The 57,671-nt window shown below is 35.6% G+C and carries 49 protein-coding genes and 1 riboswitch; of the genes, 8 read left to right on the top strand and 41 right to left on the bottom strand.

The window, feature by feature from the left end; translation table 11 throughout:
- Nucleotides 1-254 precede the first annotated feature (254 nt).
- Entirely contained in the window at nucleotides 255-641 is a 387-nt protein-coding gene (gene mscL, locus ACTYA4_RS14465) for a large conductance mechanosensitive channel protein MscL (RefSeq protein WP_443482206.1), read from the top strand.
- Nucleotides 642-701: 60 nt separating this feature from the next.
- Nucleotides 702-1,340: a Bax inhibitor-1/YccA family protein gene (locus tag ACTYA4_RS14460; RefSeq protein ID WP_443482207.1), complete on the top strand. Its 639-nt coding sequence runs from the start codon at nucleotides 702-704 to the stop codon at nucleotides 1,338-1,340.
- Between the two features lie 40 nt (nucleotides 1,341-1,380).
- On the opposite strand, the gene ACTYA4_RS14455 is transcribed toward ACTYA4_RS14460, so the two are convergent.
- Nucleotides 1,381-2,793 carry an aminotransferase-like domain-containing protein gene (locus ACTYA4_RS14455; RefSeq protein WP_443482208.1) on the bottom strand — a complete coding sequence of 471 codons (1,413 nt, stop codon included), beginning with the start codon at nucleotides 2,791-2,793 and terminating at the stop codon, nucleotides 1,381-1,383.
- Nucleotides 2,794-2,983: 190 nt separating this feature from the next.
- Between ACTYA4_RS14455 and ACTYA4_RS14450 the strand changes: the two genes are divergently transcribed.
- Nucleotides 2,984-3,892, top strand: a complete 909-nt coding sequence (locus ACTYA4_RS14450) for a DMT family transporter (protein WP_443482209.1) — start codon at nucleotides 2,984-2,986, stop codon at nucleotides 3,890-3,892.
- 121 nt (nucleotides 3,893-4,013) lie between these two features.
- Here ACTYA4_RS14450 and ACTYA4_RS14445 read toward each other — a convergent pair whose 3' ends face one another.
- The 23 genes from ACTYA4_RS14445 to ACTYA4_RS14335 all read right to left on the bottom strand — a co-directional run bounded on the left by ACTYA4_RS14445 (nucleotide 4,014) and on the right by ACTYA4_RS14335 (nucleotide 28,390).
- Nucleotides 4,014-4,523, bottom strand: coding sequence for an acyl-CoA thioesterase (locus ACTYA4_RS14445; RefSeq protein ID WP_443482210.1), 510 nt, complete (start codon nucleotides 4,521-4,523; stop codon nucleotides 4,014-4,016).
- Nucleotides 4,524-4,887: 364 nt separating this feature from the next.
- On the bottom strand, nucleotides 4,888-5,433 hold the full coding sequence (locus tag ACTYA4_RS14440; RefSeq protein WP_443482211.1) for an RNA polymerase sigma factor: 546 nt from the start codon (nucleotides 5,431-5,433) through the stop codon (nucleotides 4,888-4,890).
- 99 nt (nucleotides 5,434-5,532) lie between these two features.
- Nucleotides 5,533-6,858: a polysaccharide biosynthesis protein gene (locus ACTYA4_RS14435; protein ID WP_443482212.1), complete on the bottom strand. Its 1,326-nt coding sequence runs from the start codon at nucleotides 6,856-6,858 to the stop codon at nucleotides 5,533-5,535.
- Between the two features lie 271 nt (nucleotides 6,859-7,129).
- Nucleotides 7,130-7,762, bottom strand: a complete 633-nt coding sequence (locus ACTYA4_RS14430) for a response regulator transcription factor (protein WP_443482213.1) — start codon at nucleotides 7,760-7,762, stop codon at nucleotides 7,130-7,132.
- Nucleotides 7,759-8,793: a sensor histidine kinase gene (locus tag ACTYA4_RS14425; protein WP_443482214.1), complete on the bottom strand. Its 1,035-nt coding sequence runs from the start codon at nucleotides 8,791-8,793 to the stop codon at nucleotides 7,759-7,761. The genes ACTYA4_RS14430 and ACTYA4_RS14425 overlap by 4 nt, the downstream gene beginning before the upstream one ends.
- Nucleotides 8,790-9,521, bottom strand: coding sequence for a cell wall-active antibiotics response protein LiaF (liaF, locus tag ACTYA4_RS14420; protein WP_443482215.1), 732 nt, complete (start codon nucleotides 9,519-9,521; stop codon nucleotides 8,790-8,792). The genes ACTYA4_RS14425 and liaF overlap by 4 nt, the downstream gene beginning before the upstream one ends.
- A 402-nt stretch (nucleotides 9,522-9,923) precedes the next feature.
- A complete protein-coding gene (locus tag ACTYA4_RS14415; RefSeq protein ID WP_445505701.1) occupies nucleotides 9,924-10,574 on the bottom strand; it encodes a PspA/IM30 family protein in 651 nt (216 codons plus the stop codon).
- Between the two features lie 238 nt (nucleotides 10,575-10,812).
- Entirely contained in the window at nucleotides 10,813-11,157 is a 345-nt protein-coding gene (locus tag ACTYA4_RS14410) for a lmo0954 family membrane protein (RefSeq protein WP_443482217.1), read from the bottom strand.
- Between the two features lie 211 nt (nucleotides 11,158-11,368).
- A complete protein-coding gene (locus tag ACTYA4_RS14405) occupies nucleotides 11,369-12,376 on the bottom strand; it encodes a ThiF family adenylyltransferase (protein ID WP_443482218.1) in 1,008 nt (335 codons plus the stop codon).
- Complete coding sequence (locus ACTYA4_RS14400; protein ID WP_443482219.1) at nucleotides 12,373-13,140, bottom strand: thiazole synthase; 768 nt, start codon at nucleotides 13,138-13,140, stop codon at nucleotides 12,373-12,375. The genes ACTYA4_RS14405 and ACTYA4_RS14400 overlap by 4 nt, the downstream gene beginning before the upstream one ends.
- Before the next feature lie 2 nt (nucleotides 13,141-13,142).
- Nucleotides 13,143-13,346, bottom strand: coding sequence for a sulfur carrier protein ThiS (thiS, locus tag ACTYA4_RS14395; protein ID WP_443482220.1), 204 nt, complete (start codon nucleotides 13,344-13,346; stop codon nucleotides 13,143-13,145).
- A 13-nt stretch (nucleotides 13,347-13,359) separates the two neighbouring features.
- Nucleotides 13,360-14,466: a glycine oxidase ThiO gene (gene thiO, locus ACTYA4_RS14390; RefSeq protein WP_443482221.1), complete on the bottom strand. Its 1,107-nt coding sequence runs from the start codon at nucleotides 14,464-14,466 to the stop codon at nucleotides 13,360-13,362.
- Nucleotides 14,450-15,061 carry a thiamine phosphate synthase gene (locus ACTYA4_RS14385; RefSeq protein WP_443482222.1) on the bottom strand — a complete coding sequence of 204 codons (612 nt, stop codon included), beginning with the start codon at nucleotides 15,059-15,061 and terminating at the stop codon, nucleotides 14,450-14,452. Before ACTYA4_RS14385 ends, thiO begins: the two co-directional genes overlap by 17 nt.
- 344 nt (nucleotides 15,062-15,405) lie before the next feature.
- Nucleotides 15,406-15,515, bottom strand: a riboswitch (TPP riboswitch).
- 105 nt (nucleotides 15,516-15,620) lie between these two features.
- Entirely contained in the window at nucleotides 15,621-16,784 is a 1,164-nt protein-coding gene (locus tag ACTYA4_RS14380; RefSeq protein WP_443482223.1) for a DEAD/DEAH box helicase, read from the bottom strand.
- Between the two features lie 214 nt (nucleotides 16,785-16,998).
- Nucleotides 16,999-18,615: an ABC transporter substrate-binding protein gene (locus ACTYA4_RS14375; protein ID WP_443482224.1), complete on the bottom strand. Its 1,617-nt coding sequence runs from the start codon at nucleotides 18,613-18,615 to the stop codon at nucleotides 16,999-17,001.
- Nucleotides 18,616-18,657: 42 nt separating this feature from the next.
- On the bottom strand, nucleotides 18,658-19,587 hold the full coding sequence (gene opp4C, locus ACTYA4_RS14370; RefSeq protein WP_443482225.1) for an oligopeptide ABC transporter permease: 930 nt from the start codon (nucleotides 19,585-19,587) through the stop codon (nucleotides 18,658-18,660).
- Nucleotides 19,588-19,602: 15 nt separating this feature from the next.
- On the bottom strand, nucleotides 19,603-20,553 hold the full coding sequence (locus ACTYA4_RS14365) for an ABC transporter permease (protein WP_443482226.1): 951 nt from the start codon (nucleotides 20,551-20,553) through the stop codon (nucleotides 19,603-19,605).
- 21 nt (nucleotides 20,554-20,574) lie between these two features.
- Nucleotides 20,575-21,588, bottom strand: a complete 1,014-nt coding sequence (locus tag ACTYA4_RS14360; RefSeq protein WP_443482227.1) for an ABC transporter ATP-binding protein — start codon at nucleotides 21,586-21,588, stop codon at nucleotides 20,575-20,577.
- Entirely contained in the window at nucleotides 21,585-22,607 is a 1,023-nt protein-coding gene (locus ACTYA4_RS14355; RefSeq protein ID WP_443482228.1) for an ABC transporter ATP-binding protein, read from the bottom strand. Before ACTYA4_RS14355 ends, ACTYA4_RS14360 begins: the two co-directional genes overlap by 4 nt.
- Before the next feature lie 246 nt (nucleotides 22,608-22,853).
- Entirely contained in the window at nucleotides 22,854-24,065 is a 1,212-nt protein-coding gene (locus ACTYA4_RS14350) for a M20 family metallopeptidase (RefSeq protein WP_443482229.1), read from the bottom strand.
- 87 nt (nucleotides 24,066-24,152) lie between these two features.
- The gene (locus ACTYA4_RS14345; protein WP_443482230.1) at nucleotides 24,153-25,355 is read right to left on the bottom strand and encodes an amidohydrolase; all 1,203 of its coding nucleotides are present in this window, start codon (nucleotides 25,353-25,355) and stop codon (nucleotides 24,153-24,155) included.
- Between the two features lie 767 nt (nucleotides 25,356-26,122).
- Nucleotides 26,123-26,968 carry an HAD family hydrolase gene (locus ACTYA4_RS14340; RefSeq protein WP_443482231.1) on the bottom strand — a complete coding sequence of 282 codons (846 nt, stop codon included), beginning with the start codon at nucleotides 26,966-26,968 and terminating at the stop codon, nucleotides 26,123-26,125.
- 72 nt (nucleotides 26,969-27,040) lie between these two features.
- Complete coding sequence (locus ACTYA4_RS14335) at nucleotides 27,041-28,390, bottom strand: aspartate kinase (protein ID WP_443482232.1); 1,350 nt, start codon at nucleotides 28,388-28,390, stop codon at nucleotides 27,041-27,043.
- A gap of 308 nt (nucleotides 28,391-28,698) precedes the next feature.
- Between ACTYA4_RS14335 and ACTYA4_RS14330 the strand changes: the two genes are divergently transcribed.
- Together ACTYA4_RS14330 and brfA are read left to right on the top strand one after the other, a co-directional pair.
- A complete protein-coding gene (locus ACTYA4_RS14330; protein WP_443482233.1) occupies nucleotides 28,699-29,916 on the top strand; it encodes an MFS transporter in 1,218 nt (405 codons plus the stop codon).
- Between the two features lie 130 nt (nucleotides 29,917-30,046).
- On the top strand, nucleotides 30,047-30,394 hold the full coding sequence (gene brfA, locus ACTYA4_RS14325; RefSeq protein ID WP_443482234.1) for a ribosome rescue factor BrfA: 348 nt from the start codon (nucleotides 30,047-30,049) through the stop codon (nucleotides 30,392-30,394).
- Nucleotides 30,395-30,530: 136 nt separating this feature from the next.
- Here brfA and ACTYA4_RS14320 read toward each other — a convergent pair whose 3' ends face one another.
- Complete coding sequence (locus tag ACTYA4_RS14320) at nucleotides 30,531-31,079, bottom strand: helix-turn-helix domain-containing protein (RefSeq protein WP_443482235.1); 549 nt, start codon at nucleotides 31,077-31,079, stop codon at nucleotides 30,531-30,533.
- A gap of 102 nt (nucleotides 31,080-31,181) precedes the next feature.
- Between ACTYA4_RS14320 and ACTYA4_RS14315 the strand changes: the two genes are divergently transcribed.
- Complete coding sequence (locus ACTYA4_RS14315) at nucleotides 31,182-31,910, top strand: AzlC family ABC transporter permease (RefSeq protein ID WP_443482236.1); 729 nt, start codon at nucleotides 31,182-31,184, stop codon at nucleotides 31,908-31,910.
- Entirely contained in the window at nucleotides 31,907-32,230 is a 324-nt protein-coding gene (locus ACTYA4_RS14310; protein WP_443482237.1) for a branched-chain amino acid transport AzlD family protein, read from the top strand. Before ACTYA4_RS14315 ends, ACTYA4_RS14310 begins: the two co-directional genes overlap by 4 nt.
- Before the next feature lie 33 nt (nucleotides 32,231-32,263).
- On the opposite strand, the gene ACTYA4_RS14305 is transcribed toward ACTYA4_RS14310, so the two are convergent.
- From ACTYA4_RS14305 to ACTYA4_RS14295, 3 genes are read right to left on the bottom strand one after another with little or no spacing between them, the layout of a single operon-like run.
- Entirely contained in the window at nucleotides 32,264-33,133 is an 870-nt protein-coding gene (locus ACTYA4_RS14305; protein WP_443482238.1) for a transglutaminase family protein, read from the bottom strand.
- On the bottom strand, nucleotides 33,130-34,092 hold the full coding sequence (locus ACTYA4_RS14300) for an alpha-E domain-containing protein (RefSeq protein WP_443482239.1): 963 nt from the start codon (nucleotides 34,090-34,092) through the stop codon (nucleotides 33,130-33,132). Before ACTYA4_RS14300 ends, ACTYA4_RS14305 begins: the two co-directional genes overlap by 4 nt.
- Complete coding sequence (locus ACTYA4_RS14295; RefSeq protein WP_443482240.1) at nucleotides 34,093-35,550, bottom strand: circularly permuted type 2 ATP-grasp protein; 1,458 nt, start codon at nucleotides 35,548-35,550, stop codon at nucleotides 34,093-34,095.
- 287 nt (nucleotides 35,551-35,837) lie between these two features.
- Here ACTYA4_RS14295 and ACTYA4_RS14290 point away from each other — a divergent pair, with 287 nt between their 5' ends.
- Entirely contained in the window at nucleotides 35,838-37,487 is a 1,650-nt protein-coding gene (locus ACTYA4_RS14290; RefSeq protein ID WP_443482241.1) for a glutamine--tRNA ligase/YqeY domain fusion protein, read from the top strand.
- 275 nt (nucleotides 37,488-37,762) lie between these two features.
- Here the strand turns inward: ACTYA4_RS14290 and ACTYA4_RS14285 are convergent, their stop codons facing one another.
- From ACTYA4_RS14285 to ACTYA4_RS14225, 13 genes are all read right to left on the bottom strand, one after another.
- Complete coding sequence (locus tag ACTYA4_RS14285) at nucleotides 37,763-40,513, bottom strand: tetratricopeptide repeat protein (RefSeq protein WP_445505700.1); 2,751 nt, start codon at nucleotides 40,511-40,513, stop codon at nucleotides 37,763-37,765.
- Between the two features lie 1,113 nt (nucleotides 40,514-41,626).
- Entirely contained in the window at nucleotides 41,627-42,718 is a 1,092-nt protein-coding gene (gene hisC, locus ACTYA4_RS14280; protein ID WP_443482243.1) for a histidinol-phosphate transaminase, read from the bottom strand.
- Nucleotides 42,719-43,277: 559 nt separating this feature from the next.
- Complete coding sequence (gene bcaP, locus ACTYA4_RS14275) at nucleotides 43,278-44,690, bottom strand: branched-chain amino acid transporter BcaP (protein WP_443482244.1); 1,413 nt, start codon at nucleotides 44,688-44,690, stop codon at nucleotides 43,278-43,280.
- A 524-nt stretch (nucleotides 44,691-45,214) separates the two neighbouring features.
- Nucleotides 45,215-46,549 carry an MFS transporter gene (locus ACTYA4_RS14270; protein ID WP_443482245.1) on the bottom strand — a complete coding sequence of 445 codons (1,335 nt, stop codon included), beginning with the start codon at nucleotides 46,547-46,549 and terminating at the stop codon, nucleotides 45,215-45,217.
- A 601-nt stretch (nucleotides 46,550-47,150) separates the two neighbouring features.
- Nucleotides 47,151-47,987 (bottom strand): YitT family protein, encoded by an 837-nt coding sequence (locus ACTYA4_RS14265; protein WP_443482246.1) that lies wholly within the window; start codon nucleotides 47,985-47,987, stop codon nucleotides 47,151-47,153.
- Between the two features lie 219 nt (nucleotides 47,988-48,206).
- Nucleotides 48,207-49,640, bottom strand: a complete 1,434-nt coding sequence (locus ACTYA4_RS14260; RefSeq protein WP_443482247.1) for an aldehyde dehydrogenase family protein — start codon at nucleotides 49,638-49,640, stop codon at nucleotides 48,207-48,209.
- Nucleotides 49,641-49,654: 14 nt separating this feature from the next.
- Complete coding sequence (locus ACTYA4_RS14255) at nucleotides 49,655-50,395, bottom strand: amino acid ABC transporter ATP-binding protein (RefSeq protein WP_443482256.1); 741 nt, start codon at nucleotides 50,393-50,395, stop codon at nucleotides 49,655-49,657.
- Between the two features lie 4 nt (nucleotides 50,396-50,399).
- Nucleotides 50,400-51,107: an amino acid ABC transporter permease gene (locus ACTYA4_RS14250; RefSeq protein WP_443482248.1), complete on the bottom strand. Its 708-nt coding sequence runs from the start codon at nucleotides 51,105-51,107 to the stop codon at nucleotides 50,400-50,402.
- A 53-nt stretch (nucleotides 51,108-51,160) separates the two neighbouring features.
- Complete coding sequence (locus ACTYA4_RS14245; RefSeq protein ID WP_443482249.1) at nucleotides 51,161-52,018, bottom strand: substrate-binding periplasmic protein; 858 nt, start codon at nucleotides 52,016-52,018, stop codon at nucleotides 51,161-51,163.
- A 55-nt stretch (nucleotides 52,019-52,073) separates the two neighbouring features.
- Nucleotides 52,074-53,423 (bottom strand): 4-aminobutyrate--2-oxoglutarate transaminase, encoded by a 1,350-nt coding sequence (gene gabT / locus ACTYA4_RS14240; RefSeq protein WP_443482250.1) that lies wholly within the window; start codon nucleotides 53,421-53,423, stop codon nucleotides 52,074-52,076.
- Nucleotides 53,424-53,666: 243 nt separating this feature from the next.
- Nucleotides 53,667-54,353 (bottom strand): GntR family transcriptional regulator, encoded by a 687-nt coding sequence (locus ACTYA4_RS14235; RefSeq protein WP_443482251.1) that lies wholly within the window; start codon nucleotides 54,351-54,353, stop codon nucleotides 53,667-53,669.
- A 222-nt stretch (nucleotides 54,354-54,575) separates the two neighbouring features.
- Nucleotides 54,576-55,961: an APC family permease gene (locus tag ACTYA4_RS14230; protein WP_443482252.1), complete on the bottom strand. Its 1,386-nt coding sequence runs from the start codon at nucleotides 55,959-55,961 to the stop codon at nucleotides 54,576-54,578.
- A gap of 262 nt (nucleotides 55,962-56,223) precedes the next feature.
- Nucleotides 56,224-57,597 carry a putrescine aminotransferase gene (locus tag ACTYA4_RS14225; RefSeq protein ID WP_443482257.1) on the bottom strand — a complete coding sequence of 458 codons (1,374 nt, stop codon included), beginning with the start codon at nucleotides 57,595-57,597 and terminating at the stop codon, nucleotides 56,224-56,226.
- Nucleotides 57,598-57,671: the final 74 nt, after the last annotated feature.

The following is a 57,671-nucleotide window of genomic DNA, read 5'->3' as shown; positions in this document are numbered from 1 at the left end:
ACGTAGACTCCTGTGGGAATGCGAGAAAGACGAGACCCCGCAGGAGCGTATGCGACGAGGAGGCTTGGCGCTCGCACTCGGAAAACGAAGTGTATTCAGGCTGCGCGTTTAAAAGCAACAATCTATACGAAAACAGCCTATATTAATTAATATTCTTTTTTTATCTTTATCCGGATGGGTTTACTATTTTTTTTACTATTGTTACTATATAAATCAATAAATCTATGTAGCCAAGAATGAAGGAGGTCAGCATTATGTGGAAAGAATTTAAACAATTTGCCATGAAAGGAAATGTAGTCGATTTAGCTGTTGGGGTCATCATTGGCACTGCCTTCAGCAAAATTGTCAGTTCCTTAGTAAAAGATGTTATCATGCCGATCATTGGCATAATCATCGGAGGACTAGATTTTACTACTCTATCCATCACCTATAAAAAAGCAAACATTCTTTATGGACAATTTATTCAAACCGTATTTGACTTCTTTATTATCGCGTTTTCTATTTTTATGGTCATAAAAGTGATCAATAAATTTAAGAAAAAAGAAGAAATCAAAGAAGAAGTAAAAAAAGCAGATGCTAAAGAAGAGCTGTTAATGGAAATTCGCGATTTATTAAAAGGTGAGGTTGTCAGAGAAAAATAATGAAACTTTTATTATTTTTCAACGTAAATATTAGAAAGTAACCAAAATGGAGGAAAGAACATGTACGCATATAGTACAAGAAATGAACAGATGCCGGCTGTATTAAGAGCTTTTGCCGTTTCATTAGGGATTGCCTTTGTTGGAACAATGGTTGGTAATTATATACCCGCATCGTTGTTTTTACCGTTAGCAATTTTAGAAGTTGTATTGCTTATTATTGCTTTCTTTTTAAGAAAAGGAAAATCTTTATCGTATGGCTTTTTATATTCCTTTACGTTTATTTCAGGGATTACGACATACCCAATTGTAGCGCATTATGTTTCTACAATAGGTGCAAATATCGTGATAATGGCATTTGGAACGACAACAGTTATTTTTGCCGGATTAGCGGTTTATGCAACAACGACAAAACGCGATTTTTCCTTTTTAGGCGGCATGCTGATGGCAGCCTTGCTTGCTTTAGTTGCCATTTCGATTTTTCATATGATTTGGCCATTAAATTCAACAGCCCTGCTCGCTTATTCCTTTATTGGCGTATTAGTATTTAGCGGCTATGTTATCTTTGATTTTAACCGCATGAAGCATCACGGCATTTCAGCAGAACAAGTACCATTAATGGCATTAAATTTATACCTTAATTTTATTAACCTATTTGTCAGCATTCTTCGTATTTTTGGTATTTTATCAAACAAGGATTAATGATGATAAAAAGCTGCTTCATGTGAGGCAGCTTTTTATTTTATTCAATCGATTGATAAGCCTGTAGGAATAAACGAATTCCTTCTTTAATCTCTTGCTCGTTTAAAAAAGAATAGCTTAATCGTATATAAGGGATATTGTTTTCTAACGGATCGCAAATTTTCCCGGGAACAAATGATATCGATTTTTCCAAAGCTTTCTGTTTCAATTGTTCTATTTCTATTCCATCGGGTAGCTTCACCCACAAATTTAATCCCCCAATTGGGCTGTCCCAATGAAACTTTTCAGCGGATAATTCTTTTTCCATCGTTTCCTTTCGTAATTGCAAGGCAATGCGCAGCTTTTCCATATGCAAATGCACTCTTTCTGATGTTAAATAATAAAGAAATGCCTTTTGATTTAACAATGGTGTTCCATTGTCTGCTAATGCTTTTCCTTTTACTAGCCATTTCATAATAACTGGATGGGCCAAAAGGGCACAAATTCTTAATCCAGGAGCTATATATTTACTAAAGCTTCGTAAATATATAACATATCCCCCAGTGTCATACGAAAATATAGGTCTGGGTGGTGTTTGCTGAAAATAAATTTCGTGAAAAGAATCATCTTCTACCATAATGCATTGATATTTTTCAGCAAGCTCCGCTAGTAGCTTCCGCTGTTCTATCGGGATTGTATATCCAGTTGGATTATGGAATGTTGGATTCATATAAAATAATTTCGGTTTATATTTTTTCATCAGCATCTCCACTTTTTCTAACGAAAAGCCGCCCTGCGTCATTTCAACTGGTAAAAGCTTCGCCCCTCTATTTAAAAAAATATCAACGGCTGCACTATAAGTTGGACTTTCTATTAATACATAATCATGAGATTGTACAAATACTTTTGCAATAATATCAATTCCCTGCTGTGCACCAGTTGTAATCATTATCGACTCTTCTTGAATATCGATGCCATCATTACGATAAAGATAGGCAGCCATTCCTTTTATTAATTCTCTGTCCCCCTTAACTGGAGCGTACGTTCCTAATAAATGGGGATAACGGTCAAAAATTTCTTTTACATGCTGTGACAAATATCGATTTGGCAATAATTTCGGATCAATCAGAGAAGTTGAAAACATATAATTTACAGCTTCACTATGTATTTCTGACAACCTGCTATTCTGCACATAAGAATATACTTTCGGCTGATTAAAATGATTTTCCCCTTCCTCTTTATGCAAAATAGGACTTTTCACAAAGTACCCTGTTTTATCCCTCACATAAACATATTCCTTTTCCTTTAATAACTGGAATGCTTTTAATACGGTTAAGCGATTTACCCCTAATAATTCTGCCAGCTCTCGAACGGATGGAAGCTTACTGCCTGCATGCCACTCCCCATTTTTTATTCGAAGGACAACATAATCATACACTTGATGATACAGAGGAGTTTTTGTTGAATTTGCCATGTTTCCCCACCTCCTATTATTATTATCCCTTTAATCCTAGCTCATCTGGTCTACTACTGATCATCTGGTCTATTTATTGTAACGTACTATAACTATTAGATGTTGTTCAAAAAGTCTGGGAACACAAGCTTGTGAATTTTTTGTTCTTATTGTCCTACTTTTTGAACACTTACGTATAGGAGGGATTTCTATGATTGTTTTTTTGTATAGTGTAATGTGTTTTATTTTTGGCACGACTTTTTTAGCAATAAAAGTAGGTATTGACGCTGGGTTTCCCCCATTCTTATCTGCTGGTATACGATTTTTATTAGCCGGCAGTATCATCTTTTGTTATTTTTCTTTTAAAAACCGTAATATTTTGCGTTTATTATTGTGTAAAGAGTTAATTATAACCGGATTTTCTTTAACCTTTATCACTTTTGCTTCTCTTTATTGGGCGGAGCAATATGTAACATCAGGGATTGCAGCGATTCTTTCAGCTACTGGTCCTATGTTAATTATCGTTCTTCAAAGCATCTTTTTGAAAAAACAGACAACAAAAATAAGTATACTTGGTATTTCTATCGGATTTATTGGTGTATTATTTTTATTTTTGCCAGGGTTATCAATTGATGTAAGTACAAAGTGGATTTTTGGATGCGGGATTATTCTATTAGGGGAAATTGGATATGCTGCTGGAACCATCTATTCCAGCAAAGTGATAGCAACATTTCAATCACAATCACCTATTGTGCTAAATGCTGTGCAGATGATTTATGGAGGTTTATTCTTACTCCTAATAGCTGTTTTTACAATGGAAAGCATACCATCGCTTAAAGCAGAAGGGATTATTTCTGTTATCTATTTAACAGTTGCTGGCTCAATGTTGGGACATACTATTTATTACTATCTTGTTGCGAAAACGAATACCTTTATTCCATCCACTTGGCTATATGTATCGCCAGTTATTGCTTTAACGATTGGACGTTTTTTTTATAATGAATATTTTCATCCAATTATGCTGATAGGCGCTTTCTTTATTATTTCCAGTTTAGTGCTTATTAACTTGTCTAAAATTACTGGCTACTTGACCGAAAAAAAAATATTATCTGCGAAATAAATCGATACTTGGTTTGCTGCTTAGCAAATTTAGACAATTATTTTCTAGGAAATTAAAAATCTTATCATTTCCTAGAAAATAATTTGTATTTCGACAGCATTCTTCTGCAGCATATTCTAGATTATCTTTTTTGTATATTATAATTGCTCGCTAGTTCTTCTGTTTCTTTTCTTCTTTTCTTGCGCATTTCAGCCCTTCTTTTGGCTGATTCATACAAGCGGATTTCTTCCTCTGTTTCAGGAATAACCTTTGGAACTGCTGTTGGTTTTCCATTCTTATCAATAGCCACCATTGTTAAAAAAGATAATGCGCATAAATGACATTCTCCTGTTAATAAATCTTCAGCCGTAATCTTCACAAAAACTTCCATTGAAGATGTCCCTGTATATGTAACAAAGGCTTCTAAACAGACAGAATTCCCTTCATGAATCGGATGCAGAAAATCGACAGAATCCGTAGAGGCAGTTACAATGCTTTTTCTTGCGTGGCGCATTGCAGCAATTGCTGCCGTATCATCAATATACGCCATCAGCTTTCCGCCAAATAATGTCCCATACGTATTCGTATCAGTAGGAAACACAATACTAGTTTTAGTTACAAATGACTCATTGCATTTTTTCGACTGCGTCATAGTTCCTCCTTAGATAGGATAATGGAGTTATCTTTCTTATTTTATTATCAGAATAGGTATGTCTTGAGTTGGACAACTGTCTAGCTTCGACGTACAGGATGTACTAGTGCCGATGTCGCCACAGGACGTGGCGTTCTTAATCGGCCAGCGCCTAGCCCTTATGAAAAATAACCCTTTGCCTCTAAAAGTAAAAAGCACTTTTTGAGTCAAATGAACATTTTTCTTCAGGGCTAATCAAGGCGCTTCTGCTTTTCTTATTGTTCCAAATATTCAATAGTACATACTTTGCTCCATTATATGTTAAGAAGGGAAGAAGCGTCTATCATGTACGGAGTTCAAATTATCAAAAACACAATTTATTTTTTTACATATATACTAATTTACTTGCCATTTTTGGCTTTAATTTATCTTTTGCCCGCTTCATTCTTGTTTTGACTGTTGATAGCGGCGTCTTTGTTTTATTGCTAATTTCTATTAATGTTTGATGATGATAATAAAATAACATAAGTGGCTCCGAATACATTTTTGGTAATTCATCTAATGTATCCATCATTTCTTCTTTTGCGCATTTTTCCATCATCTCTTCTTCTGGAGGCATCGAAACAGATGTATCGCGAGCATACATATAAACTGATTCTTCCCAAAACTTTTTCGCTTTTTTCTCTTTTCTCCAATAATCTCTGCATTTATTTATGGCAATTTTATATAACCAACTTTTCACTTTTTCATATTCTTCAAATGAAGGAAAGGCAATATAAGCAGAAATTAATACTTCTTGGTAAAGATCCTCTGCTAATTCTTTATGTTTTACTAACTTAAAAATATAATGAAAAATGGATTTTCCATATTCTTTGATGGCCGTTTCAAAATTATCTATTTTTATTGGTTCATTCTTTATTAGAGGCTCCATCCTTCTCCTCCTTCCCTTGATTTCAAGTCTATATTTAATAAACGTACGGCACGAATAGAACCCCTACACTTTTAAAAAAGTTTTTTCGAAAATATTACTTTACTGCACTCGATTAACAGGACTTAGCCAAATAGAAAATCCGATTTTTTTGCAAATCGTCAAATAATGCAATAAGGCTAAAATGACAGCACCTAAATTCATGCCAATTGCTATTCCTCCCATTTGCAGTTGACTTAAAGATCCAAGATAATAAATAGCCGTATAAGAAATAGCCGTAGACCAAATCGTATGAAACACTGCATCTTTTAATAAACCAAAACCGATTAAATACGCCTGCATCGGAATGATAAAATAATGCAATAAAAAATATGGCCATAGCAGCTGCACAATAACAGCAGCTTTAGATGAATGGAAAAAAGTAAAAGTCAACGGCTCTGCGTAAAAATAAAAGATACTTACAGCTATCACACCATAAATAATCGTAATAAGCATAACCTGCTGCAGCAGCTTCTGCAGCGTATGATAGTTATTATTTGCATATGCTTTCGAAACGGTTGGGATAAGCATCGTCATAAAGGAATGAGCAATAAAAGAAGGGAAAAAGCCAATTGTTAACGCAATTCCTGCAAGCATTCCAAATTGTTCTGTTGCGTTGGCAGCCGAAATGCCTGATGCAACAAGTGCCCCTTTTATTAAAAAAGGCTGAATGGCATGTGTGAACGCATGAAATATCCGCAGTCCTGTTGTTGGTACAGATACGGAAAGCAGATCCTTCCAAATTACTTTGCTGCTTAATACTTCATTTTCCCCCTTTTTTATTCGCTGATATTGAATATAAAACATATGCATTAAATAAAGAAAAACAACGATATCACTGCCGACAATAGTGCAAAAAGCAATTAATACAGAGGTGTCTAAATCAAAAGAAAACCATTGAAATAAAAATACGAGCATCCCTAACTGCACAATCTTCCGTAAAAAATTAGAAACAGCAATTTTCCCCATTTGCTGCTTCCCCATAAAAAAACCTCTTGCAATACTAGTGAAGGAAATGATCGGAAGCATTACTAAAACGAGCCATCTTAAAATAGGATGATAGGACTGAAAGATAGGAATGAGCGGAATGACGAAGGCGGCGATGATTGTTAAGATAATTGTAAAAATGATCGTCCATTTAATAACTTGCTGCAGCATACTTTGATGATATTTTGCGTCTTTTTCCGCAATAAACTTTGAAATAGAAACTGGCATCTCAAAACTTGCCAATAAAACGATCAAAAAAATCGTTGGCAAAACGGTCATAAATAAACCTAGTCCTTTTTCCCCTAACTCTCTTGCCATCACCATATTAATTAAAAATTCAATGCACTCACCAAAAAACGCGGTTACAATCAATAAAAAAGTTCCTTTATAAAATGAACTCATCGATCTCTCCTTTAATCTATCCCTTTTTCACATATGCATTTGTAAAAAGAGAGAAGTTATTCATTCGCTTTTTACAATATATATGAGACAAGTTCAAAAAATATTTTTATATTTTTTGAACAAGCTTTTTTAGATAGATAAGGAGGATCTTTCTTAATCAAACGTTTGATTAAGGTCCGGGAGGCGTCGGTTTTTCTACTTTTTAATAATGAAATTTAAGCAATCTTTATATGTAACTATTTTGAACGGATTAAATAACGCAGCTTGAAATTTATTCAACAAGGGAATGCTTAAAAGCATAAATAACTGCTTGCGTTCTATCTTGTACATGAAGCTTGCTTAAAATATTGCTTACATGCGTTTTTACTGTTTTAATGGCAATAAATAAGATGTCCGCAATTTCCTGATTGCTTTTTCCCTCTGCCATTAATAATAAGATTTCCATTTCCCTTGCTGTTAACTCTTCATGCGGATACTGCTGCCTTTTTTCCCGCATTTTAATCATCATTTTACCCGTTACTTCCGGCTCTAACACAATTTGACCGTGATAAGTGGCACGAACAGCATTTGCAATTTCACTTGCTTTTGATGTTTTTAGCATATAGCTTGTAGCTCCTGCTTCAAGTGCGGGATACACTTTTTCATCATCTAAAAAGCTTGTTACAATAATTATTTTTGCTTCTGGCCATTCGTTGATAATTTCTCGAGTTGCTTCAATCCCATCCATTTCATCCATCACTAAATCCATTAAAACAATATCAGGACGAAGCTCAAGCGCTAATGATACACCTGTTTTCCCATTGTCTGCTTCCCCAATCACATCGATATCCGGCTGTGCAGAAAGATAGGAAGATACCCCAATCCTTACCATTTCATGATCATCTACAAATAATACCTTTATCAATTATTTTCCCCCCTCATTTGCAGCAACGGCAGCTTTACTTCTAAACGGGTTCCTTTTTGCTTTAAACTAATAATCTTTAATTTCCCGCCTATTTCCGCTGCTCTTTCGTGCATATTTTGCAAACCGTATGAACCGGCTTTGCTGTTTTCCACATCAAATCCAACTCCATCATCAACCACTCTTAAAATAATAAATCCATCTCTTTCGATAAGCTGTACTTCTAAGACCGTTGCTTTAGCATGACGCAGCGTATTGGAAACCGATTCTTGTAAAATGCGAAATAAGTGGTCTTCTATGCCTTTATCTAAATTAATATCCTCTAATCTCCACGATATTTCGATCGTGACCTTTTGCAGCAATTCCGTTAATAACTCAATAACTCCTTCTTTTAATGTTTTCCCTTTTAATGCAACTGGCCTTAAATGAAGTAATAAAGCCCTCATTTCCAATTGGGATTGATGAATCGTTTCTTCGACTAATTTTAATTGTTTCGTTTCCCGATCATCAGATAATGGCCTTCGTTCATTTATGGCCGACAATAACATAGAAGCTGCAAATAATTGCTGACTAACTGAATCATGCAATTCTCTTGCCAATCGATTTCTCTCTTCCGCAATGACATTCTGGACTCTTATTTCTTGATCCTCGGCATGTTCAATTACTAGTTTTTGTGATAATTTTGTTTGTTCTATTAACTGATCTTGTAATTTCTTCAACTTTTTTGCGATCGTATTTATCTCTACATAGTAAGATTGATTTAATAATAGAGACCTCTCCTCATTGTCGAATAACTCCTCTAAATCGGAAATTTGCTTTCTCCATCCGTACCCTGATAAGAGTCCAAAGAAAATCCCAATCGTGATAGCCACACTAATTAAATACAGCAGAAATGGAACCTCCATTAATTCTTTATCCCATAATTCCATCCAATTATTTGGCGGAAACACCATTACATAACTGATGCTGAAAAAAAGAAAAAAAACAATTGCCGCACACACGCCCCAAAGTATTTGCCTTTGAACAATGCTCATATTCTTTTCACCTCTAAACTGCCAACGATACAGCTGGTGAATATCTTAACTCGAGTTTCAGCTAAATCAAAGGCTGCATTCCGCAGCTGAGTATTTCGGTTCAGAACATTATTTTCTTGCTCACCAAATATGTCATATGATCCAAACAAGACAGAATGATTGATGCTTACGTCCATATCATAAGGTACGTGCACCTTCACATTGCCAATCAGATTACGAATGAAAATAACTGTTTCTCCCTTAGGCAAAACCGTATAGCTTAAATCGATGATCGTATCGGCAACGCCTACTTGAATATTAACATCATTCCATTCATACACATGATCTGGTGTTTCATTTCGTTGAAAAAAAGTATTTTGAAACATTGGTTTCTTCTTATACAAATCTTCTTTTGTCTCTGTTTCGTTCTTGTCTAGAATAATCGGTTTTATGACTTCTATATCTTTTTTCTTTTGCACAAGCTGGATAAAATAATAAAAGACAATGCTTACTAAGATGAATTTAACCGTCACCATATGCAAAACACTCATAAGCAAGATAAAAAATCCAATCCAAAAAATAACTTTTCGGATTTTCCATTTACTCTGTTTGGCAAAATACATCATTCCTATCGAAACTAAAAAGGAGAAAATTAATCCCGGATTAAATACAAATACTTCTAATAGAAGTATAAATCCTCCGATGACAATAACCCAATTTGTGTAATCTTTTTTTAATCGATGAAACAATCGATTTCCCCCTTTCTTTCGTTTTCAAATACATGAAATAACTAGAATCTTTCTATCTATTTCATGTATTTGAAAGCACTTATCTTGTAATCTTAAGTAATATTTTTCCATTTTAAAAGGCTACCCTGAAAATAAGCACTGTTAAAAGGGGTTTTCCGAAGCTTATCGCTCGCTTTCCGCGGGGCGAGCGCCGAGCCTCCTCGTCACTTTGCTCCTGCGGGGTCTCGCCTGTCTCGCTAATCCCGCAGGAGTCGAGCGAACGCTTCTCCAAACCAACATAGTGCCAAAATCAACAATGAGCTTTAACATAGCTATTCTAAAAGGCGCAAGAAACTTACGCCTTTTTTGTCTAGCTTCAGCGCTAATCAAGGCGCTTCCGCTTTTCTTAGATTACCATTTTTTTTAAGAAGATAAAGAGTCTTCTTTGCTTTTGTCCATATCTTTTTCTAATTTCGCTATTTTCGCATCAATTGTATTCTGGTAATAAGTTGTATTGATTTTTTGTTCTAATGAATCGATATACTTTTCGATTTCTTCAAAGTTAGATGCTGCTTGATCATTTATGCCTTTTTCATCTAATACTTTATTCATTTTAACATGAGCATGCGTAATATTTTCTTTCCCCATCATTTCTAAGCGGCGAATATTCATGTCCTTTAGCTTATGGGTCATTTCGATATACTTCGTTTCCAATTCTATTAATTGTTTTTCTGTAATTTTTATGGACTCTTTTAAGCGTTGACTGCGTTCTTCATATTGGTTTTTTTCTAATAATGCAAATTGCAGCAATTCTTCTTCTCCTGCTTTTTCGGCAATAGCTGCTTGGTGGTTCCTTTTATTTGCCAGCTCTTCTGCCTGTTGCAGCTCTTTCGTAAATTCCTCTTTTAGCTTGTATTGGCGCTCCACCAATTTTTTTACTTTTTCCGTTTCTTTTTCGCATTCCTTTAAATATTGATTCAGAAGGCTAATTGGATTTTTATTTTCTTTTTTATCCAAAATTTCATTAATATCTGCTGCTACGGAATTTTTTATTCTTTTTAATAAACTAGTCATTGATTGCTCCCTCTTCTCATTAATTTTTGCTCATTTTATATAGATTGTTGTTCATTAACCCGCAGCCTGAATACACTTCGCTTTCCGCGGGCGAGCGTCGAGCCTCCTCGTCGCTATGCTCCTGTGGTGTCTCGCCTTTCTCGCTTTTCCCGCAGGAGTCTACGTGTATTCAGGCTGCTCAGTGCTTCCACAATGTTTATTATTTTATTCAAAAACAACAAACTTTTAGAAAACAGCCTTAATTTTTATTTAATTCTGCCCATTGTTTTTCAAAGTTTGCAAAAGGGTCATTATCTTTTTTGCTTGTTCCTGAAGCATTATTCCATTTTTTAAACACTACGTATAAAATATAAGCTGCTGCTAAACCTAAAATCGCTGGCAAGTGGCTAGCTGTAATGCCTAACATTACAACGCCTGCAATTCCCCATAATACCTTTTCCCATGTAGTGCTGCTTTTCAAAAACTGTTTAAACACAAGGTAAAGAATCGCCCCACTTATCACCAATCCAATTAATGGTCCGAGTTGTGACAATAAAATAATTGCCGCAACAGCTCCTATCAAAAATAATCCAAATTTTTTCATTTGTTTATCGCTCCTTTCTTATCTACTATGTTAGCTCGATTGTTATTTTTTCATAACGTGCTCCAGCTTGATTTTCCTCTAAGACTAAAGGCTTAGAAGATACTACTACCTTCAAAACATGTAAAAAGGGACAAAAAAAAGACCCTTCTGAGGTCTCAAATTGTTAAAATAGTATAATTTACTGATCGAAAACGCTTGCTAAGGAACTTCCTTACCCGACTAGTTTATTATAAATAATCCTAGCTCTAGTAGGTTCATGTGTTCCATGAATAATAGCCCGACCGTCTTGAAACAGCACAACTCGATAATCTTCATACTTGCAAGCAAGTAAATACGGATTAACTACCATATTTTGAACAGTGTCTTTCCATACTTTAGATAGTTGCTTTAAGTCGAGTACGCGGGCTGATCCAGGACGAATATGAATCGCATCCCTGCCGCATAAAACATCCGTTTTTGTCTGACTTTGCAAAGACAAATATGGATATACTGCATTTTTCCCACAAGTTGGACAGTTTTCGTTTTTCAATTTTGCTACATTGATTTCTGACTTTTCCATTTTCCAAATATCGTGGGACCATAATATCGGCTCTACCTTATACCCAGTGATTAGCTGCATTGCCTGCGTCACTTGAAATGCTGCGACTAGCTGGACAATTGGACTAATCACCCCAACCGTATCACACGTTATATTTTGTGAAGGAAGATGGTTTATTAAACAATGTAAACAAGGTGTTTCGTGCGGCTGGATAGAAAAAGTTAATCCATAGCTTGAAACACATGCACCAAAAACAAACGGAATATTATGTTTTACGGCTGCATCATTTAGGATTAATCTTGTTTCAAAATTATCAGTTGCATCAATCATGATTGATACATCTTCTATTAATTCCTCGATATTGTTTACATTAATATCCGTTACGATGCTTTTTACTGTTATTTCGCTATTTAAAGCTGCTAATCTTTTCTGTGCAGCAATTGCTTTCGGTAGTTTATTTTCTGCATCTTCTTCTGTATATAATTGCTGCCTTTGTAAATTGCTCCATTCCACATAATCTCTATCGACAATCGTAATCGTGCCCACACCTGCCCTGACAAGCATCTCTGCCGTTGCAGATCCAAGAGCTCCAGCTCCTAATATAATGGCATGGCTATTTTCGATTTTTTTTTGCCCTTTGTCGCCTAAGAATAACTTTTGTTTTAAATAGCGATTATTCAAGATGTCACCATTCCTGTTGTCGGGCTGCTTGCTACTCCATAGTTTTTCTCTGGGATTCTGCCCGCTTCAAAACCAAGCTGTCCAGATTCGATGGCAAGCTTCATTGCATAAGCCATTTTTACAGGATCTTTTGCAGCAGATACAGCTGTATTTAACAATACCCCATCTGCTCCAAGCTCCATCGCATAGGCTGCATCTTTCGGCGAACCAACCCCAGCGTCAACAATAACCGGCACAGATGACTGCTCAATAATAAATTGTAAATTTAGAGGGTTTAAAATTCCTTTGCCAGAACCAATTGGAGAAGCTCCAGGCATAATCGCATGTACGCCAAGCTGCTCTAAACGTTTGGCAAGCACCACGTCATCAGATGTATATGGCAATACAATAAACCCTTCTTCTAACAGCATTTCCGAAGCCTTTAATGTTTCGACAGGATCAGGTAAAAGCGATTTGTCACATCCGATTACTTCTACTTTTATCATATCGCATAATCCAGAGGCCTTAGCCAATTTCGCAATACGCACAGCTTCTTCTGCTGTCTTCGCTCCTGCTGTGTTTGGCAGAAGGGTATATCGGGATAAATCCAGCTGTTCTAAAAAATTAGGCTGTGATTCTTCAAATATATTCATTCTTCGTACAGCAAAAGTTAAGATTTCAGCACCAGACACATCCACTGCCTTCTTTTGGATTTCAAATGATGGATATTTCCCTGTACCTAACAATAATCTTGATTGAAATTCTTTATCTGCAATTTTTAACATATTCATCCGCCTCCTACAAAATGTATTAGTTCAACCGTATCGCCTTCTGAAAGATTACTAGAAGCATACTGGTCTTTCTCCATAATATCTTTGTTTAACTCGACTACGACAATTCTATTTTGCAATTCATACAATGCAAGCAAATCTGCAATCGTATTCACATCATCAGGCAGCGTTACCGATTTTCCGTTTAACCTTATTGTCACGATTCCACCTCCTTTATATAGATACTTTTTCCTGTCTTCCAACTTTAAAAGCTTCTATCCATTCTTGCTCTACTTGATTACCGACTATCAGATCTTTGATCATCTGACCTGTAGCGGGAGCCATTAAAATTCCATTTCTCTGATGGCCGGTTGCAAAAAATATATTTTCGTCTTCAGGATGACTGCCAATAAAAGGATACCCATCAAACGTCCTTGGTCTTAGTCCGGCCCAGTAAGAATCTATTTTCATTTCTGTTACACTTGGAAGCACCGCTTTTGCTTTGTTCATGATTTCTTCAAGGCCGCCGACAGTTGTTTTTTCATTCCAATCATTCCATTTTTGGGTTGCGCCAATGACGAGCTTATTATTATTTCTAGGTACGATATAATGCTGCTTATAAAAGATCGTATGTTTTAAAGCCATTCCTTCATTTATAACAGCTAAACATTCGCCTTTAACGGGAATAATTTGATTTGATAATCCTAGCTGCTGAAAAAAATAATTGCTCCACGCTCCGCTAGCGACAACAACGAAATTTGCTTCCACCTTTCCTGTTGTTGTGCTGATTTCATAGTGGCTGCTTTGTTTTTTTATGTCTAAAACCTGTGTATATTCAAATATAGATGCGCCAAAATGTTGGGCCGCTTTACTAAATCCATTGCACGCAGATGCCGGTGTAACGTGAACATCCTCTTTTAAATAAGCAGCTCCAAGAATGGAATGGACAACGGGCACCTTATTTATTACTTCTTCCGTTGACATCCACTCGACAGTTGGCAGGGATAAAATCGGCTGCAGCTCTTGTTTGTCTTCTTCTGTAAAGGCTAATTTCATGATGCCGCCTTTTTTCAACTCGATATCTATTCCACAAAGCTCTTTTATTTCATCCGAAAGTGTGTGATAGGAAAGCTGACTGCTTCTTACAAAAGAATATAATTTTTCAAATTCTTTGTATTCTGAATGGGCTCCAAGCATGCCCGCTGCAGCACTTGTAGATTTTCCTCCTACCTTCTCACTTTCAAATACGGCAATATTTATTTTTTCTTTAGCAAGATGATAGGCAATGGAGCACCCTATTATTCCTCCGCCTATGACCACTACATCAAATTTTTGTTTCATATTTTAGACACCTTTCATGAAGTTTCTTCACTGCTTCCAAAGGATTAGACGATGAAAAGATACCTGACATAACCGCAATTCCATCCGCGCCAAAATGATGTAATTGGTCTACTTTTTCCTCTGTAATGCCGCCAATTACATATAACGGAACAGACAATTCCTGTTTCATTTGTTGAATCGATTCAAGGGCAATCGGGGCTTTGCCTTTTTTACTATTTGTTGTAAAACAATGTCCATATAAGACATAATCTGCACCGTCTTTTTGTGCTTTTTTTGCCTCTGTTATCGTATGAACGGATGTCCCGATCACTTTTTCCGGATAAAAATCTTTCACTGCTTTCACCGGCAATCCTGCACCCGGCAAATGAACATTTTCAATATGCAGCAAGGCAGCAACATCTAAACGATCATTAATAACTAGCTTTTTTCTATCTACTCCTCTTTCTAATAATCGTAAACATAGCGTATACACTTCTTGAACCGGTTTTGTTTTTTCCCTAACATGGATAAAATCTACAAAATTATGAATATTCGAAATAATATCCTCGAGATCATTTACAGATTTCTGGCCGTCTGTAACAGCAAGAAGATTCACTGAAAATCCCTTCTTTCTCTATTTGAAATGCTGTTTTCGTATAGATTGTTGCTTTTAAACTCGCAGCCTGAATACACTTCGCTTTCCGTGGACGAGCGTCGAGCCTCCTCGTCGCATACGCTCCTGTGGGGTCTCGTCTTTCTCGCATTCACACAGGAGTCTACGTGTATTCAGGCTGCTTAGTACTTCTTCTCCCATTTTTCATGTAAAAAACAACAAACTTTGAGAAAACAGCCCTTTGAAATTACGTGAAGGTTGTTAACAACGTCAAAAAACCACTTTTCTACAAAGAAAAGTGGTTTAAAATATGCATCAAAATAGCCTATATAAAATATATAAGCATACAATACAATTCTCCACTTTCCTACGCAGGTACGAACCTGTTCAGGTTATGAGGGTTTAAAAGTAGCTACTTTTTTCTCAGCCCTTATCAAGGGATCCCCTAGTGATCATTTAATCATTCATTTATAAAGTTAATTTCATTTTATCATACAAATAAAATCAATCAACAAAAAAATTTGTAGTTATTACTATTTAACTGCAATAATAAGCTGTCTTCTTATTTTCTTTTCGCTGCTTTTTTTACAGGTTTATAGTCGACAATCTTTCCTTCATAAAAGTCTTTACGTGATAATGGAATCGCTAATTCTTTTGCCAATTGTTTTAGTTCTCTTTCTTCTCTTTCTGTTACAATATTTAGCACCATCCCATTTGCACCGAATCTTCCCGTTCTTCCCGAGCGGTGGATATATTGGGTTGTATCTGCTGCTAAATCATAATGAACGACATGCGTCACTTTTTGAATATCCAACCCTCTTGCGGCAACATCTGTCGCTAACAGCATATTTGTTTTGTTTTTTCGAAAACCATTTATAGATTTGGAGCGCTCCATTTTGTTCAAATCACTATGAAGCATGCTTGCTTGAAGATTTTTATAGGTTAATTTCTCATGTAAAACGGTTAAGTTCCCTATATCTTTTACAAATACAAGAATTTTACTGTCTGGCAATCTTGCAATCCGTTCCATTACTTTTATTTTATCCCGATACTCTGCTTGGAAATAGATGTGCTCTACTGTTGCAGCCTCGATTGTTTCATCTTTTTTAACGCGGATGATGTCTGGATCCTTTACTAACTCTTTCGCAAGATTGGCTGTTTTCTCTGTTAAAGTGGCAGAAAAGAGAATAACTTGTCGATCCAATAAAGTGGACTTCACAATCTGCTTTACTGATTCTATATGCTCAGCGACCAATAGCTGATCTGCTTCGTCCAAAACAACCATTTTTACTTCATGCATTTTTAATTTTTTTTGCTTAATTAATTCTAACGCTCTTCCCGGTGTACATATAGCAATATGTGGATTCTTCTTTAATTTTTCTAATTGCCTTTTTACATTCGCTCCGCCAATGAAAGAAGCAGCCCTTATGCCACTGCCTTCTCCCCACTTTTGTATCTCAGCTGAAATTTGCATCACCAGCTCTTGAGAAGAAGCTAATATGATTGCCTGCATCCCTTTATGTTCAGCATTTATCTTATTTAAAAGCGGCAGCAAATACGCCAATGTTTTTCCCGTCCCAGTAGGGGATTCTGCAATCACGTCTTTTCCTTCTAATATAAGAGGAATTGTTTTTTCTTGAATAGACGTAGCTCTTTGAAAATTTGCTTTTTCCCAATTTTTTTGTATAAACGGGGTTAAGTTTGTCCAAAATTGTTGATCTTTCATGTCCGATCTCCTTTATGTTTTATGCCTAAATGATAAAACATTTTTAAGCATAAAAATCTATTTACTTATTATAAATTATTCTCTAGAAAATTGATATGTAATCTAATACATTTATCGAATTGAACTGAAGCGATTGAAATTTGGAAATAAATCATCTACCCACGTAAAAAATCCAAGGAAAATGCTTCCTTGGATTTTTTAGAGTGCACATTTCTTATTTCGCTCCAGATAATGTCCAGTTGTAAAGTTCATTATGGAAACCGAATACTTTTGCTCCACCAACTTCTACATTTTTTGTAACAGCAGCGAAGTCATAATCAGAATATAAAGTAATCATCGGTAATTCTTCGTTCCAAATTGTTTGTAGTTCATTATAAATGGCTTGACGTTTTTCCATATCCGGCTCTTGCTTGCCTGCCGTTAATAATTCATCCACTTTAGGATTGCTATAGTTTGTATAGTTGCTTGAACCAGTGCTTCCATAATAAATCGATGCGTCTGGATCAATCGTATTTGTAAAACCGATTAATAAAAGATCATAATCTCCAGCTCTTGCTTTTGACATGATAGTTGGGAAATCATAAGTAGTCGTATTTAATTTTAATCCAATTGCTTTTAAATTTTCAGCAATAATATCTGCTGATTGCTCACGGACTTTATTTCCAATTGGTACAACAAAATCAATCGTTTTGTTAAAGTCCCAACCTGCTTCTTTTAGCAATTGTTTTGCTTTTTCTGGATCATATGAGTATGCTTTTAAGTCTTTATCTAAATATGGGCTAATGGAAGTATATGGCCCGTCAACAATTTCCCCTTCACCTTTTAATAACTTATCGACAATTTTCTGACGATCAATTGCATACGTAATTGCTTGTCTTACTTTCGGATCCTTTATTGTATCTGTATTAAAATTCATCGTTTGATAACCGTATGTTTTTTCTGTTTTCGTTGTCAAATTATCAAAGCCTTTTACTGTATCATAGTCTTGAACGGCAATTTTACCGATGCCGCCAGCAGCGTTCATATTAATTTCCCCTGTTTGCAGCTGTGCAACAAGGTTTGCAGCAGGCATAATTTTGACAAACAATTTATTTAACTTTACATTACCTAAATAGTATTCTTTATTTTTTTCATATTCTACATATTGATCTTTTGCATACTTTACAAATTTGAATGGACCATTTGTTACAGTTGGTTTTTGCATAAACGGATCTTTCTGCAAGTTTTCTGGTGCAACATCTTTTAACACATGTTCAGGCAGAATCATAAACTTAGAGCCTAATTGTTCTTTCACTAGATTCGGATCTAAAGGTTTTTTTGTTTTAAATTGGATCGTTTTTTCATCTACAATTTTTAAAGAAGGAATTTCTGTTACTCCATCTGGGAATTTCCCATTGTCTGTTAATCCATCAATAACAGTAAGGTATGCACCAACTGCTGTTTCTGTTTTTGGGTTTGCAACAAGATTCATCGTAAATGCTACGTCATTGGCAGTAACCGGTTTTCCATCAGACCAATTCGCATTTTTATTAATTTTAATCGTAAAGTTTTGATTATCTTGTGTTTCAAAGGACTCTGCAAGCTTTGGTTTAAATTCAAGCGGGGCAGTCATTTCTAAAAAAGTGTCAAACATAAATTTTTCCAACCATTGAGCGGCAATGTCGGAAGAGTTAATTGGGTTAAAACTTACCGGCGCATTTACTAAGCCGATATACATCGTATTGTCTTTCTTTTCTCCATCGGTCGAAGTAGTAGTAGGGCTTGTACATGCTGCTAACAATAGTAAAGATAAAATTGCAACTAAACTAAATGCTTTTCTGAATGCCTTCATCTGATTTCCCCCATCTTAGTAGTCTTATTATGCTAACATCACTTACTTTAAGCTTTTCGGATCCATTGCATCTCTTAATCCGTCTCCCATGAAGTTAATAGAAAGAACAGATAATAGAATCATAATGCCAGGTGGAATCCATAGCCAAGGTTGTGATGCTAATACCGTAATTGATTGCGCTTCTGTTAACATATTTCCCCAACTTGCAGTCGGAGGTTGTACTCCCATTCCAAGGAAGCTAAGTGATGCTTCCATAATAATGGCTGAGGCAATTCCAAATGTAGCGTTGACAAGAATTGGTGCAATACAGTTTGGAAGAATATGCTGAAAGACAATTTTAGGTGTTGAATATCCTAATGCAACGCCTGCTTTTACATAATCCATTTGTTTAATTGATAAAACACTTCCTCGGACTAGCCTTGCAATTGACGGCCATCCAAGCAGACCTAAAACGAAAATTACATTGATCAGCTTTGGGCCCATAATACTAACTAGAACTAGAATAACCATTAAATATGGAAAGGACATAAATACATCCGTTATACGCATGATGACCATGTCAACCCATTTCCCAAAATACCCTGCAATAGCTCCTAATACGGTGCCTATTGCAACATAAATTGCTACAGCACCAACTCCAACGGATAATGAAACTCTTGCTGCATACAATAGACGACTAAACAGGTCCCTTCCTACTTCATCTGTTCCAAGAATATGATCAGATGAAGGAGCTGCCGCGAATTCCCCATCCACGGAATAAGGATTATGTGGTGCCAATATTGGAGCAAAAATAGCAATTAACGCAATCAGTGTAAAAATTACTAAACCAACAACTGCCAACTTATGTTTAAAAAAACGTTTTGTTATTAATTTCAAATAACTTTCTTCTGCTCCGAGTTGTTCTTTGGCTGAAACTTTTAATGGATTATTAATCGAAATATCTGTATCCATCTTCATATTTGGCACACTCATTTTTTCTCCTCCTTCCTAGCTATATTTAATGCGTGGATCGACAACAGAATATAATACATCTGTTAATAAATTAGAAAATAATACAGCAAACGCTGCTAAAAAGTTAATAGCCATTAACGTAGGATAATCCCTTGAGCTGATGGATTGAATGGTCAATTGCCCTAACCCTGGCCACTGAAAAATTTGTTCTGTTACAACAGCTCCGCCAATCAATACTGGGATTTCCATACCGATAATTGTAATAATCGGAATAAGTGCATTTTTTAAAGCGTGTTTATTTGTAACAACAAATTCTTTTAATCCTTTTGCACGCGCCGTTCGAAGATAATCCTGGCCTAATACTTCCAGCATACTGCTCCTTACATATCGAACCGTACTTCCCGCGATGGAAGTTCCAAGTATCAAAGCTGGAAGAATTAAATGAATCAGCGTATCTGCAAAGTTCCCTTCACTTCCTAACGTAAACATGCCGCCAGTAGGTAAAATCTTAAATACTAATGCAAAAACATAAATACCACCTAATCCTAAGAAGAAGCTTGGGATAGATACACCTAAAAATGAAAAAGTTGTCGTTAAATAATCAATCCATGAATATTGTTTTGTAGCACTTATAATCCCGACTGGAATGGCAATGAGATAAGCAATCAACAGCGCTGTTCCCATTAATAATAAGGTTGGGCCAATTCGATCCACTATTAATTTCAATACTGGTTCATACGTTGTATAAGAAAAACCAAAATCACCATGAATGATATTATTTAACCATCTAAAGTATTGAATATAGATAGGATCATTTAAACCAAGCGCTTCTTTTTTTGCTTCTATATCAGCTTCGGTTGCATCTGGATTTAAATACATATCAACTGGATTTCCTGGTGCTAAATAAATGATAAAAAAGTTAAAGATGGTAACCCCAAATAAAACAGGGATAGCAATTAAAATTCTTCGGATAATATATTGAAACAAAATGGCTCCCTCCTTTAAATGTTATGAAAGTGGAAAGTGGCAGGCTACAGAATGTTCCATCCCCTCTAGAATTGGTTCACGTTCTTTACAAATTGCCTGTGCTATTGGACATCTTGTATGAAACCTGCATCCTTTAGGAGGGTTTGCTGGACTAGGAACATCTCCTTCCACTACAATTCTTTCCCTGTTTCGCATATGTGGATTTGGAATTGGGTAGGCACTTAATAGAACCTTTGTATACGGATGCTTAGGATTTTTAAAAATATCTTCCGTTTTCCCTAATTCAACAATTTTCCCTAAGTACATAACAGCAATTCGATCACTTATGTACTTAACCGCTCCTAATCCATGAGCGATAAATAAGTAGGTTAAATTGAATTCCTTTTGTAAATCTTTTAATAAATTTAAAACTTGTGCTTGAATGGAAACATCTAATGCAGATACTGGTTCATCACAAACGATTAATTTAGGATTTAACATTAAGGCACGAGCAATGCCTACCCTTTGTCTTTGTCCTCCAGAAAATTCATGAGGATACCTAGTTTTATGAAATTTTGTCAACCCAACAATTTCGAGCATTTTATCGACTTTTTTATTTACTTCTTCTTTTGATGCCAATTTATGTGCTAACAACGGCTCTGCCAACAAGTCTCCTATTCTTTTTCTCGGATTAAGGGAAGAATATGGATCTTGGAAGATGATTTGCATTTGTGTTCTGATTTTTCGCAATTCTGCACTTTGAATGGCTGCCAAATCTTGTCCTTCAAATAACACTTTCCCTTCCGTTGCTGGATCTAGCTTAACAATTGCTCGTCCTGTTGTAGATTTACCACATCCTGATTCTCCAACTAAGGAAATCGTTTCGCCTGGATAGATGGAAAAATTTAATCCATCAACTGCTTTTACATGTCCGACTGTTTTAGAAAAGATACCTTTTTTAATTGGATAATATTTTTTTAGATTTTGAATTTCAACAAGGGGTTTCGGTAATTCACTGACTATTCTGTCTTTTTCGGGTAATATTTCTACACTCATACATTTACCTCCCTTCCATTACTCCATTCTGGTGTGCTGCTGTTCTCTGTATAAAGCCAGCATCTAACTTTATGATCTTCTTTCTTGTCAACCATTAGATGTGGTGGTTTTTCAGTCACACACTTTTCCATCGCATATGGACATCTTGTATGAAAACGGCAGCCTTTTGGCATTTGTTGTAATGTTGGCACAGATCCAGGAATCGAATACAACCGTTGATTTCCTTCATATTCTAAGTGTGGAATCGAATCTATAAGCCCTTTTGTATAAGGATGCTTCGGTTCATCAAATAAAGTAAAAACGTCTGCTTCTTCTACTACTTGCCCTGCATACATAACAAGCACTTTATCCGCCATTTCTGCAATAACGCCTAAATCATGTGTAATCATCATAATAGAAGTATTGGATTCCTCTTTTAAGCTTTTCATTAATTCTAATATTTGGGCTTGAATCGTCACATCTAGAGCAGTAGTCGGCTCGTCTGCAATTAGTAATTTGGGTTTACAGGAAAGAGCCATCGCAATCATCACCCTTTGTCTCATTCCACCTGAAAGAGCATGAGGATATTCATCGATAATCACTTCCGCTCTCGGTATACCGACTTTTTTCAGCATCTCAACCGCATAGTTTTTCGCTTCTTTAGGTTTATAATCCATATGCAAACGAATTAATTCCACCATTTGATTTCCGATTGTAAAAACTGGGTTTAAAGATGTCATTGGCTCCTGAAAAATCATTGATATTTCATTTCCGCGAACATGCCTCATCTCTGCTTCTGTATACTTTGTTAAATCCTTGCCGTTTAATAGCACGGAACCTTTTTTTATATAGCCATGCGTGCCTAATAATCTCATGATAGATAAAGACGTAACACTTTTTCCACAGCCTGACTCTCCTACAATGCCGATTGTTTCGCCAGGTTTTAAGTGGAAAGTTACTTCTTCAACGGAAATAACTTCCCCCTTATCTGTTTTAAAAGCAGTTTGCAGCTTGTCTACTTCCAGCATATTTTGTCCCATTCTTCCCCCTCCTGTTGAATTCAAATTTATTGGCTGTTTTCGTATAGATTGTTGCTTTTAAACTCGCAGCCTGAATATACTTCGCTTTCCGGTGGGCGAGCGTCGAGCCTCCTCGTCGCATACGCTCTGCTTAAGTCTCGTCTTTCTCGCATTCCCACAGGAGTCTACATGTATTCAGTCTGCTGAGTACTTCTTCTCCATTTTTTCATTTGAAAAACAACAAACTTTGAGAAAACAGCCAATTTATTAAATCGACGTTTCTGCTAATCCTTCCTTCAATTCCGAAGTAGTATACTGATAGACAAGGCTTAAAAATACCTTTGCAGTATATAACATCGCTTTTTCATCAAATGTAAATTTAGGATGATGATGTGGATAAACAGCACCAATTTCTTTATTTTTAGCTCCAATGGAAAAGAAGCTTCCAGGCTTTTTCTGTAAGTAGTAAGAGAAGTCTTCCCCACCCATGCTCGGTTTTAATATTTCTACTAATTTCGCTTCAGGCAATGTTTTTTTTATAGATTCTACTAGAATATTGGTTTCTTTTTCTGTATTGACAGTGGAAGGATAACCTCTCGAATAATCAAACGTATAAGTCGCATGAAATGCTTTACATACACCACTGATTAGTTCTTCCATCTCTTTTTCTATTAATTCACGTACGTCTTCATCAAATGTTCGTACCGTACCAGTCAACTCTGCCGTATCTGCAATGACGTTTCCTGCATTTCCAGCATGAAAAGAGCCAATAGAAAGGACAGCTGGATATTGTGGATTTACCCTTCTGCTTACTATGTGCTTTAATTGATTGGCAATTTGTGCTCCAATTGCAATCGCGTCAATTGTTTGATGAGGAGATGCCCCGTGTCCCCCTTTTCCTTGGATTTTCAGTTCAAAACTATCACTTGCAGCAGATGTTGGTCCAACTCCATAAAGAATTTCACCAAGGGGACTTCTTGAAGCTAAGTGTGCCCCGTAAACAACATCGACTCCATCTAAACAGCCATCCTCAATCATTGCAATGGCACCACCCGGAGGAAGTTCTTCTGCATGTTGATGCAGCAACACAATATTGCCTGCAAGACTGTCTCTGTTATCATGTAATACTTTTGCAACAGCAAGCAATGTTGCCGTATGTCCGTCGTGACCGCATGCATGCATGACACCAGGAACTTTCGATTTAAACGCAACCTCTTTTTCATCTTGGATCGGCAGTGCATCGAAATCAGCTCGTAAAGCAATCGTTTTTCCAGGCTTGCTTCCGTAAATTTTTCCTATCACTCCATTACCGCCCACATTTCTTCTCACTTCGATACCGTATCCTTCTAAAATATCTCCAATCATTTTACTTGTATTTATCTCTTGAAAGGAAAGCTCAGGATTTTCATGCAGATGTCTTCTCCATTCCACCATCTGATCATACATTGCTTCTACCTGTTCAAACATCTTATTTATCATTGCAGCAACTCTCCTATCCAAATTTTTTTAAAAATTAATTGTCCATAGAATTATCTGATTATCCGGCATTAATAGAGCTTTTCTGTCTTAACGAACCGTTTCCGCCACATCCACTTCTACATTTAATACTAAATAATGGTGCACAATGCTTAAAAATGCTTTTCCGCCATAAATCATTGCTTTTTCATCAAAATCAAACATCGGATGATGATGTGGATAAGCAACTCCGTCTACTCTAGCCCCTGTATGAAAAAACATTCCCGGTTTTTCTAATAAATAATAAGAAAAATCTTCTGCCCCCATAATAGGAGAGGATTGAACAAGCATGTCCTTATTTAATGTATTGCTTACTACTTCTTTAAACACTTCTATTTCCGTTGCATGGTTATATACAGCTGGATACCCTTTAATAAAATCAATTTCACATTCTGCCTGCATACTTTCACATATCTGTTCGGTCATTAATTTTAGTTCCTTTTCCATAAACTCACGCAACTGTGTATCTAATGTTCTTATCGTTCCTTTTAAAGTAGCTGTATCTGCGATGACATTTTTTGCACTGCCTGCGTGAAAGGAACCAACCGATAACACAACTGGGTTTAACGGATCGACTCTTCTGCTTGCAATATATTGAAGCTGATTTACTAATGCTGTCCCCACTGCAATGGCGTCAACCGTTTCATGCGGCGCCGAACCATGCCCGCCTTTTCCTTTTACGGTTATTTCAAATGCATCTGCAGCAGCTTGTGAATAACCAGGAGTATAAAAATATTTTCCTAGTTCATTTAACGACGATAAATGGGTACCAAATACAACATCTACACCTTCTAAACAATTATCTTCAATCATCGCCTTTGCTCCACCAGGAGACAGCTCTTCTGCGTGTTGATGTAACAATACTATGTTCCCTGCAATCTGCTCTTTATGATCTTGTAAAACTTTCGCAACTGCTAATAATGTAGCGGTATGTCCATCATGTCCACATGCATGCATCACACCTGGAATTTTTGATTTATATGGTACGTCCTTTTCATCTTGGATTGGCAATGCATCAAAATCAGCACGTAATGCGATCGTTTTTCCAGGCTTTGCTCCATAGATCTTCCCAACTACGCCTCTTCCGCCTACATTCTTCTTCACTTCTATTCCAAAACTTTCTAAAATGCCTGCAATCATTTTAGGTGTTTCAACTTCTTGAAAAGAGAGTTCAGGATATTGATGCATATGTCTTCTCCACTCAACCATTCGTTCAAACATACCTTCTAATTCTTCATGCCAATTTTCTAACATAATGATCCCTCCTGTATATATTTCTATAAACATTGTATATATAATGGAATTTACTCCTATTTAGCAGTAATACCGTTTTATGTATGTGTATAGATGCTCATCAAATAATCACCTTTTAGAAAGTCGTTATATATAGAACGAATATTTTGATTTATCTAATTATTTAAACTATTTCTTATAAATTAACGCCAATTTGACCATTAGTATACTAAGTTATTTTAATTATCATCATAATAAAAATTAATGATAAATAATGAAGAAAAATTCACTATGATGAATATTATTTATTTTATCCCTTTGATTACGCTTTCAAATATTTTCATTTTTTTATATTTTTGTTATTATTTCTAACAAAAACCTACAAAAAAAATTTTTGAGTCCCTAAATTGTTTAGGCTGTTTTCGTATAGATTGTTGCTTTTAAACCCGCAGCCTGAATACACTTCGCTTTCCGTGGGCGAGCGTCGAGCCTCCTCGTCGCATACGCTCCTGTGGGGTCTCGTCTTTCTCGCATTCCCACAGGAGTCTACGTGTATTCAGTCTGCTGAGTACTGCTTCTCCCATTTTTTCACGTAACAAACAACAAACTTTGAGAAAACAGCCATTGTTTATAAACAAACAGTAAAAACCTAGTATGCATTTCCCCTCATAACCTCAATGAATGAGAAGTTAAGTAATTACAGTCTCCGTACTCTACAAAAAAACAGTAAAGAGATTATATAATCCCTTTACTGTTACGGTTGATAAGCTGCTTTACTCTTGCAAGTCCTATTTAAATCGTTTAGACAAGTAGTGGTAAAGTCCAGCTTCTTTATAAGTTAATTCAGTTATTTCATCCACATGTGCTTTCACTGAATCGGTTGCATTTTGCATGGCAACAGAATAACCAACCCGCTGCAATAGCGGCAAATCATTTTCGCCATCCCCAACTGCCAACACTTCATTAAATGAAAGTAAAAAATGGTCTAATAAATATTTAACACCTGTTGCTTTGTTTATATTCTCTGCTGTAACCTCGACATTGTGTTCTGTGGAAGAAGCATATGTAAATCCTGCTTCCTGTTTTAATTCCTTAAGAAAAGATATCCAAGCATCCATAGTTTCTTTCTTCTTATGAAAAAAGTATATTTTACTAATATGATGAGCATCTAAATATTCTTTCCATTGTATATGCTGTTCAACAGCAGCTTTCCTTGAACGCCATTCCATTTCTTCTACAGATAACGGGCGGCTTCCTTTAATGGCATCGAGAATCATCTTTTTATCCTCTAGCAGAACATAGCGCTCTCCTTCTGCAGGATGAATTTCATAATATAAGCCTCGTTCTCTTGTTTCCTCAATTAATAAGTCAACAAGAGACGGAGTTAATGAATGCTGAAACAACTGTTTGCCATTAATAAATGCTGACATTCCGTTTGAAGTGACAATCCCGTCTACTTCAAAGCCTTCCGGTACCGTATCTTTCACTTCTAATATCGTTCTTCCAGTAGCAATAAAAACTTTTAATCCTGTTTTTCTTAAATCGGTTAAATAATTGCTTAATTGGGGGCTTACCCTGCTTTCTTTGTTAAGCATTGTTCCATCCATATCTAAAACAAGTGCTTTTATTGTCATTATAAACTCCCTTTCGCTTTAAGAGAATGTTCAAATAGTATCACTTAATAAAATTCTTTTTTGAACTCACTTTTATTGAAAGAACTCTTGATACAGCGCCTTTACAGCATCTTTTGCTACCGGTTCTTTGACACCAAACATCATGCTTACTTCTGATGATCCTTGATTAATCATTTCAATGTTTACTCCTGCATCTGCTAATGCTTTAGAGGCTCTAGCTGTCGTGCCAACATTATGACGCATTCCTTCTCCTACTACCATAATAAGGGCTAAATCATGCTCAACGTGAATTTGATCTGCTTGCACTTCTTCTTTAATACGTTCGATAATTTCCGCTTCATTTTTTCCTTCTAGCTGATTTTGTCTTAAAATAATCGTTAAATCATCTATTCCTGAAGGCATATGCTCATAGGAAATCTGAAAATCTTCTAAAATAGATAATATTCTTCTTCCGAAACCTACTTCTCTATTCATTAAATACTTGCTTATATAAATAGAACAAAAGCCCTTATCATTAGCAATACCAACAACAGGTCCATTTGTATTATTTCTTGAAGCCACTATTTTCGTACCAGGCACAGTTGGATTATTCGTATTTTTAACATTAACAGGTATTCCTGCGCGATACGCCGGTATTAAAGCTTCTGCATGAAAAACTGAAAAACCTGCATAAGATAATTCACGCATTTCACGATAAGTAAGTTCTTTAATCGCTTTTGGGCTTGAAACAATAGAAGGATTTACAGAATAAACGGCATCTACATCTGTAAAGTTTTCATAAAGCTCAGCTTTTACTCCATTAGCTAAAATAGCGCCTGTTATATCTGACCCACTTCTTGAAAAAGTTACTACATTTCCTTTTTCGTTATAACCAAAAAAACCTGGGAAAACAATAATAGAATCATATTCTCTTAAAGCATATAAACGATCATATGATTCAGGAAGAACTTGGGCATTTCCTGGATCATCACTTACAATCAGCCCTGCATCTTTTGGATTGATATATTGTGCTTTTACCCCTCTTTGATTAAAAAAGTGGGAAACAAGTTTTGCATTATTGTCTTCACCACACGCCTTTACTGCTTCCAAATAAGATTTTTCATCTGATTTATCTCCATGTAAACTTTCTTCTAAATCTTCCTTTATTTTTGTTATGATTTCATTAGAAAGATCCAACTCTTTTGCGATATTTGCATATCTTTCCATAATAGTATCAATAAGATCTGTTGCGTCTTCTTCTGCCATCATTTTTTCTCCGCAGGCAATTAGAAGATCCGTCACTTTCATATCCTCTTCATATCTTTTTCCTGGAGCAGAAACAACGACAATTCTCCGTTTTTCATCTGCTTGGACAATACTTAACACTTTTTCTAATTGTGTTCCTGTTGCTAATGAGCTTCCGCCAAACTTTACAACCTTCATTTCTACAACTCCCATTATTCAATTAGTATATTCTGTAAATCATTTCTAAAAATTATCATACTCTATTTCTTTTACACTTTCTTATTATTACTGTTTATTGGGAAAGAATCAAGAACTTTTCCTTTCTGAAAAAACAATTGTTTTTTCAGAGAGGACAAAACAAGCCTTATATTAGTAAAAAAATAATTTTTCCAATAATACATGCACAAAAATATATAAAAGTAAAGAAAAGCGCTTTTCATTTTTTTCATTTTACGATATGATAATATTTAGAATTACGAAATTGTTTTCGGAAAGAAGTGTTAAATTTGGATGATCAGCGTTATTCGAAACGAAATTTAATCATTATGTGGTTCGCAAACTTTTTTGTTGCCGGCAGCATGACAATGGTTTTACCTTTTTTATCTTTGTATATTGAAACATTCGGAAACTTTACAAAAAACTATGTACAGCATTGGTCTGGATTATGTTTTTCCGTTACATTTGTATCTGCTTTTTTATTTTCACCATTTTGGGGTAAAATTGGGGATAAATATGGAAGAAAAAAAATCCTGATTATTTTAGGCTTTGGATTAGGGTTATCCATATTTTTAATGGGCTTCGCAACCTCTGTATGGCAGTTATTCATTCTTCGTTTTTTCACCGGTTTCTTCACAGGGTTTATTCCTATGTCGCAAGCATTTATTTCTACTCAAACGCCAAAAAAAATAGCAGGGCAAGTTCTCGGCTCCTTGCAGACAGGAAGCATTACTGGTATGTTAATTGGCCCGATGATTGGCGGTGTACTAGCTGATGTGGTTGGTTTCTCTTCAACCTTCCGTTTTACTTCCATTTTCCTCTTTATCTCTGTTGTTTTAGTTCTCGCAACAAAAGAATTTGTTCTTCCTATTACAAAAGGAACAAAAACACATTACTCAAGCAAAGAAGTGTTAGCTTTTATATGTAAAAACCCTATTTTTATTACCGTCTTGTTTATTTCTGCCTTAGTGCAGATTGCACATTTTAGCATTCAACCGATTCTTTCCCTATATGTCAGCGAGATTCATGGACCTGAAAATATTGCCTTATTTTCTGGCATTGCTTTTTCTGCCGCAGGTTTAGGCAATTTATTAATGGCAAAAAAATGGGGACAAATCGGCGATCGAACCGGCTATTTAAAAATACTTGTCATTCTTTTATTTACTGCTGGAATTATTTATTTGCCGGGCGGATTTATCCATCATTTTTGGCAGCTACTTATTATCCGCTTTATATTAGGTATTTCAATCGGCGGTATTATCCCTGTTAGAATTGCATATATTCGTCAAGAAGCTCCTATAGCCATGCAAGGCGAGGTTTTAGGATATGAAACAAGTTTGCGATTTTTTGGAAATGTAATCGGCCCAGCATTAGGTGGCATGGTCGCAGCATCTTACGGCTTCTCAGCTGTTTTCTTATCAACTAGTATTTTACTATTAATAAGCGGGGCCCTATTAATTACCATGATGCACCGACATCCAGAATTATCCAAACAATCCGCAACATAAAAGTAGAAAAATACACCGTTCATCTGTAAAATAAGAAAATAAGCATGCTGTCCAAAAATGATTGAAATTTTAGGAAAGCATGCTATATTGGGAGTACTCCCATATCTGTAATAAGAAAGGAAGTTAAAACATGGCAAAATCACAAGCAAAAAAGAAAAGAGATAAGTACTTGAAGGAATATGGATTTGATACAACGATTCGCAGAGGAAGCTGGGGAGCTATTCATCCTGTTACGAAAAAAACAAAAACGAAACAAGAACAACTCATAAAAAAACAAAAAAAACATCGAAAAAACCATTCTCACCACGTACAAGAGGATGGTTTTTTTGTTTTGGCTCTGTTAAACTTGCCTGTTGATTTCCGTTTCAGGCGTTCGCTTTCCGCGGGCGGTCCGGGAGCCTCCTCGGCGCTTTTCCCGCAGGAGTCTCACGCCTTCCACAACAATCAACATTGTGCCAAAATCAACAATAAGCTTTAACATAGCTTTTGTTTTAATAAGAAATGTTTATAGATTCCATATTCCGTATTTTTGCCGTCGTACTGTTTTTCTTGCTCTCATCCCTTTTTCCCGCCGTTGCATTTACAGTTTATCTTCTTCTAATGGTTCCATACTTTTACTCAGAATAATAGATGAGGTTAAATATAGTAGCTGTTTTGTTCGATATATTTTTATAAACATGCGTTTGATTTGGTGTAAATTGTAAACCATCTCCTGCTTCTAAGTTATACATATGTTCACCAATTTCTAAACTAATCTCTCCTTCCCCTACTAAGATATACTCCTCTCCAGGATGCTTTTCTGAAATATGACTAGCATTTTCATCCAACTGAATCGTATATATTTCAAATTTTTTCCCTGGATGAAAAGGAAATAACGAGAATAGCCGATACTGACTGCTGTCATCTTCAAATGCTACCATTTCCTTGATGCTAACTTTTTTAACTGTTGTGGAGGTTTCAGCCAAAAAATAGGAAAAAGACACTTGTAATCCCATTGCTATTTTCCAAAGCGTTGAGACTGTTGGATTTGATTTCCCTTTTTCAATTTGCGCCAGCATTCCTTTACTGACACCCGTTAATTCTGCGACTTTATCTAGACTGTATCCCCTTTTTTTTCGTAGATTCTCTAAGTTTTGTCCAACTGTATTCGTAATAGACTGCATTCTAATCTCCTTTAAATGAATAGTTGATTTATTTACCGAACCTTACTATAATGTTCATTATAACATACAAATAGATAATATATAATACAAAAAAGGAGAACAATGGTGGATACTTTAAATACTTCCTATAAAAAAGAAGCTTACACCCCTACATTTTCAGACGGGATAAAAGACTGTATTCCAACTTTATTAGGCTATATTAGTATCGGAATAGCTATGGGCATTGTTGGGGTATCATCCGGATTAAACATTTTTCAAATTTTTCTGATGTCTACTCTTGTTTATGCAGGATCTGCACAATTTATTATTTGTGCTATGCTTGCTGCATCTAGCCCAATCAGTGCTATTATTTTAACCACTTTTATCGTTAATTTAAGACATTTGTTGCTTAGCTCGGCATTAGCTCCATCATTTCGCTACTATTCATTATTGAGAAACATTGGAATTGGCAGCTTAGTAACAGATGAATCTTTTGGCGTTGCTATTATAAAGGTCGCAAAAAAACTCCCTATCAGTGACCGATGGATGAATGGGCTTAATTTAACTGCTTATATTGTTTGGATCATTTCTTGTTCACTAGGAGCTTATTTAGGAGGTTGGTTGCCAGACCCAAAAATTTTAGGATTTGATTTCGCTTTACCTGCTATGTTTATTGCGTTGCTTATTCTACAGCTGCAAACGATTCAGCATTCTAAATTAAAGCATTATGTATTTCTTATCATCTTAATGATTATATGCATGCTGCTTCTGTCATCCATTGTCTCTGGAAGCCTTGCTGTCATTCTTTCGACGATCATTGTTGCTTCAGTCGGGGTGGTGACGGAAAAATGACGATAACAACTGAATTTCTTCTCCTTCTTTTAGGATGTATGCTCGTTACCATTATTCCAAGAGTGCTGCCTTTTATATTAGTGCGTAATTTTTCCATACCAAAACCGGTCGAAAAATGGCTGTCCTTTATTCCAGTTTGCATTTTCACCGGATTAATTGTCGAAAGCTTGCTAATAAAAGACAAAGCAGGTTTACAATTAAATTGGACCGTTTTATTAGCGGTTGTTCCAACATTTATTGTTGCTATAAAAACAAAAAGCCTGCTGACAACCGTGTTATGTGGTGTTTTTTGTATGGCGGTCATTCGATTATTATTTTAAAAAGAGCTTTCCCATCGAAGGGAAAGCTCTTTTTTAACAGTAAACTTTATCGTTATCTTTTACTTTGCTTACACTAATGGACACGCTCATATCTTGTGTTCCACTTCCAATATATACCCCTTTTAATGGCGTAATATCTGCATAATCCCTTCCTGTCGCAACACAGATATGCTGATTTAATGCCATCATATTATTGGTTGGATCAAAACCGATCCAACCGTACTCTGGAATATACGCTTCTATCCATGCATGTGTTTGAGAATCTCCCCGCATAGCAGCGTCTTCTCCACCATATATATAGCCGCTCACATAACGTGCTGGGATACCGGCATTTCTACATATCGCTAACATGACATGAGAAAAATCTTGGCAAACCCCAGATCGTTTTTCAAATGCTTCATAGGCAACCGTTTTTACATGTGTAGCACCAGGTACATAGGCAAAACTATTATAAATATATTCATTTAATCTGTGCAAAAAGGTGTAGACATCCGTATCCTTTTCTCCTAGCTTGTCCATTACGGATTGAATCATTTCTTTTTTCAGCATCGTATAAGATGTGGGCATAAGAAACTCTGCATACTCTGCCTGAAATGATGCCATTTTCATTTTATTTTTCACCTGTTCACTAATAAAAATATCCTGCTTTTGATAATTAATTTCCAATAAAGAACGAGTTTCTACTAATAATTCATCATGAGAATCCCAAATATAAAAAGTACTGACTTCATTTCCCCAATAATCATCGTGATGATAATAAGTTGCTTGCGGATTTATGATAAGGTCATATTGCAATAACTTTTGACTTGTAGTTGACAATGGTTTGAAAATACATTGATTAATGCTTTGCTTCACTGGCAAGCTATATTTATAATGTGATCGTTGAAGCACTTCATATTTCATGTTGGAATCATCTCTCCTAGATAATATGTCTCCATTATCGTAATTCCAAGCGAATCACAAAGGAGCTGTAACCTTTGACAATATTCATGGAGTGAAATCGGTAAATTTTGCACTGAATGATAGCGCAATTCTTTATGTAACTCTTCTAGTTGATCATATAATTTTCTTGCATAATCATTTATTTGTTGTTTTTCCAACCGTTGAAAAGCATCGGTTAACTGCTGAACACTGTAGCTTGCTGAACGTGGCAACGTGTCATCAAATAGCAAATAATTAACTATTTTAATAGGGTCCATCGATGCTTGGTATTTTTGAATATAAGAATCATATCCGCTTAAGCTACTTAAAACAGAACTCCAAAAATGGTAGTGACTATCTTCATTTTCAACTCTTTCTATTTGTTTGTTATGATAACACACGTCAAGTGTTTGAGCTAATTTTCGGATAACCTCCAAATATTTGCCGAATACTAAAAATGAATATCCTTCTGTTCGTGGCATTAAAACTGAAATAATCCCTTGAAATAATAAATATTTTTCCCGAATACTTTGAAAATAGCGATTCAATTGTTCCATTTTTAAATCGGCTGGCCTGAAATTTTTTATTTCTAAATATAATTCATTTATTATTTCCCATAATTCGATTGGAATCATCTCACGAATCGTTCTAGCATTTTCTCTTGCAACCTTTATACAAGATAAAATAGAGTTAACATTAAATTTAGAAAAAGCTATGTACTGGATAACAGAGTCACGATCATATGTATCATATAATTTATTATAATCTTCTTTTTTGCTTGTTATTTCAATAACTTCTTTCCAATCACTTTCCGTGCCCAGCAATGGATTGTGATTTTCTAGAATAGTTACAATTCTTACTGATAGCAGCTTTGCCATGCAATCAGCTCTTTCCATATTTTGAGCTATCCAATAAAGAGAATCTGCCACACGACTTAACATTTATTCCGCCCCCTTGTCGTCTGCACTATTGCCTAATACCCATGTGTCTTTGCTTCCGCCGCCCTGTGATGAATTGACAACAAGCGAGCCTTTTTTTAATGCAACTCTTGTTAATCCCCCTGGTACAACACGTGGTTCTTCATTTAACAATACAAATGCACGAAGATCGACATGCCTGCTTTGAATTCCCTCTTCTGTATATGTAGGCAACGTTGAAAGAGAAATGGTAGGCTGCGCAATAAAGTTTTCCGGATTTTCGATTATTTTTGCCCGGAATATGCTTTTCTGCTCTTCTGTAGCATGCGGACCTATTAGCATATTGTATCCGCCAGAAGAGTTTCTTTCTTTAAATACAAGTTCATCCAAGTGATTTAATGCATAATCGTAATCTTCCTTTTTGGATAAAATATATGTTTTTACATTCGACAATATCGGCTCTTCATTTAAATAATATCGAATCATATCCGGAACGTATGCATATGTTGCTTTATCATCAGCAACCCCATTTCCAATCGCATTGGCAATAGATACATTCCCCGCACGATAAGCATCCAACAAGCCTGGTACTCCGATTAAAGAGTCTTCTTTAAACTCTAAAGGATCTAAATAGTCATCATCAATTCGTCGATAAATAACATCTACTTGCTGTAACCCTTTTGTTGTTTTCATATATACGACTCGGTTTTGAACAATCAAATCTCTACTTACCACCAGATCTATTCCCATCTGTTTTGCTAAAAAGCTATGATCGTAATAAGCTGAGTTAAACATCCCTGGTGTTAGCAAAGCAATTGTTGGGTTTTCTTTATTATTTGGTGCGATGCGTTTTAAAGCAGCATGCATCTCGTATAAATAATTATCCAACGACTGCAATTCATACCCTTTAAACATCTCTGGAAAAAGCTTTCTCATAATATAACGGTTTTGAAAAACATAGGAAAGCCCGGAAGGATTTCGAATATTATCTTCTAATACTAAATAGTTCCCTTTTTCATCCCTAATCAAATCAATGCCAGCAATAAAGACATGATTTTTTTCAGGAACCTTTACCCCGTATACCTGATGATAAAAATGGGGAGATGTTACAATTAATTCACGAGGAACTACGTTATCTCGCAAAATATTTTGTTCGGTATAAATATCCTCAAGAAAACAATTTAACGCTTTTACTCTTTGCTGCAGCCCCTTTTCAATGACTACCCACTCATTTTTAGGAATTATTCGCGGCAATGGATCAAAAGGCATCGTTCTTTCCGTTCCTTCTTCGTTATCATATACAGTAAATGTTATCCCTTGTCTCATAAAATCCTGTTCAGCTAACATATGTCTATTATTAATAGTATCCTCATCTAATGAAGACATATTTTCAAATAATGATTGGTAATGCATTTGCGGCTTTTCTGGATTTTCAAACATTTCATCAAAATAATGTTCTCTTATTTCATAATTTTTTATCATTTATTAAACACCCCTTTTACAAACTATTCGACAGAATACAGCAAATCCCTTCTAAAAATTTAGAATTTTATAAAAATTTTAATATATGTTACAAAATTAAAAAATAGCAAAAATACATAAATTATTCTACTTTCGTTTCGTTTCTGCGAAGTTTATAATAAAATTTTGGTTATATTATTGTTATAATCATAATAAGTACTTTTTTTATTTATCTATTTATCAGCTTAGTTTGTGTTCTTGATTACTTACTAAAAACTTCATATATAAAAAGAAAGGTGGTTATATAGATGGATAATAACTCAAATTTTATTAAAAGCATTATTAAAGAAGATTTAGAAACAGGGAAACATAGTTCTGTGGTTACGCGCTTTCCACCAGAACCAAATGGTTATTTACATATCGGGCATGCAAAATCCATTTTTATTAACTTTGGTCTAGCAGATGAATTTAACGGCAAAACGAATCTTCGTTTTGATGATACGAACCCATTAAAAGAAGATATTGAATATGTAAATGCTATCAAAGAAGATGTAGAATGGCTTGGATACAAATGGGAAAATTTACTTTTTGCATCTGATTATTTTGATGAAATGTACAACCGTGCCGTGTTGTTAATAGAAAAAGGACTTGCTTATGTCGATGATTTATCTGCAGACGAAATCCGAGAATACCGTGGAACTTTGACAGAACCTGGTAAAGAAAGTCCGTATCGTACACGTTCAGTGGAAGAAAACCTTCAGCTTTTTAAAGCAATGCGAAATGGTGATTTTGGAAATGGTGAAAAAGTACTTCGCGCCAAAATAGATATGGCTTCACCAAATATTAATTTACGTGATCCGGTGATTTATCGCATCTCCCACGCAAATCATCATAATACAGGGGATAAATGGTGTATTTACCCGATGTACGCCTTTGCTCACCCATTAGAGGATGCCATCGAAGGAATCACCCATTCGCTTTGCACAACAGAGTTTGAAGATCAACGACCTTTTTACGATTGGGTAATTAAAGAATGCGAGATGGAAAGCACCCCACAACAAATAGAGTTTGGGAGACTTAATATTACAAATACTGTAATGAGTAAACGAAAATTAAAACAATTAGTGGATGAAGAATATGTAGATGGATGGAATGATCCACGAATGCCGACTATTTCCGGCTTAAGAAGAAAAGGCGTTACCCCAGAGGCAATCCAAGCATTTTGTAAAGAGCTAGGAATTTCTAAAGGCTCTGGTGCTGTTGACTCTGCGATGCTCGATCATTTCGTTCGGGAAGATTTAAAATTAAAAGCACCAAGAACAATGGGTGTATTAAATCCGTTAAAGGTTGTTATTACAAACTATCCTGAAGGACAAGTTGAAATGCTGGATGCGGAAATTAATCCTGAAAACCCTGAAATGGGAACAAGACAAATTCCTTTTTCTCGTGAAATCTATATTGAACAAGAAGATTTTATGGAAAATCCACCGAAAAAGTATTTCCGTCTGTTCCCTGGAAACGAAGTTCGCTTAAAACACGCATATTTTATTAAATGTGAAGATGTCATAAAAGATGAAAATGGCAATGTTGTTGAGCTTCACTGTACGTATGATATCGAAACAAAAAGCGGATCTGGTTTTACAGGCAGAAAAGTAAAAGGAACACTTCATTGGGTTGATGCATCACAAGCGATCCCAGCTGAATTCCGTTTGTATGAACCTCTTATTTTAGATGAGGAAACAGAAATAGAAGAAGGAAAAACATTTTTAGATTATGTGAACCATCATTCACTTGAGGTTGTACAAGGTTTTATTGAACCGAATATGAAAGATGTTCAAGCATACGACAAGTTTCAATTTTTTAGACACGGATATTTTAGTGTAGATCCAAAGTATACTACTTCTGAAAAGCCCGTATTTAATCGTATCGTTTCCCTCAAAAGTTCATTTAAATTATAATTTCTTATTAAAAAGGCAGCCCAATTAGGACTGCCTTTTTTACATAGGCTGTTTTCTCAAAGTTTGTTGTTTTTCGCGTAAAAAAATGAGAGTAGAAGTACTTAGCAGACTGAATACACGTAGACTGCGAGAAAGACGAGACTTAAGCAGAGCGTATGCGACGAGGAGGCTCGACGCTCGTCCACGTAAAGCGAAGTGTATTCAGGCTGCGCGTTTAAAAGCAACAATCTATACGAAAACAGCCTTTACATATTTCCGCTGCTGTCTAAACAAGATCATTTTTCCTCTTGAAAAACGCTTGCTGTTGCCAACTTTGATGCACTTGTTAACCAATCATACTGTAATAATTGAAGCTCAAAAAGCCTTAGTGGATCATGGAACATCTCTGGGTTGTTTTTTAATTTTTCTAATAAGCTTTTGTTATCCTTTATTTCTACTACTTTTTCCGCAATTGTTTGCTGCAGCACGCTTTGTGGATTTTTAAAGAACATGTTAATGTCACTATCTATTCCCTTTTCAAAAAATTCAAACGGGACAGTAAATGTATTGGAAACTGAAGCTGCCACTTCAGAAAAATCTTCTGTTTCAAGAAATTTTTGATATTTTGAATAAAGCATTTTTTTATTTTGCGGAATACTTCCTAATAATTTCCCGGCACTTTTTAATAAAACTTGAGAAGGTTTAAATCGCAGCAAAATATTTTGGTGATCAACAACAATTCCACTTGTCAGACGACGAGCGTCTCTTTTCCAATCATTAAGTACGGTAAAATCACCTATTAATTCCATCTGCTGATTTTCATAAAGATCATTGAATCCTTCACATAGCTCCTGCAAATACTGTTGGCTGTTTGTAAATTCTTGTTCCGATAACTCAATCCATCCAGCTATTTGATCATGAAGATTCGGTAACAGCGTGTTCTGTACATATTGATTAATCCGCTTATTCATTTCATCATTTAACTGAACATGTATTTTTCCAAAGTCACTATCTTCCTTCACCATATCTTTACATGATTGCAGCAACTCCGGAATATCTTTCATTATTTGTTGTGTGACAACTCTCTTTAAACGATGAAATTCCTCCGTTATGACATTAGCTTTTTCCGCTTCCATATCACTCAATTGGTTGCTTGCACCAGTTAATTTACTAACAATTTCTTGATACATCGTCAACGTGTCGCTTATGCTATTTTCCAAATCTACCCGTTTATCAAGTAAGTTTGTGATAAGGTCTTGAATTATCGCAATGCTTTTTGCTGTTCTCTCTTCTTTCATCCGTCTATCAGAAAAATGCCTTTGATAATAGCTGCTTATCTTAGCTAAGTGATTCCCTCTATCTTCTTGCTGTGAATAGATAAAGATTTCACTTGTTGGAAAATAGTGCTGAATAGTAGAGGTTGCCTTTTGCAATCGCTTTGTTGCAACCATTTCGTTATCTGCATCTTCCATATAAATTAAAAACTGAATAGTAAGCTGTGGAACTTTCTCTTGCATCTCTAATAATTTCTCATGTTCATTATTTCGAAATAATGTTCTATCATTTATTACATAGACTAGACTATCTGCTAACAACCCATACTCTGCATATTGTTCGTTAGGGTAAAACGGTGCAGTCGTAATGATCCAGTTATTTTCACTTAAAAATGGAGATGGAGTATATAAGTCATATACTTTTACATCATTTTGATGATCTGTTACAAGTAATTCATCGTAAAAATTAGATAAATTGTCAATTGTATCATCTTCTTCATCTGTAATTTCCTTAATTTCCAAATAATCATGCTCTTTAATAGCCACTAGACTAGTAGTATCTTCCGTTAAAATTGCTGCTCCAATCAGTTCATTTATATATTCATTTACACCGCTTTCAGGAGCTCCAACGATAAAAAGATGTGAAGCTTTCGATGGAATATATTCGATGACTTTTTTGGCAAATTTCTTATCTATTCGAATATCATGGTTATCTGCCCAATTTAATATATCTTGAAAAAGTTGTATAAATTGTGATAACTCAACATATGTTCCTGATATTTGGTTAATCCGAGCTTCTGCTTTCGCCACATATTCACCTTGAATGGTATATGGAAACATGTCATTCCATGCTAATATATACGATGCAGCAACCATTTCTTGCTGGCCTTCCGCAATCGTAAAGTAATTGCTTAAAGCAACTGATGCAATACCTTTTATGTCTTTAATAGGATACACACCGCTAATTAATGTGATATATGTTTTTCCTAATTGAGCAGGAAGTTCTCCCCATGGTTCAAATGAATCAGCCAGTATTTTATTAAATAATAGATTAAATTCTTTTAACCAAGTTAAATAATAGCTTGTATTTTCGTATTTATTCCATATAGATAAAACCAATCGTTCAAATGTTTGCTGATCTAACTTCTGTGCATGATCTAAACTAGTGATGAAATAGCCCGGTTCATAGTTTGCAGTTACCCCTAAATCGGCATAGTTTATTAGAGATTCATACCATTTTAATGATTCCGTTCTTGCCCCTTCCTTCATAGCTAACTCTACCGCTTCATCCCAATACTTTTGTTCTTCAAAATATGACCGTGCAAGCAATGTCATATTATTATAGTCTGGATGGCTTATTATTAGCTTCTTAATCGTAGCCAGTGCCATTTCATGGTTTCCTTTTTCTATGTAAAGAGCAAATAATTGTAAAGAAATTTCGACGTTTAATAAATCAGAGTCGGAAAGAATCGCTTTATAAATACTTTCAGCAGTAGGTAATTCTCCTAATGCCATATAGGCATCCGCTAAGTTTTTCTTTGCCCATGGCTCTAATTCATTATTAATATTTTCCCATTTAAAAATAGCTGCTTCATAATCTTGATATTGAAAATAAAGTTCACCTTGTGCAAAGCGAATAGAAGTTAAATCCGGAATATTTTTGCTTTGTTCTGATCTATATAATTGCCCTAACACTTCAATAGGAAGTTCCTTTCTATCCTTTGTGTATCCTTCATAATATAGTTTATCTATTAATTTTTTTTCTAAAGTCATAAACTTCCTCCTGTCATCCCTGTTAGAACTTACTATTCAGCAATATTGTATCGTATCCCTTTTCTTTCATTGTAGCAAAAGGAATTTCCTGCTTTATTGCGGAAATAGTTCATTTTTGTTACAGTTTTTTTACTTCGGCATAGAAAAGAGAAAGCAAAACCTGTCAGCATATTGTTAGCGTACTTTAATATCGAGGGCTTCTTCTAGTGGCTATATGCCCGTTCTCATTACTTATTGCTTTTTTCACGTAGGTCTACAGTCTAAATTTTAGGCTATTTTCGTATAGATGGTTATTATTTAACCCGCAGCCTGAATACACTTCGCTTTCCGCGGACGAGCGCCGAGGCTCCTCGTCGCTATGCTGAGGTTACTGAAAAAGTGGATGCTATCAAATATAGATAGTGACAATCCAAGTACTCAGAGGTTTTCGTTCGGTTATCCGAGGCTTACCACACGCTTTCCGCGGGGCGAGCGCCGAGCCTCCTCGTCGCTTTGCTCCTGTGGGGTCTCGCCTGTCTCGCTAATCCCGCAGGAGTCGTACGGACGCCTCTCCTAACCAACATGATAGTCGTTCCCAAACTATATATACCATTTTTATCCAACTAAACATAAGAGCTTTATCTATTATTTATATAATAAAACACTTCTTCAGTGGCCTCGCTATGCTCCTGCACAAGTCTTGTCTTTCTCGCTTTTCCCGCAGGAGTCTACGTGTATTCAGGCTGCTCAGTGTTTCAACCATGTTTATTATTTTATTCAAAAACAACAAACTTTTAGAAAACAGCCAAAGTTTATTAATAAAAGAGAACTAAAGACATAGATATGAAATCAAACGATCTTTTCATTTTAAAATTGCACAGTCGATTAATCATACAATGACAAAATCGGCAAAAAGGCAAGTTACTTAAAGTAACCTGTCTTTTTGCCGATTTTATTTACGAAGAATTTTTGGAACAACCATTAAATGATGATCGTTTTCAAATTTTTTTAAAAATGCAATAGTAATCTCAATAGAAAAATCCTTTATTAGGTTAGAATCTCCTTCTATTCTTTGTTAGATGGTGGAGACGAGGGACGAGTCTCCATTGGAGTTTTGTATGTTTCTAAATGAATTTATCCAATCAAATTTTGCAATGCTTTAATAAACTCTTCATTCTCTTGCTGACTGCCAATAGAAACGCGAATTGTATGGTCGTAGCCAAGCAAATGACCTGAACGAATGATAATACCTTGCTTTAACAATCCTTCAAATATTTCTTTTCCAGGCTGATTTAGCTTAATCATGATGAAGTTGGTATGGGAAGGAAAGAATTCTAATCCCATTTTTGTTAATTCCGTTTCTAAATACTTTCGACATTTTTCATTCTGAGTCGCGCAATATTCTACAAAATCTTCATCTTCTAAAGAAGCCAACGCAGCTGCTTGTGCTAATCGGTTTGTATTAAATGCATCTTTTACTTTCACTAATTCTTCGATGATAGACGGATGCATAATGCCATAGCCAATACGCAAGGATGCTAATCCATAAACTTTTGAAAAAGTGCGAAGAATGACTAGGTTGGAATTTGTCTGAAGAAAAGGAATCGTTTCTAAATATTCCTCGTCATTGACATACTCATAATAAGCTTCATCGATAACTAGCATAATATGTTTAGGTACATCGTTAATAAAGTCTGCTAATTCTTGTTTTCTCACGATAGTTCCTGTTGGATTATTTGGATTACAAATGACAATCATTTTCGTTTTTTCTGTAATCGCGTTATACATAGATTGTAGGTCATGAACACCATCCACTAGAGGAACAAGCACCGGGCTACCACCTTCAATTAATGTGTTCGTTTCATAACGAGGAAAGGTAACATCAGGCATAATGACTTCATCGTTTGCATCTATATAACTTTTTGTCAACAAACGAATAATTTCGTCAGAGCCATTTCCGATAATAATCTGATCCTTCTCTACCTGCAGTTTTTCAGCTAATTTATTAGCTAATGCTGGTGCTGTCATCTCAGGATAAAAATGCGTTTGATCCATTTCCGATAGCATCGCTTCCTTTGCTGATGCTGAATATCCATAAGGATTTTCATTCGATGCTAATTTAATGATTCTTTCAAGCCCTAATTCGCGCTGAACCTCTTCAATAGGCTTTCCTGCCACATATGCATGTATATTTTCAAGATTTTTTTTAGCTGTAATAGTAGTCATAAGATTATTCCTCCATTTAATGTAATTGTAATTCATTTTCCATATTCATTTTTCACTATACTCATAATAGAATATGCTCCACTATTTTTACATACAAAAACGTAGGATGTTTTCAATATTATTTTACATTTAAAATATATTAATCTATTTTTTTATTCGTTTTGTAATAACGAATAAAACACATCTCTACAAAAGAAAAACAGCTCTCTATCGTAAGAGAACTGCTTTTTATCTATGAATATTATTAACAATCATTCCATCCATTTTTTCTCTAAATCTTTAAAAGCACCTTGCAATTTATATACTTACTTTCCTTAATAAATCATTACATGAAAATAAAAAATGGCTCTTTACGTATAGATTGTTGTTAAACCCGCAGCCTGAATACACTTCGCTTTCCGCGGACGAGTGCCGAGCCTCCTCGTCGCTATGCTCCTGTGGGGTCTCGTCTTTCTCGCTTTTTCCGCAGGAGTCTACGTGTATTCAGGCTGCTCAGTGCTTCAACCTTGTTTATTATTTAATTCAAAAACAACAAACTTTTAGAAAACAGCCTAAAAAATTATGCCACTTGATCTTTATTTTCCGCTTTCCCTAATTCACTATTTTTTCTTCCATAAACCAAATAAACAAATAGACCAATTACCAGCCAAATACAAAAACTTATCCATGTATAACCTGGAAGCTGAATAATCAAAAATCCGCAAAATAGAACCGATAAAATTGGAACAACTGGTACAAACGGTACTTTAAAAGGTCTTTTTAATTCTGGCTGTGTTTTTCTTAATACAAGAATTCCAATGGATACAACAATAAAGGCAAATAATGTTCCGATATTTGCAAGCTCAGCCAATTTGTTCAATGGAACACACCCTGCAAAAACAGCTACAATAGCACCAGTAATTAGTGTATTAGAAATTGGTGTTTTCGTTTTTTTGTTAACATTTGATAAAACCTTAGGCAATAGCCCATCACGACTCATTGAATAAAACAACCTTGTTTGAGCATACAGCATGACAAGCAATACTGTTGTGATCCCGACAATCGCACCGAGAGAGATAAATCCAGCAGCCCAATCTTGCTGAATATATTGCAGGGCAAATGCAGCTGGGTTTTTTACATTTAATTCTGTATATGGGACAATTCCAGTAAGAATCGAGCTGACAATGATATAAAGAACGGTACAAACAGCTAGAGAAGCAATAATTCCTATTGGCATATTGCGCTGAGGATTCTTTACTTCTTCCGCCGCTGTAGCAACAGCATCGAATCCTAAATAAGCAAAGAATACAGTAGCAGCACCAACCGCAACTCCTGAAAAACCAAATGGCATAAAAGGTGTCCAATTTTCTGGTGTGACATAATTAAAACCTACAAAAATAAATAAAAGAATAACACTAACCTTTACAATAACCATAATGGCATTAAATCTAGACGATTTTTTTACACCGCTAATGAGAAGCGTGGTAATAAGAAAAACAATAAAAATAGCTGGCAAATCAATATACGTTCCTTTTTCAGGATTGTACGCACTCGTTAAGGCTGTTGGCAGATGTATCCCAAAACCTGAAAGAAGCCCTTGGAAATAACCAGACCAACCACTTGCAACAGCTGAAGAAGCAAGTCCATATTCTAAGATAAGATCCCACCCTAATATCCATGCAAGTAACTCCCCAAATGTAGCATAGCTATAAGTATAAGCACTTCCAGACGTAGGAACAATCGAAGCAAATTCAGAATAACAAAGGGCTGCGAATAAGCAAGCAAGTCCAGATAATACAAAAGAAATAACAAGTGCCGGACCTGCATGTAATGAAGCAGCTACTCCTGTTAATACAAAGATCCCTGTTCCAATAATCGCTCCTATCCCAAGCATTGTTAAATCAAAGGCACCTAAATCTTTTTTTAAATGAGATCCTTTGTTGTTTGCTTGAGACAATAATAAATCAATCGACTTTTTTCGAAAAAGATTCATATACTTTCCTCCAGTTAAAACATTAATGTTAGGTTTTCTAACTCGATATTCAATCCGAATTCATTCATTTTTTCGCTAATTGTATTATTTCCCATGAATAAATCAGTGTAAAAAAACTTTCTCCTTCCTTAGTTCTTAAATAATTTTCAATATTCTTTTTAATAATATTAAGTTATTAATAATGTTATTTATATAATAAAATGTATTTATTTTCATAATAAAAACTTCTATTTGTATAAAAATAGAGTAAAATATATTCAAATTAAACATTAGTATTTTATGGATTGCACCACAAACCCAATTATTTACATGCAAACAATATTCATCCACTAAAAACAATCTTCTCTTTTTATTAATTATTTCCTAAGATTCTCGCAGTTTTATTGACAAATAAAGACGAATATCCGCATTTCCCGATGTAACCTTTCCTCACATTCACCTCTAGTTTTTAGAGCCCTAAAAAGGCAACAAAATAAAATTGGTGAGTAACCAAAAGGGCTACCCACCAATAAGTAATTCTATATTTAAGATGATTTACCAGTTTCTAGCTTTTGTTCCGTCTCCAGCTCAGCTTCTATTTTGGAGCCTTTTGAAGATTCACCCATACGCCAGTAGACAAAAAAGCTTACTGCAATACAGGCTGATACGTAGAAAAAGAACAGTGATTCAGATCCAATGCTTTTTAGCCATAAGGCGATAAATTCGGCAGTTCCACCAAAAATCGCAACGGTAAGACCATAAGGAAGACCTACGCCAAGTGCACGAATTTCCGTTGGAAAGAGCTCAGCTTTTACAATTGCATTAATTGAAGTATAACCTGTTACAATAACAAGCCCAATCGTCATAAGAACAAAAGCAACAACGGGACTGGTTGTTTGTTTCATCAACATGAATAAAGGCACTGTTATCAATGTTCCTAAAATGCCAAAAGTCATTAATAATGGTCGGCGTCCAATTTTATCAGACAGCATACCGCCAATAGGTTGAAGTACGACAAATATTAGTAAAGCAATAAAGTTAATCCAAGTAACAACACCTTTGTCAAGTCCTACAGAATTCACCATGAATTTTTGTAAATAAGTTGTGTATGTGTAGAAAGCAACTGTTCCACCAAGTGTTAGTCCTACAACTGTTAACACAGCCTTAGGATGCTTCATTAGCGCTTTTATCGTACCAGCATTTTTTCTCTCTTTAGAATCCATCTTCTTAAATTGTTCTGATTCATCCATTGAGCGGCGCAGCCATAAAACACTTAACGCTCCTATTGCTCCAATGATAAAAGGAATACGCCATCCCCAAGACATCATATCTGCTTCGCTTAGGACGTTCTGAAGAATGATTTGCACTCCTAATGCTACCATCTGTCCAGCTACAAGCGTAACATATTGGAAACTTGAGTAGAAACCTCGACGACCGCTGCTAGCCATCTCAGATAGATAAGTTGCGGAGGTTCCATATTCTCCTCCTAAAGATATCCCTTGAAGCAAACGTGCTATAACAAGAATAATAGGAGATAGCAAGCCAATAGAACTATAATTTGGTGTAACGGCAATAATTAAGGAACCACTAGCCATAACAGTAATAGAGAGTGACAGAGCGGCACGGCGGCCATAACGGTCAGCATAACGTCCCATTAACAAGCTCCCTAATGGACGCATTAGAAAACCAACAGCAAAGATAGCAGCCGTATTAAGTAGTTGACTTGTCGCGTCTCCTTCAGGAAAAAACTGGGATGAGAAATATATGGCAAATGCAGAATATACATACCAGTCATACCACTCGATTAGATTTCCAACTGAACCTTTAAAAATATTACTTGTAATGCGTTTAGTGTTTGCAATCTCAGAAGTGTTAGCCATTATCAAAACCTCTTTTCTTTAAAATAAATGGTTTTGGTGTAAAATTTACAACCGGGTTTTAACGTTTCATTCCAACTTTAATAAAGTGAAACTTCAATTAGTGGGGTATTATTGCCCGTTCATACGGGATAAAAAGCTACAAAGTTTCTTACTTAACCCTTCTACAAAATAACCTCTAGGAGCTTTATGTTGTATTCTATTTAAGCATCCTGTATAAAGAATTAATCCACAACGATTTTCCATATTAAATGAGAGTTTATTGCATCGATTATAGATAGAGGGGAGTGAAAAAATGAGAGTTAATAAAGTTTGAAACTTATTTTGAATATTATAATACTAGAAATTACCCATCTTTTTATGTTGAATTTAGTAGAATCTTGTAGGAACCAAACTTTTTTGAGTTTATCATTAACTCTGACTTTTGTCTAGAGAAGTTCAACTAAATTTATTCAACATAGATGTACAAAACATACAAATCTCTTAGAAACACAGCATATTTAAAAGGAAGAGAAAACACATTCCCTCCCTAAAAGACAACTACCTTATACTGTGGAATATTTATGAAACAAGATCTTTCAGGTAGTACATGTGTACCAGTCCATTAATCATCAACATCTTTCCATCTCTTCCCAAACACTTCATGAACATTATTAAAAATAATAAAAGCGTTAGGGTCGATTTTAGTTACAATTTTTCTTAGTTTTACCGTTTCTTTACGACTAATAACACAGTAAATAACTTCTTTCTCCTGTCTTGTATATCCACCTTTTCCATTAAGAAAAGTTACTCCTCTTTGCAATTCAGCTAGTATTTGTTTTGAAATTGCTTCTGGCATTATCGACATAATAGTGACGGCTTTTGCTGCATAGGAACCCTCTTGTATGTAATCAATTAGCTTAACTCCAACAAAAACAGCTAAAATCGTGTACATTGCACCTTCCAAATCTAAATAAACTAAAGATAGCAGCAAAACAACCGCATCAACAATCAGTATCGTGCTCCCCATGCTCCAACCAAAATATTTTTGAAATAATCTCGCGATGATATCTACACCATCGGTCATGCCACCAAATCTGAATACGATGCCTAAACCTATTCCAACTGCTACTCCCGCATATATCGATGCCAGCAGCTTATCATCCATTACAAGGGAGCATTGTTGGAAAATAGTTAGAAAAACAGACAAACATACCGTTCCTACAATAGTGAGGATAAAACTTTCCCTCCCCATTATTTTCCACCCTATCAACAGCAAAGGCATATTTATGAAGATGCTCGATAAGCCCGGATCCCAGCTGAATAAGTAATTAAGGATCAGAGCGATCCCCATAATGCCGCCTTCTGAGAGTCCATTTGCAATATTGAAATAGTTTACCCCCCATCCCACAATGGCTGATCCTAACATAATAAAAAAGATATTAATCGACCAAGTTTTCATATATACCTCTCATTCTAGTTACTAATTATCGATATTTTATTATATAAATCTTATATTCCTTTAAGGTGACTTCAATATGACTGACTATCATTCATTATACTTTATAATCAATTATTTTTACAATCCCTCGTAGGGAAAAGAGGATAATCGAAATTGCTTGATAAAACAAAGGATAAGGAAAAACTCAGAGCGATTACTATCGCTCCGAGTTTTTATTCATTACTTCAAGTTAATTCCAAGAAATTTGAGTTTTGTCATTTCTTCGATTGCATAAGGAACTCCCTCTAAACCGTTCCCGCTTTTCTTAACGCCGCCATATGGATAATTATCTTGACGAACAGTTGAGACATCGTTAATCCAAACTCCGCCCGTCTCCAATGAATCAAAAAGTCGGAAAGCACGTTGGATATCAGAAGTAAACACACCGGCCTGCAATCCATAATCCGAGTCATTTGCGGCAGCAATCACTTCTTCTTCTGTTTCAAAAGGAATAACCGTCACAATCGGGGCAAACACCTCTTGGCAGACAACCTTCATAGAAGGATTTACATTTGCGAGCACAGTTGGCTCTAGAATTGTATTTATACGCTGGCCACCTGTAAGTACTACTGCCCCTTCTGCCACTGCTTCATTAATCCAATCCTCTGCTCGTTTCGCTGCATCTTCTGTAATTAACGGACCAATATCGGTCGTTTCCTGGGATGGCTCTCCCACTTTTAACGTTTCAATCTTTGGCAACAATGCATCCAAAAATGAGCTATACACCTCTTTATGAACGTAAATACGTTGAACAGAAATACATGCTTGTCCGGCGAAGGCAAATCCACCTTTTACCACACCTGCTGCTGCCGCTTCTATATTAGCATCTTCAAAAATAATATTCGGTGAATTCGATCCCAGCTCTAAAGTGACCTTTCGATTGCCAGCCATTTCTTTAATCTTAAAACCAACCGGACCACTGCCTGTAAACGTCACATTCTTAACATATGGATGTGTCACTAACGGAGGGACAAGTTCTGTTCCTAGTCCATTTACTACATTAATCACCCCGTCTGGAAGACCGGCTTCTTTCATTAATTGCACTAATTTCATCGCAGAAAGCGGTGTTTTCTCTGCTGGTTTCAAGACTACTGTACAGCCAGCAGCTATAGCTGGCCCAAGCTTATGGAGCACAAGATTTAAAGGAAAGTTAAATGGCGTAATCGCAGCTACTACTCCTACCGGAATTCGTTTCGCCAACCCAATTTTTCCTTCCCCGCCTACAGCCGAATCCATTTTAATCAGCTCTCCATCGTTCCGCTTTGCTTCTTCCGATGCAAAACGTAATACCATCACAGCACGAGCCACTTCTCCTCTCGCATCCCGAATCGGCTTCCCTGCTTCTTGACATAACAATTGAGCAAACTCTTCTGTACGTGCTTCCAATAAATCGGCAGACTTACGGAGAATATCCGATCGTTGATGTGCTGGCATGTTTTTCATCGTGTTTTTAAAAGTATGTTGAGCAACGTTAATCGCTTCTTCAAGATCATCCAATGTAGAAAAATCAACGATCCCTACTAGCTTGCCATTGTATGGGCTGAGTACCTCGTGCTGTTTACGTTTATCCCCTTTTAATTCTTTTCCATTAATAAACGATCCAATATGTATCATTTCTTTCCTCCTAATTAATGTCCAACCTTTTTAATAAATGATTTAGTCCGTTCATGCTGAGGATTGTGGAAAAATTCCTTTGGATGCCCCTCCTCTACAATTACTCCGCCATCCATAAAAATAATTCGATCACCAACTTCTTCAGCAAACTTCATCTCATGAGTAACTAAAACCATGGTCATCCCTTCCTCTCCAAGACCCCGTATAACATTTAAAACTTCCCCGACTAATTCAGGATCAAGCGCAGACGTAGCTTCATCAAACAACATGACTTTCGGCTCCATCGCAAGCGCACGAGCTATCGCCACTCTTTGCTGTTGTCCTCCAGAGAGTTGGCTAGGATAATGATTCATCCTTTCTTCTAATCCTACTTTTCTTAAATATTTTTCTGCTGTTTCTCTAGCAGCTTCCTTTGACTTTTTTCGAATTTTGATTTGAGCTGCCATGACATTTTCTAGCGCTGTCATCGTAGGAAATAAATTAAACCGCTGAAAAACCATGCCGACTTCAGTTCGAAGCGAAGCAACATGTTTTTCATTAAATTTCTTTTTCGGTTCTACAAAATAATGTCCTTCTATTTTTACTATTCCAGATGTCGGGATTTCCAGATAGTTGAGGCAGCGTAGCAGCGTTGATTTTCCGGATCCCGAAGGACCAATTATTACAACCTTCTCACCTTGTGAAATCTTTAAATCAATTCCCTTTAAAATTTCATTAGATCCAAAAGACTTATAAAGCTGTTTTACTTCAATTATAGGTTTACACATGACGCATCAATCTCCTCTCCATCATACGAACTAACTGTGACAAAGGTAAGCTTAAGATAAGATACGCTGCAGCTAAAATCGTATAGGATTCAATTGTTAAAAACGTTTGAGAGGCGTAAGCTTGAGTACGAAGCAATAACTCATTCACAGTTATAAAAGCTAAAAGAGAGGTATCTTTAATCATCATGATCACATAATTTCCTAAGGTTGGAAGGGCAATTCGGGAAGCTTGCGGAATAACAATTGACCACATGGCTTGACGATTGGTATATCCTAGAGCTAAAGCTGCTTCTGTTTGCCCCTTATCTACTGAAATAATGGCTGAACGTATAACCTCTGATAAATAACAACCATAGTTAACACCTAATCCAACCATACCCGCTACAAATGGGCTAAGATTAAATTGATATTCTGGGCTCCAGATTTGTCCCACTAATGTGATCAGCAATGGAACTACATAGTACATATACACTAATTGAACAAGTAAAGGAGTACCGCGAATAATTTCTAACACTATCACTAATAACCCATTTAAAACTTTTATTTTCGAAATTCTTCCTAGTGCAATTAAAGTTCCTAATAGAAGGGCCAAAGCAAAACCAGATAAAGTTGCACCTAGTACAATCCAAATTCCTTCCCATAAAACAGAACTAAGCTCTCGAAAAGCTGTTGCAAAATCTAAATTCTCTATTACATTCATTCCATCACCTCTTTAATAGAAGAAAGGGAAGGATATTCTCCCCCCTCCCTCACTTATTTTCCTGCAGGAACAAAATTATCTTCGTTTAGTCCATACTTTTTAAGGACTTCCAAGATAAAGCCTTCTTCTTTTAAATTATTCAATTCTTTGTTTACCGCTTCTAAAAGCTCTGTGTCATTCTTTCTTACTGCAGCTCCAATATTTCCAGCGGCTTCTGCTTTATAAGGAGAAACTAATTTTATGTTTAAAGATTGATCTTTTGTGATACTGTACCCTGCAACTGCACTATCCGTAATACAAGCATCAATCTTTTTCGTATTTACCGCTAATAATAGTTCAGCCTGAGAACCAAAGACTGTAACCTCTTTGATTTTCCCCTCTTTTTGCAGCTTTTGTGCAAATTCAAGAAAAGCTGTACCCTTTTGACCACCAACAACTTTATCTTTTAAATCATCAAGGCCTTTAATAGGAGAATCCTTTAAAACGACAAGTGCTTCACCTTCTGTATACCAAATATTTGTAAAATTGACGATTTTCTCTCGTTCAGGTTTTATATACATTCCGTCCGTTACCATATCAATATTTTTATTATTTAATTCGAGTAACAAATTCTCAAATTTTACTTCTTTCATTTCAACCTTTGGTATACCAAGGCGTTTCCCAATTTCTTTCATAATTTCAGCGTCTATGCCGCTAAATTCCTTTGTATCTTTATCAATAAAGGCAAAAGGTGCATCATTAGATGAACCAACGACCAATACCCCTTTTTTCTTTGCTTCCTCTAAAGTATTACTGACTTTAGTAGAATCATTGTTTCCATCTGAAGAAGCTTTTTCATTTGGACTCCCACAGCCTACTAAAATAATCGAAAGAATCGTTGCTAATAATAATAGTTGAAACTGCTTTTTCATATAAATTCCCCCTAATAGTAAATAATGAATCTACAAAAATCAGACTAGTTTACTATCAAACAGTGATTCGCTTCCCAAGTGTTTCCTCCACTACCTGTTCAAGCACACTTAAACCTTCTTCAAGCTGCTCATTTGTTATCACAATCGGCACTAAAACACGAATACAATTCCCAAATATTCCCGCATTTAAAAGAATGACACCTTTTTGTTGAGCAGCACTAATAATTTGACTAACAATCTCTTTGTTCGGTTCTTTTGTCACAGGATCCTTTACAAATTCAATCGCCACCATAGAACCTAATCCGCGTACTTCGCCGATTTCTGGATACTTTTCTTTCCATGAGTTAAATCTGGTAGTTAAAAGCTTTCCAATCTTTTGAGAGCGTTCATTTAACTTTTCTTCTTCAATGATTTTAATAACCTCAAGAGCCGCTACACAACCAAGTGGACTTCCACCATATGTACCCCCTATTTCACCCGGGTTCGGAGCATCCATAATTTCTGAACTTCCAACAACAGCAGAAATAGGAAGACCAGCCCCAAGGGATTTGGAGATTGTGATTAAATCTGGTACAACATCAAATTGTTCAATCGCAAACATCGTTCCAGTACGAGCAAAGCCTGTTTGAATCTCATCTGCAATAAATAAAATCCCATACTTTTCACAAATTTTCTTTAGACCCTGCATAAAACTTGCAGATGGAACAATAAATCCTCCTTCTCCTTGAACTGGCTCAATAATAAGAGCGGCGATTTCCTCAACTGGTGCTTCAGAAATAAAGAAGTTTTCTAATCGCTGCAGCATTTCTTGATCCAGTTGTTCATTCGTCATACCTTCCGGCTTGCGATAGTAATAAGGATGACCGATCTTATACGTTTCTGGAGCAAATGGTCCAAATTCGAATTTATATGGTTTTACCTTACTCGTTAACGATAAAGTTAAAAGCGTACGTCCATGGTAACCTCTTTCGAAAGAAATAATCCCTTTCTTTCCTGTATATTTACGCGCAATTTTAATCGCATTTTCAACCGCTTCAGCACCACTATTCGCAAAAAAAGCTTTCTTCGCGTGATCACCAGGTGTAATTCGAACTAATTCCTCTGCTAACTTTACATAAGGTTCATACATCATGACATTAAAACAAGTATGGATATACTTATCTAATTGATTTTTTATAGCTTCTACCACTTGAGCAGGTCGATGTCCTACATTTAAGGTACCGATCGCCCCAGCAAAGTCTAGAAAAGTATTGCCATCAATATCTGTCAACAAAGCACCTTCCCCTTGCTCTGCAAATGACAAAACCGTATTAAACGGTCCACGAGGGACAACTGCCTCTTTTCGTTTTAATAATTCCTTTGACTTAGGTCCTGGTATCGTTGTTTTCATTTGAATAAATGACATTTTAAATCCTCCTTTAGTGCACAAAGATTTTATATAATTTATTTTTTTAAATAAAGCTTCTTCTTAATACTATATTTAATAGAAAGTGATTTCTGAAAATAGAACGAACCTATTAGTGTACAATTTTTGTATACAATTTAACTAAAAAAAATAGAGGTTCTTCCTTGTTAGAAGGTGTTCTATTTGAATAGAATATAACACCCCTTTTAGGGTACAATTTTTGTATACAATAGTTCCCAAAAATCAAGTATATTTCTCTATAATTTGGTTAATTGAAAGGGAAGAAGTAAATTTCTTCGAAAAATCGATATCTTTTGTAATCATTGGAATATGATGATAAGCAAGCCTTTTCGCTTCCATTGAATTTTTGGCTTTAATAGCTTCATATAATAAAACATGTTCATTATATACATCAAAGCAATGATCATCTGAAACATCATAAAATGTTAGAATAATGTGAGTTAAAGAAATTATTTTCCTAAGACTATCAAATAAATATGGATTTCCAGAAGCTTCAATAATTTTCATACGAAATTGTTCAATGATAGGAAGAGCTTTTTTAGGTTCATTTTGTTTATAAAGCTCAAGTTCTTGATCTAAACAATTTTTAATAAATTTCAATTGCTGCGTGGTTGCATGAATAGCTGCTAAAGCTGCCGCTTCTGGTTCTAAAATTTGACGAACAAAAAAGATTTGTTCCGCTTCTTTTGGATCAGGACAATATACAAACGCCCCTCGATTTGGAATCATCACAATTAAGGAATCATATTTCAAACGTTGTAATACAGCTCGAATAGGCGTACGACTTACTCCAAAAGCTTCAGCAAGAGAAGTTTCAATTAATTGCGTTCCTGGTAAAAGCTCTGTATTAAAGATGGCCTTTCTTAAAATTTGATAAATTTCTTCTTCACGTACTTTTAATTGTTGCAATATTATACCTCCCTCTGTAAATCTAGGTGAAAAACACAACTTTACATAGAGAATTCAACTCAAATATGGTCGTTATCTTTAAGACATTCTACGATTACAATCTCTAATTCATTTTTGTATTTTGATGAAGTAAATCTGTTTGTTAAAAGCATCATACCATGCTCGTTTATTATTATCAGAATATTTGTAATATTTTCTAACATAGTTTTTTTTAATTTTCTGTTACATTGTTTTTATATCCACATCAATTTGGCTTGACGGTTCAAGCTCATCCATTTCATTAAAGCTGATTTTTCCAGGGTTAACTTTAAAGAATTTTGTGATAATTAGAAGGTAAACAAACCCTATCACAGCCCAGCTAATCCCTACGATGAAAGAATTTTTTTCAAGATTTAACCAAAGGATTGCAATAGCTCCAGCACCTAAAAGAGGCATGATAATGTAATTAAATAATTCTTTTGTCGTTTTATGTTTTTTCTTTCGAACTGCAAAATGAGCGATAACGGATAAGTTTACAAAAGTAAATGCAATTAATGCACCAAAATTAATAAAGCTAGTAGCCGTTCCTAAATCAAAAAAGATCGCTGACAAGGAAACTAAACCAACTATTAATATATTTAAAACAGGCGTTCTTAATTTAGAATGAACATATCCAAATACTTTTTTCGGGAGAATATGATCACGACCCATAACATACAGTAGCCTAGACACACTAGCATGGGAGGAAATCCCTGAAGCGATTACCCCTGCCAGTCCACCTGCTAGAAATACCATTTGAAAGAATACTCCACCCATATATAGAACAATTTCAGGAGAGGAAGCTTCTGGATTTTTAAAATCTGATGGACTCGGAAAAACAGATTGAATAAAATAGGCTGTTACCGTAAACATAATTCCACCTATAAGAGCAGTCAGAAAAATAGCTCGGGGAATTGTTTTTTTAGGATTTGGCGTTTCTTCTGACAACATCGCAACTGCGTCAAAACCTAAATAAGAGAAGCACATCAATGTTGCACCTGCAACAAGGCTCGATATATCTAAGCCTTTTTCATAAAAAGGCTGCAAAGAGAAGAGTGCACCGGTACCCTCACCGTTAAAAAGACCTTTGATTGCCACACTAATAAATAGAACTAATATGATAATTTGAAACAAAACAAGAAAGGTATTAAAATTAGCTGTAAAATTGACGCTTCGTAAATTCAGCAATGTTGTAATGAAAACAAATCCAACAACCCATATCCATTCAGGAAGGCTTGGGAAAAGGGAATGTAGATAAATTTGAAAAATCAAGGCATTCACCATTGGCAAAAATAAATAATCCATTAACGCAGACCATCCAACTACAAACCCTATATGAGTGTTCATTGTTTTTTGCGTATATGTATACGCTGAACCTGCTGTCGGAAACACTTGAATCATTTTTTTATAGCTGACAGCTGTTAACAGCATTGCAACTAACGCAATTAAATAGGCTAATGGGACATGTCCATTTGTAAGTTCAGACGCAATCCCAAACGTATCAAATACAACCATAGGGGTCATATAACCTATCCCCATTAATACAATTTGCCATAATTTCAATGAACGTTTTAATGTAACATTTTGCACGTATCTTCCCCCTTTAAATTAAAAGCTGAATATTATGAAAATTTATCTTGAAATAAGTAATTACGTAAACTATGAATGAACGTCAATCACTATCAGGGATAATATAAAAAGTTTTTACAACCTCTTAATGACTGACTTTCATTCATTTGTTCCTAATCTAAATATATCAATTTTCAAAAACTTGTCTTGTGTTTTGATAGATTTTCTAACATTGTTTTTCACTTAACAAAGGAGCATTAGTTTAATATTAACTAACTTATATTTAAATTTGTTCTAGTACTTTCTTAAAGCTGCTTACTACATGATCTACTTCTTCTTTTGAAATCGTTAAAGGCGGCTCGATACGAATAGTTTTTGAGTTTACAAGGGTTCCTGCTACTAAGATACCTTCATCAAACATTCCTTTAGATAATGCGTAGCCGACTTCATCTTGGTGAAACTCAATCCCAATCATCAATCCTTTTCCTCTAATTTCCATCACTTTATTTTCATGACCTTTGGCAGCTTCTTTTAGTTCATTTAAAAAGTATTCTCCTATTTCAGCAGCACGTTCCGGTAAATTTTCTTCTATTAATACGTTAAAAGTCGCAATCGCTGCTGCACAAGCAAGCGGGTTTCCTCCAAACGTAGTTGTATGCATAAATGGATTGTCAAAAAGACTTTTAAAAACATGCTCTTTCGCAATGATGGCACCAGCTGGCATTACTCCACCACCAAATGCTTTCGCTAAACATAAAATGTCTGGTACAACCTCATATAAATCAGCGGCAAACATTTTTCCTGTTCTTCCCATTCCTGTTTGAACCTCATCAAAAATAAGAATAGCATCATACTGGTCACATAATTCTCGTACTTGTTTCAAATAATTCTCAGGAGGTAGAATAATCCCACCTTCACCTTGGATTGGTTCAAGAATAACTGCTGCCACATCTTCACCTACTAATGCACATGTTTCAAATGTCTTTCTCATCATGTCGATATCTCCAAATGGAACATGACGGAATCCCGGTATTAATGGCAAAAATGGCTTACGGAACATCCCTTTTGCTGTACCTGATAAGGAGCCGAGACTTTTTCCGTGAAAGGATCGAGTAGTTGAAATAAATGTCGTGCGATCGCTATACATTTTAGCTAGCTTTAGGGCAGCCTCCACGCTTTCCGTACCACTATTCGTAAAGAAAGAATATTTTAAATCTCCAGGCGTTACATCCGCTAGAATTTTTGCAAGCATTGCACGAAGTGGATCCAATAAGTCTTGACTATGTAATGCTTGGCGTTTTAATTGGTCTTCAACCGCTTTTACTACTTTTGGATGGCGGTGACCAACATTGTAGATTCCAAAACCACCTAGGCAATCGATATATTTTTTCCCGTTAACATCTGTAAAGCATGAACCTTCATCTGACCATTCTACTGCAGCAAATTGTGTATCAATCGTTACTGTTTTTCGATATTCAAGAAACCCTGGGTTCACATGGTCTCTAAAGCCATTAACTGTTTCTTGTGTTATCCAAGCAGCTTCTTCTTTTGTCACGTCTTGTTTTTCAATTAACTGAAGAACTTTCTGAATATACTCATTCACCTGTGTGTATTTCTCATCCGCATTGTTTTTTACTTCTTTTACTGTTGTACTCATATTAATCTCTCCTCTTATTAATAATTGTCTAGCCCCAGTCCATTCGTCGCTAAACGGGCGCTTCCGCTTTTCTT

Source organism: Niallia yueguangensis (genome assembly GCF_052663115.1).
Note: the sequence above shows the minus strand (reverse complement) of the source record. Positions and strands in the feature narration are given on the sequence as shown.

Bases quoted from the DNA above. Each gene is read 5' to 3' on its own strand.
- ACTYA4_RS14310 (WP_443482237.1), top strand. From the start codon at position 31,907: ATGACGATAACAACTGAATTTCTTCTCCTTCTTTTAGGATGTATGCTC.
- ACTYA4_RS14355 (WP_443482228.1), bottom strand. From the start codon at position 22,607: ATGGGACAAAATATGCTGGAAGTAGACAAGCTGCAAACTGCTTTTAAA.
- ACTYA4_RS14455 (WP_443482208.1), bottom strand. From the start codon at position 2,793: ATGGCAAATTCAACAAAAACTCCTCTGTATCATCAAGTGTATGATTAT.
- ACTYA4_RS14295 (WP_443482240.1), bottom strand. From the start codon at position 35,550: ATGATAAAAAATTATGAAATAAGAGAACATTATTTTGATGAAATGTTT.
- gabT (WP_443482250.1), bottom strand. From the start codon at position 53,423: ATGTCATTTATTCAAATGAAAACAACGATACCAGGACCTAAGTCAAAG.
- ACTYA4_RS14265 (WP_443482246.1), bottom strand. From the start codon at position 47,987: ATGAAAACTTGGTCGATTAATATCTTTTTTATTATGTTAGGATCAGCC.
- ACTYA4_RS14225 (WP_443482257.1), bottom strand. From the start codon at position 57,597: ATGAGTACAACAGTAAAAGAAGTAAAAAACAATGCGGATGAGAAATAC.
- ACTYA4_RS14305 (WP_443482238.1), bottom strand. From the start codon at position 33,133: ATGAAATATGAAGTGCTTCAACGATCACATTATAAATATAGCTTGCCA.
- ACTYA4_RS14440 (WP_443482211.1), bottom strand. From the start codon at position 5,433: ATGGAGCCTCTAATAAAGAATGAACCAATAAAAATAGATAATTTTGAA.
- ACTYA4_RS14285 (WP_445505700.1), bottom strand. From the start codon at position 40,513: ATGACTTTAGAAAAAAAATTAATAGATAAACTATATTATGAAGGATAC.
- ACTYA4_RS14270 (WP_443482245.1), bottom strand. From the start codon at position 46,549: ATGGCTAACACTTCTGAGATTGCAAACACTAAACGCATTACAAGTAAT.
- ACTYA4_RS14260 (WP_443482247.1), bottom strand. From the start codon at position 49,640: ATGATACATATTGGATCGTTTATTAATGGAAAAGAATTAAAAGGGGAT.
- ACTYA4_RS14375 (WP_443482224.1), bottom strand. From the start codon at position 18,615: ATGAAGGCATTCAGAAAAGCATTTAGTTTAGTTGCAATTTTATCTTTA.
- ACTYA4_RS14340 (WP_443482231.1), bottom strand. From the start codon at position 26,968: ATGACAATAAAAGCACTTGTTTTAGATATGGATGGAACAATGCTTAAC.
- ACTYA4_RS14435 (WP_443482212.1), bottom strand. From the start codon at position 6,858: ATGAGTTCATTTTATAAAGGAACTTTTTTATTGATTGTAACCGCGTTT.
- ACTYA4_RS14460 (WP_443482207.1), top strand. From the start codon at position 702: ATGTACGCATATAGTACAAGAAATGAACAGATGCCGGCTGTATTAAGA.
- ACTYA4_RS14315 (WP_443482236.1), top strand. From the start codon at position 31,182: ATGGTGGATACTTTAAATACTTCCTATAAAAAAGAAGCTTACACCCCT.
- ACTYA4_RS14350 (WP_443482229.1), bottom strand. From the start codon at position 24,065: ATGATAAATAAGATGTTTGAACAGGTAGAAGCAATGTATGATCAGATG.
- ACTYA4_RS14335 (WP_443482232.1), bottom strand. From the start codon at position 28,390: ATGAAGGTTGTAAAGTTTGGCGGAAGCTCATTAGCAACAGGAACACAA.
- ACTYA4_RS14345 (WP_443482230.1), bottom strand. From the start codon at position 25,355: ATGTTAGAAAATTGGCATGAAGAATTAGAAGGTATGTTTGAACGAATG.
- ACTYA4_RS14415 (WP_445505701.1), bottom strand. From the start codon at position 10,574: ATGACTAGTTTATTAAAAAGAATAAAAAATTCCGTAGCAGCAGATATT.
- bcaP (WP_443482244.1), bottom strand. From the start codon at position 44,690: ATGAATCTTTTTCGAAAAAAGTCGATTGATTTATTATTGTCTCAAGCA.
- ACTYA4_RS14320 (WP_443482235.1), bottom strand. From the start codon at position 31,079: ATGCAGTCTATTACGAATACAGTTGGACAAAACTTAGAGAATCTACGA.
- ACTYA4_RS14290 (WP_443482241.1), top strand. From the start codon at position 35,838: ATGGATAATAACTCAAATTTTATTAAAAGCATTATTAAAGAAGATTTA.
- ACTYA4_RS14250 (WP_443482248.1), bottom strand. From the start codon at position 51,107: ATGAATGTAATAGAGAATTTAGATTTTGCAACAGCTTTTCGAGAGCTT.
- ACTYA4_RS14425 (WP_443482214.1), bottom strand. From the start codon at position 8,793: ATGAGCATTGTTCAAAGGCAAATACTTTGGGGCGTGTGTGCGGCAATT.
- ACTYA4_RS14300 (WP_443482239.1), bottom strand. From the start codon at position 34,092: ATGTTAAGTCGTGTGGCAGATTCTCTTTATTGGATAGCTCAAAATATG.
- brfA (WP_443482234.1), top strand. From the start codon at position 30,047: ATGGCAAAATCACAAGCAAAAAAGAAAAGAGATAAGTACTTGAAGGAA.
- ACTYA4_RS14450 (WP_443482209.1), top strand. From the start codon at position 2,984: ATGATTGTTTTTTTGTATAGTGTAATGTGTTTTATTTTTGGCACGACT.
- ACTYA4_RS14445 (WP_443482210.1), bottom strand. From the start codon at position 4,523: ATGACGCAGTCGAAAAAATGCAATGAGTCATTTGTAACTAAAACTAGT.
- mscL (WP_443482206.1), top strand. From the start codon at position 255: ATGTGGAAAGAATTTAAACAATTTGCCATGAAAGGAAATGTAGTCGAT.
- ACTYA4_RS14360 (WP_443482227.1), bottom strand. From the start codon at position 21,588: ATGAGTGTAGAAATATTACCCGAAAAAGACAGAATAGTCAGTGAATTA.
- thiO (WP_443482221.1), bottom strand. From the start codon at position 14,466: ATGAAACAAAAATTTGATGTAGTGGTCATAGGCGGAGGAATAATAGGG.
- ACTYA4_RS14410 (WP_443482217.1), bottom strand. From the start codon at position 11,157: ATGAAAAAATTTGGATTATTTTTGATAGGAGCTGTTGCGGCAATTATT.
- opp4C (WP_443482225.1), bottom strand. From the start codon at position 19,587: ATGAGTGTGCCAAATATGAAGATGGATACAGATATTTCGATTAATAAT.
- hisC (WP_443482243.1), bottom strand. From the start codon at position 42,718: ATGACTACTATTACAGCTAAAAAAAATCTTGAAAATATACATGCATAT.
- ACTYA4_RS14400 (WP_443482219.1), bottom strand. From the start codon at position 13,140: ATGTTAAAAATTGCAGATAAAGAATTTCAATCAAGATTATTGTTAGGT.
- ACTYA4_RS14245 (WP_443482249.1), bottom strand. From the start codon at position 52,018: ATGAAAAAGCAGTTTCAACTATTATTATTAGCAACGATTCTTTCGATT.
- ACTYA4_RS14380 (WP_443482223.1), bottom strand. From the start codon at position 16,784: ATGAAAGATCAACAATTTTGGACAAACTTAACCCCGTTTATACAAAAA.